The organism is Variovorax sp. R-27, from assembly GCF_049913215.1.
In the GTDB taxonomy this organism is placed as follows: Bacteria; Pseudomonadota; Gammaproteobacteria; order Burkholderiales; family Burkholderiaceae_C; genus Variovorax.
This window is the reverse complement of record NZ_CP183984.1, coordinates 301808-357651: the sequence shown is the minus strand read 5'-3', so window position 1 is coordinate 357651 and position 55844 is coordinate 301808. Positions and strand designations below refer to the sequence as shown.

Annotated in this window: 57 protein-coding genes (2 of these 57 running past the window's edge); 37 read left to right on the top strand and 20 right to left on the bottom strand. The window is 65.6% G+C overall.

Annotated elements, in window-relative coordinates; all coding sequences use genetic code 11:
- Positions 1-155, top strand: the 3' end of a protein-coding gene (locus tag ACN9MV_RS01685; RefSeq protein ID WP_426391114.1) for a flavin-dependent oxidoreductase. 1084 nt of this gene lie to the left of the window's left edge; the window shows 155 of its 1239 coding nt (coding positions 1085-1239); its start codon lies beyond the left edge, outside the window; its stop codon occupies positions 153-155.
- Positions 156-186: 31 nt separating this feature from the next.
- The gene (locus tag ACN9MV_RS01680) at positions 187-1161 is read left to right on the top strand and encodes a tripartite tricarboxylate transporter substrate binding protein (RefSeq protein WP_426391113.1); all 975 of its coding nucleotides are present in this window, start codon (positions 187-189) and stop codon (positions 1159-1161) included.
- A gap of 17 nt (positions 1162-1178) precedes the next feature.
- Here the strand turns inward: ACN9MV_RS01680 and ACN9MV_RS01675 are convergent, their stop codons facing one another.
- The 14 genes from ACN9MV_RS01675 to ACN9MV_RS01610 all read right to left on the bottom strand — a co-directional run bounded on the left by ACN9MV_RS01675 (position 1179) and on the right by ACN9MV_RS01610 (position 15139).
- A complete protein-coding gene (locus tag ACN9MV_RS01675; protein ID WP_176928762.1) occupies positions 1179-1922 on the bottom strand; it encodes a GntR family transcriptional regulator in 744 nt (247 codons plus the stop codon).
- A gap of 29 nt (positions 1923-1951) precedes the next feature.
- Positions 1952-2629 carry a cysteine hydrolase family protein gene (locus ACN9MV_RS01670; protein ID WP_426391112.1) on the bottom strand — a complete coding sequence of 226 codons (678 nt, stop codon included), beginning with the start codon at positions 2627-2629 and terminating at the stop codon, positions 1952-1954.
- Positions 2630-2655: 26 nt separating this feature from the next.
- On the bottom strand, positions 2656-4242 hold the full coding sequence (locus ACN9MV_RS01665; RefSeq protein WP_426391111.1) for an ABC transporter ATP-binding protein: 1587 nt from the start codon (positions 4240-4242) through the stop codon (positions 2656-2658).
- Positions 4243-4411: 169 nt separating this feature from the next.
- Positions 4412-5122 (bottom strand): cysteine hydrolase family protein, encoded by a 711-nt coding sequence (locus tag ACN9MV_RS01660; RefSeq protein WP_426391110.1) that lies wholly within the window; start codon positions 5120-5122, stop codon positions 4412-4414.
- Complete coding sequence (locus ACN9MV_RS01655) at positions 5119-6120, bottom strand: formamidase (protein ID WP_426391109.1); 1002 nt, start codon at positions 6118-6120, stop codon at positions 5119-5121. The genes ACN9MV_RS01660 and ACN9MV_RS01655 overlap by 4 nt, the downstream gene beginning before the upstream one ends.
- A gap of 5 nt (positions 6121-6125) precedes the next feature.
- Entirely contained in the window at positions 6126-7049 is a 924-nt protein-coding gene (locus tag ACN9MV_RS01650) for an ABC transporter permease (RefSeq protein ID WP_093053407.1), read from the bottom strand.
- Positions 7046-8107, bottom strand: a complete 1062-nt coding sequence (locus ACN9MV_RS01645) for an ABC transporter permease (protein ID WP_426391108.1) — start codon at positions 8105-8107, stop codon at positions 7046-7048. Before ACN9MV_RS01645 ends, ACN9MV_RS01650 begins: the two co-directional genes overlap by 4 nt.
- Before the next feature lie 23 nt (positions 8108-8130).
- On the bottom strand, positions 8131-9255 hold the full coding sequence (locus ACN9MV_RS01640; protein ID WP_093076738.1) for a BMP family ABC transporter substrate-binding protein: 1125 nt from the start codon (positions 9253-9255) through the stop codon (positions 8131-8133).
- A gap of 51 nt (positions 9256-9306) precedes the next feature.
- Complete coding sequence (hpxZ, locus tag ACN9MV_RS01635) at positions 9307-9687, bottom strand: oxalurate catabolism protein HpxZ (protein ID WP_093053398.1); 381 nt, start codon at positions 9685-9687, stop codon at positions 9307-9309.
- The gene (locus tag ACN9MV_RS01630) at positions 9684-10517 is read right to left on the bottom strand and encodes an ABC transporter ATP-binding protein (RefSeq protein ID WP_426391107.1); all 834 of its coding nucleotides are present in this window, start codon (positions 10515-10517) and stop codon (positions 9684-9686) included. Before ACN9MV_RS01630 ends, hpxZ begins: the two co-directional genes overlap by 4 nt.
- Positions 10514-11341: an ABC transporter permease gene (locus ACN9MV_RS01625; RefSeq protein WP_093076735.1), complete on the bottom strand. Its 828-nt coding sequence runs from the start codon at positions 11339-11341 to the stop codon at positions 10514-10516. The genes ACN9MV_RS01630 and ACN9MV_RS01625 overlap by 4 nt, the downstream gene beginning before the upstream one ends.
- 5 nt (positions 11342-11346) lie before the next feature.
- Complete coding sequence (locus ACN9MV_RS01620; RefSeq protein ID WP_426391106.1) at positions 11347-12348, bottom strand: ABC transporter substrate-binding protein; 1002 nt, start codon at positions 12346-12348, stop codon at positions 11347-11349.
- 12 nt (positions 12349-12360) lie between these two features.
- A complete protein-coding gene (gene atzF / locus ACN9MV_RS01615; protein WP_426391105.1) occupies positions 12361-14094 on the bottom strand; it encodes an allophanate hydrolase in 1734 nt (577 codons plus the stop codon).
- 190 nt (positions 14095-14284) lie between these two features.
- Positions 14285-15139 (bottom strand): M48 family metallopeptidase, encoded by an 855-nt coding sequence (locus tag ACN9MV_RS01610; RefSeq protein WP_426391104.1) that lies wholly within the window; start codon positions 15137-15139, stop codon positions 14285-14287.
- 60 nt (positions 15140-15199) lie between these two features.
- On the opposite strand from ACN9MV_RS01610, the gene ACN9MV_RS01605 reads away from it, so the two are divergent.
- From ACN9MV_RS01605 to ACN9MV_RS01580, 6 genes are all read left to right on the top strand, one after another.
- Positions 15200-16585, top strand: a complete 1386-nt coding sequence (locus ACN9MV_RS01605; protein ID WP_093076729.1) for an AmpG family muropeptide MFS transporter — start codon at positions 15200-15202, stop codon at positions 16583-16585.
- 157 nt (positions 16586-16742) lie between these two features.
- The gene (locus ACN9MV_RS01600) at positions 16743-17945 is read left to right on the top strand and encodes a beta-ketoacyl-[acyl-carrier-protein] synthase family protein (RefSeq protein ID WP_093053378.1); all 1203 of its coding nucleotides are present in this window, start codon (positions 16743-16745) and stop codon (positions 17943-17945) included.
- 5 nt (positions 17946-17950) lie between these two features.
- On the top strand, positions 17951-18793 hold the full coding sequence (locus tag ACN9MV_RS01595) for a beta-ketoacyl synthase chain length factor (protein ID WP_426391103.1): 843 nt from the start codon (positions 17951-17953) through the stop codon (positions 18791-18793).
- A 118-nt stretch (positions 18794-18911) separates the two neighbouring features.
- On the top strand, positions 18912-19634 hold the full coding sequence (locus ACN9MV_RS01590) for a response regulator transcription factor (protein WP_093053372.1): 723 nt from the start codon (positions 18912-18914) through the stop codon (positions 19632-19634).
- Positions 19635-19644: 10 nt separating this feature from the next.
- The gene (locus tag ACN9MV_RS01585) at positions 19645-20844 is read left to right on the top strand and encodes an ATP-binding protein (RefSeq protein ID WP_093053369.1); all 1200 of its coding nucleotides are present in this window, start codon (positions 19645-19647) and stop codon (positions 20842-20844) included.
- A gap of 71 nt (positions 20845-20915) precedes the next feature.
- Positions 20916-22172: an O-antigen ligase family protein gene (locus tag ACN9MV_RS01580; protein ID WP_426391102.1), complete on the top strand. Its 1257-nt coding sequence runs from the start codon at positions 20916-20918 to the stop codon at positions 22170-22172.
- Between the two features lie 33 nt (positions 22173-22205).
- On the opposite strand, the gene ACN9MV_RS01575 is transcribed toward ACN9MV_RS01580, so the two are convergent.
- Positions 22206-22415, bottom strand: a complete 210-nt coding sequence (locus ACN9MV_RS01575) for a zinc-finger domain-containing protein (RefSeq protein WP_081270012.1) — start codon at positions 22413-22415, stop codon at positions 22206-22208.
- 8 nt (positions 22416-22423) lie between these two features.
- Positions 22424-23377 carry a branched-chain amino acid transaminase gene (locus tag ACN9MV_RS01570; RefSeq protein WP_093053364.1) on the bottom strand — a complete coding sequence of 318 codons (954 nt, stop codon included), beginning with the start codon at positions 23375-23377 and terminating at the stop codon, positions 22424-22426.
- Positions 23378-23520: 143 nt separating this feature from the next.
- Here ACN9MV_RS01570 and ACN9MV_RS01565 point away from each other — a divergent pair, with 143 nt between their 5' ends.
- A complete protein-coding gene (locus ACN9MV_RS01565) occupies positions 23521-24522 on the top strand; it encodes a recombination-associated protein RdgC (protein ID WP_093053361.1) in 1002 nt (333 codons plus the stop codon).
- 12 nt (positions 24523-24534) lie between these two features.
- On the opposite strand, the gene ACN9MV_RS01560 is transcribed toward ACN9MV_RS01565, so the two are convergent.
- Both ACN9MV_RS01560 and ACN9MV_RS01555 read right to left on the bottom strand, forming a co-directional pair.
- Positions 24535-25746: a M20 aminoacylase family protein gene (locus ACN9MV_RS01560; RefSeq protein WP_426391101.1), complete on the bottom strand. Its 1212-nt coding sequence runs from the start codon at positions 25744-25746 to the stop codon at positions 24535-24537.
- A gap of 33 nt (positions 25747-25779) precedes the next feature.
- A complete protein-coding gene (locus ACN9MV_RS01555; RefSeq protein ID WP_093053355.1) occupies positions 25780-27099 on the bottom strand; it encodes an MFS transporter in 1320 nt (439 codons plus the stop codon).
- 191 nt (positions 27100-27290) lie between these two features.
- Here ACN9MV_RS01555 and ACN9MV_RS01550 point away from each other — a divergent pair, with 191 nt between their 5' ends.
- On the top strand, positions 27291-28235 hold the full coding sequence (locus ACN9MV_RS01550) for a LysR family transcriptional regulator (RefSeq protein WP_426391100.1): 945 nt from the start codon (positions 27291-27293) through the stop codon (positions 28233-28235).
- Here the strand turns inward: ACN9MV_RS01550 and ACN9MV_RS01545 are convergent, their stop codons facing one another.
- Positions 28236-28673: a glycerate kinase gene (locus ACN9MV_RS01545; RefSeq protein WP_093053349.1), complete on the bottom strand. Its 438-nt coding sequence runs from the start codon at positions 28671-28673 to the stop codon at positions 28236-28238.
- Positions 28674-28755: 82 nt separating this feature from the next.
- On the opposite strand from ACN9MV_RS01545, the gene ACN9MV_RS01540 reads away from it, so the two are divergent.
- Positions 28756-29079, top strand: a complete 324-nt coding sequence (locus ACN9MV_RS01540) for a hypothetical protein (RefSeq protein WP_426391098.1) — start codon at positions 28756-28758, stop codon at positions 29077-29079.
- Between the two features lie 50 nt (positions 29080-29129).
- On the opposite strand, the gene radA is transcribed toward ACN9MV_RS01540, so the two are convergent.
- A complete protein-coding gene (gene radA, locus ACN9MV_RS01535; RefSeq protein ID WP_093053344.1) occupies positions 29130-30521 on the bottom strand; it encodes a DNA repair protein RadA in 1392 nt (463 codons plus the stop codon).
- A gap of 99 nt (positions 30522-30620) precedes the next feature.
- On the opposite strand from radA, the gene hpaR reads away from it, so the two are divergent.
- From hpaR to ACN9MV_RS01405, 26 genes are all read left to right on the top strand, one after another.
- Positions 30621-31058 carry a homoprotocatechuate degradation operon regulator HpaR gene (gene hpaR, locus ACN9MV_RS01530; protein ID WP_093053341.1) on the top strand — a complete coding sequence of 146 codons (438 nt, stop codon included), beginning with the start codon at positions 30621-30623 and terminating at the stop codon, positions 31056-31058.
- On the top strand, positions 31055-31681 hold the full coding sequence (locus ACN9MV_RS01525; RefSeq protein WP_426391096.1) for a fumarylacetoacetate hydrolase family protein: 627 nt from the start codon (positions 31055-31057) through the stop codon (positions 31679-31681). The genes hpaR and ACN9MV_RS01525 overlap by 4 nt, the downstream gene beginning before the upstream one ends.
- Complete coding sequence (locus ACN9MV_RS01520) at positions 31678-32451, top strand: fumarylacetoacetate hydrolase family protein (protein ID WP_093053335.1); 774 nt, start codon at positions 31678-31680, stop codon at positions 32449-32451. The genes ACN9MV_RS01525 and ACN9MV_RS01520 overlap by 4 nt, the downstream gene beginning before the upstream one ends.
- A complete protein-coding gene (hpaE, locus tag ACN9MV_RS01515) occupies positions 32448-33911 on the top strand; it encodes a 5-carboxymethyl-2-hydroxymuconate semialdehyde dehydrogenase (protein ID WP_426391095.1) in 1464 nt (487 codons plus the stop codon). Before ACN9MV_RS01520 ends, hpaE begins: the two co-directional genes overlap by 4 nt.
- Positions 33908-34882, top strand: coding sequence for a tripartite tricarboxylate transporter substrate binding protein (locus ACN9MV_RS01510; RefSeq protein WP_426391094.1), 975 nt, complete (start codon positions 33908-33910; stop codon positions 34880-34882). The genes hpaE and ACN9MV_RS01510 overlap by 4 nt, the downstream gene beginning before the upstream one ends.
- Before the next feature lie 3 nt (positions 34883-34885).
- Entirely contained in the window at positions 34886-35221 is a 336-nt protein-coding gene (locus ACN9MV_RS01505; RefSeq protein ID WP_426391093.1) for an aromatic ring-opening dioxygenase subunit LigA, read from the top strand.
- Complete coding sequence (locus ACN9MV_RS01500; protein WP_426391092.1) at positions 35218-36045, top strand: extradiol ring-cleavage dioxygenase; 828 nt, start codon at positions 35218-35220, stop codon at positions 36043-36045. The genes ACN9MV_RS01505 and ACN9MV_RS01500 overlap by 4 nt, the downstream gene beginning before the upstream one ends.
- Before the next feature lie 13 nt (positions 36046-36058).
- Positions 36059-36466: a 5-carboxymethyl-2-hydroxymuconate Delta-isomerase gene (locus ACN9MV_RS01495; protein ID WP_426391091.1), complete on the top strand. Its 408-nt coding sequence runs from the start codon at positions 36059-36061 to the stop codon at positions 36464-36466.
- Positions 36467-36479: 13 nt separating this feature from the next.
- Positions 36480-37283 (top strand): 2-oxo-hept-4-ene-1,7-dioate hydratase, encoded by an 804-nt coding sequence (hpaH, locus tag ACN9MV_RS01490; RefSeq protein WP_426391090.1) that lies wholly within the window; start codon positions 36480-36482, stop codon positions 37281-37283.
- Between the two features lie 15 nt (positions 37284-37298).
- Entirely contained in the window at positions 37299-38120 is an 822-nt protein-coding gene (hpaI, locus tag ACN9MV_RS01485; protein ID WP_426391089.1) for a 4-hydroxy-2-oxoheptanedioate aldolase, read from the top strand.
- Between the two features lie 25 nt (positions 38121-38145).
- Positions 38146-38616 carry a nuclear transport factor 2 family protein gene (locus ACN9MV_RS01480; RefSeq protein WP_093175579.1) on the top strand — a complete coding sequence of 157 codons (471 nt, stop codon included), beginning with the start codon at positions 38146-38148 and terminating at the stop codon, positions 38614-38616.
- A 37-nt stretch (positions 38617-38653) separates the two neighbouring features.
- Entirely contained in the window at positions 38654-40399 is a 1746-nt protein-coding gene (gene ilvD, locus ACN9MV_RS01475) for a dihydroxy-acid dehydratase (protein ID WP_426391087.1), read from the top strand.
- 32 nt (positions 40400-40431) lie between these two features.
- A complete protein-coding gene (locus tag ACN9MV_RS01470) occupies positions 40432-41424 on the top strand; it encodes a Bug family tripartite tricarboxylate transporter substrate binding protein (RefSeq protein ID WP_426391086.1) in 993 nt (330 codons plus the stop codon).
- A 19-nt stretch (positions 41425-41443) separates the two neighbouring features.
- On the top strand, positions 41444-42235 hold the full coding sequence (locus ACN9MV_RS01465) for a class II aldolase/adducin family protein (protein WP_426391085.1): 792 nt from the start codon (positions 41444-41446) through the stop codon (positions 42233-42235).
- 19 nt (positions 42236-42254) lie between these two features.
- Entirely contained in the window at positions 42255-43244 is a 990-nt protein-coding gene (locus tag ACN9MV_RS01460) for a 2-dehydropantoate 2-reductase (protein ID WP_093053304.1), read from the top strand.
- 196 nt (positions 43245-43440) lie between these two features.
- Positions 43441-43644: a hypothetical protein gene (locus tag ACN9MV_RS01455; protein WP_176928761.1), complete on the top strand. Its 204-nt coding sequence runs from the start codon at positions 43441-43443 to the stop codon at positions 43642-43644.
- Positions 43645-44551: 907 nt separating this feature from the next.
- Positions 44552-45715 carry a polysaccharide biosynthesis/export family protein gene (locus ACN9MV_RS01450; protein ID WP_093053301.1) on the top strand — a complete coding sequence of 388 codons (1164 nt, stop codon included), beginning with the start codon at positions 44552-44554 and terminating at the stop codon, positions 45713-45715.
- Positions 45712-46170: a low molecular weight protein-tyrosine-phosphatase gene (locus ACN9MV_RS01445; protein ID WP_093053299.1), complete on the top strand. Its 459-nt coding sequence runs from the start codon at positions 45712-45714 to the stop codon at positions 46168-46170. Before ACN9MV_RS01450 ends, ACN9MV_RS01445 begins: the two co-directional genes overlap by 4 nt.
- A complete protein-coding gene (locus ACN9MV_RS01440; protein ID WP_093053297.1) occupies positions 46167-48431 on the top strand; it encodes a polysaccharide biosynthesis tyrosine autokinase in 2265 nt (754 codons plus the stop codon). Before ACN9MV_RS01445 ends, ACN9MV_RS01440 begins: the two co-directional genes overlap by 4 nt.
- Positions 48432-48756: 325 nt before the next feature.
- Positions 48757-49479 carry a sugar transferase gene (locus tag ACN9MV_RS01435; RefSeq protein ID WP_426391084.1) on the top strand — a complete coding sequence of 241 codons (723 nt, stop codon included), beginning with the start codon at positions 48757-48759 and terminating at the stop codon, positions 49477-49479.
- A 92-nt stretch (positions 49480-49571) separates the two neighbouring features.
- The gene (locus ACN9MV_RS01430) at positions 49572-50630 is read left to right on the top strand and encodes a hypothetical protein (protein WP_426391083.1); all 1059 of its coding nucleotides are present in this window, start codon (positions 49572-49574) and stop codon (positions 50628-50630) included.
- On the top strand, positions 50627-51778 hold the full coding sequence (locus ACN9MV_RS01425) for a polysaccharide pyruvyl transferase family protein (RefSeq protein ID WP_307616083.1): 1152 nt from the start codon (positions 50627-50629) through the stop codon (positions 51776-51778). The genes ACN9MV_RS01430 and ACN9MV_RS01425 overlap by 4 nt, the downstream gene beginning before the upstream one ends.
- Before the next feature lie 13 nt (positions 51779-51791).
- On the top strand, positions 51792-52865 hold the full coding sequence (locus ACN9MV_RS01420) for a glycosyltransferase (protein WP_426391082.1): 1074 nt from the start codon (positions 51792-51794) through the stop codon (positions 52863-52865).
- Entirely contained in the window at positions 52862-54130 is a 1269-nt protein-coding gene (locus ACN9MV_RS01415) for a hypothetical protein (RefSeq protein ID WP_426391081.1), read from the top strand. Before ACN9MV_RS01420 ends, ACN9MV_RS01415 begins: the two co-directional genes overlap by 4 nt.
- Before the next feature lie 5 nt (positions 54131-54135).
- The gene (locus tag ACN9MV_RS01410) at positions 54136-55365 is read left to right on the top strand and encodes a lipopolysaccharide biosynthesis protein (RefSeq protein ID WP_093076689.1); all 1230 of its coding nucleotides are present in this window, start codon (positions 54136-54138) and stop codon (positions 55363-55365) included.
- A gap of 29 nt (positions 55366-55394) precedes the next feature.
- Positions 55395-55844, top strand: partial view of a phytanoyl-CoA dioxygenase family protein gene (locus ACN9MV_RS01405; RefSeq protein WP_093053279.1) — the 5' portion only. The gene runs 354 nt beyond the window's last position; 450 of the gene's 804 nt are visible here — the first part of the coding sequence; the start codon lies at positions 55395-55397; its stop codon lies beyond the right edge, outside the window.

The window sequence follows — 55844 nt, the reverse complement described above, 5'->3', positions numbered from 1 at the left end:
TCCTGCGCGAAGTGTTCGAGCGCTCGGGCGGCAAGCGCTTCCGGAACATCGAGGACGTCGTGCCCGTCGCCGAGCTGCAGGCCATCTCGGACAACTACAAGCGCGTGGCCGGCTACGACCCGGTGGCGCTGAAGGCGCGCGCCTCCTACCTTTGAGCATCACTGAAAAGAACACGGAGACACGACCATGCGTTCGCTGATCGAGAAAACCAAGAAGACCCTCGCCGCCCTGCTTCTCGCGACGGGCGCCACCGCTGCCTGTGCCTGGCCTGACCAACCGATCACGCTGGTGGTGCCCTACACGCCCGGCACCGGCATCGACCTGGTGGCACGCCAGCTCTCGGCCCGCCTGCCTGCCCTGCTGGGCCAGCCGGTGATCGTGGAGAACGTGGCCGGCGCCAGCGGCAACATCGGCAGCGAGCGCGTGGCTCGCGCCAAGCCCGACGGCTACACGCTGATGGTGCAGGTCAACACGCTGGTGATGAACCGCAGCCTGTATCGCTCGCTGAGCTACGACCCGGTGGCCGACTTCGCGCCGGTGTCGCTCACCTCGTGGGGCACGCTGCTCCTGGTGACGAACCCGAACGTGCAGAAGGCGACGACGGTGTCGCAGATGGTGAGCGCTGCCAAGGCGGCCCCCGGCAAGCTGACGTATGCAACGCCGGGCGTCGGCACGCCGCACCACCTGTCGATGGCGCTGTTCATGCAGGGCACGGGCACCGAGATGCTGCATGTGCCGTACAAGGGCACGGCCGGCGCGGTGACCGACCTGCTGGGCGGGCGCATCGACTACATGTTCCTGCCGGTGCACGTGGCGCTGCAGCACATCCAGGTGGGCAAGCTCAAGGCCATTGCCACCGGCAGCGGCAAGCGCCTGCCACAGCTGCCCGACGTTCCCACGCTGTCCGAGGCCGGCGTGACCGCCGACAACGTGGACATGTGGTACGGCGTGCTCGCGCCGAAGGGCACGCCGCCTGACGTGGTGGCGCGGCTCAACAAGGAGATCGCGGCGGTGCTGAAGCAGCCCGAGGTGGCGAAGTCGTTCGAGTCGCAGGGCATGGTGCCGGCAAGCTCGACGCCGGCCGAATTCGGCATGCTGATGAAGAAGGATGCGGACCGCTGGGCCGCAGTCGTCAAGCGCGGCAACATCACCGCTGACTGAGGCAGCAGCAGGCTCGTTCAGCGCGGCGCCGAGGCCTTCCCCGCGTGCCGCGCCAGATGCACCTGGTGCAGCGTGATCTTGCGCACCTCGGCCTGGCTGGTCTCGATGTGCGCGCGCAGCAGCATCGCGGCCTGGTCGCCGCGATTGGCTCGCACGGCCTTCAGGATCTTCGCGTGCTCGTCGTAGGTGGCATCGATGCGCGGCTGCTTGGTGAAGTCGAGCCGGCGGATGATGCGGATGCGATCGGTCACGTCGCCGTGCACGCGTGCCATCTCGGCGTTGCCGGCTGCCGCCACGAGCGAGCAATGAAAGGCTTCGTCCCACTGCGCCACCTGCGCCATGTCGCTGCTGCGCTGCGCCGCAGGCACCAGCCAGATGCCGGCCAGCGTGTCGAGCAGGCCGCGATCGATGTGGCGGTCGGTCTCGCACAGCCGGTGCACGGCGGTGGTCTCCAGCACCATGCGCAGGTCGTAGAGCTGCTCGAACTGGTCGAAGTCGAAGGGCAGCACGCGCCAGCCGCTGCGGAACAGCACTTCGACGAAGCCTTCCTGCTGCAGCCGGAACAGCGCCTGCCGCACCGGCGTGCGCGACACGCCGAGCCGGTCGCTGATCTCGCTCTCGGTGAAGCGGTCGCCGGGCACGAGGATGAAGTCGGCCACGTCGCGCTTGAGCTGCGCGTAGACCTCGTCGGCCCGCGTGCGGAAAACGGCCGTATCGGTGGCAGTAACGGGAGATTCGGGGCGGGTTCGAACGGTAGACACGTGTGGAATGGTAGTCGCTGGCGTCGGCATCAAGAAGAAGGGCTGCTGTTCAGCGCCTCGAGCAGCGCGGCGCTCGGCGCGGTCCAGCCGACGATGGCACCCTGTGCACGGACCATGTCGAGCGTCGCCGCCTTGAATGCCGGGAAATAGCTTTCGGTGCAGTCCTCGAGCAGCAGGCTGTCGTAGCCGCGGTCGTTGGCTTCGCGCATGCTGGTCTGCACGCAGACCTCGGTCGTGACGCCGCCGAACAGCAGGTGGGTGATGCCGCGCTGCTGCAGCAGTTCGTGCAGGCCGGTAGCATAGAACGCGCCTTTGCCGGGCTTGTCGATGACAATCTCGCCGTCGATGGGGGTGAGCGCTTCGATGATCTGGTTGCCAGGCTCGCCAGCCACGAGGATGCGGCCCATGGGGCCTTCGTCGCCAATGCGCAGCGTGGGATTGCCGCGGTTTCGCTTGGCCGGTGGGCAGTCGGAGAGGTCGGCGGCGTGCGCTTCCCTTGTGTGCACTACGAGGCCGCCGGCTTGTCTCCACGCCCGCAGTGCTTCTTTGGTTGCGGGGACGATGGCTTCGAGCAGCGAGACATCGTTGCCCAGCGTTTCGCCGAAGCCACCGGGCTCGATGAAGTCGCGCTGCATGTCGATGAGGACCAGCGCGGTCTTTGCTACGTCGAACTCGTAGGGGAATGGGTTGGCTTGTTCTATGCGCATGCTTTTGCTCGCTGGTTCCGATGCGTTCATGCCGCAGCCTTCAACGGCTCGTGATGCCCACCGCCCATGTGCGCTCCGATCACGTGTCTTTCCGCACCAGCCGCCGAAGTCTCGAAAACGATCTGCCCTTCGCTCATCACGACGATGCGGTCCGCCAGTTCGAGCAGTTCGTCGAGGTCTTCGCTGATCAGCAGCACCGCCCCGCCCTTCTCGCGTACCTGCACGATGCGTGAGTGGATTTCGGCGACGGCCGCGAAGTCCAAGCCGAACACCGGGTTCGCGGCGATCAGCACGTTGATGTCGCCGGCCAGCTCCCGGGCCAGCACCGCGCGCTGTACGTTGCCGCCGGAGAGGCTGCGGATCGGCGCACCTTCGCCCTGCGTCTTCACGCCGTACTCCGCGATCCATTCGCGCGCCCTGCTGCGCCAATACGGAAAGCTCAGCACACCGCCACGCGACAAAGGCGGTTGATCGAAATCACGCAGCGCCATGTTTTCCGCGACGCTGAGGTCGCCGACACAGGCGTTGCGCAGCGGCTCTTCGGGAAGGCTGCGGACCTTGAGCTTGCGGTTCTCGGCGCGGTGCGCACCATAGGGCTGCCCCATTACCGTGACCTTGCCTGCAAGGCGCGGACGCTGGCCAACGAGCGCCTCTACAAGTTCGCGCTGCCCATTGCCGGAGACGCCAGCCACGCCGAGGATTTCTCCCGCGCGCACGGACAGGCTCAGGTCGTGCAGCGCCAGCGTGCCGCGATCGCCTTGCGCCTTGAGTCCTTCGACCTTCAATGCAACAGGCGCATTGGCAGGCACGGGCTTCCTGGCGACAGGCGTCGATGTCGTTGCCTGCTCGCCACCCATCATGGCCTGCGCCAGTTGCGCCGGGCTGGTGTCAACCACGCGGCAGTGATGCACCGCCTTGCCTCGCCGCAGCACCGTCACGCTGTCGGCATACGCCATCACCTCGCGAAACTTGTGCGTGATGATGAGCACCGTGCACAGCCCGCTGCGCGCGAACTCGCGCACATGACCCAGCACCTCGTCGGCCTCCTGTGGCGTAAGCACCGAGGTGGGCTCGTCCAGGATCAGCAGGCGCGGCTTCAGGTACAGCTGCTTGAGCAGTTCGAGCTTCTGCTTCTCGCCGGCCGCAAGCTCCGAAGGCCGCACGTCCAGGTCGAGGCTGAACGGCGTGGTCGCAAGAAAGTCTTTCAGTTCCGCGCGCTTCGTCTTCCAGTCGATCAGCGCCGGCGTCTTGCCGCCTGCGAGCAACAGGTTCTCCGCCACCGTCATGCCGGGCGCCAGCGTGAAATGCTGGTAGACCATGCCGATGCCCAGCGCGCGCGCCACGATGGGGTTGGCGATGTCCTGCTCGCGCCCGTCGATCAGGATGCTGCCCTCCTCCGCGCGCTGGAAGCCCGCCACGCACTTCACCAGCGTGCTCTTGCCCGCGCCGTTCTCGCCAAGCAGCGCATGCACCGTGCCGGGCTCGACGTGCATCGTCACGCGGTCCATGGCCGTGAAGGCGCCGAAGCGTTTGGTGAGCTCGTAGGTGTCGAGCGCGAGTGCACCAGTGCCTGAGGGAAGGCCGCCGATGGCGTGGGGTGATATGGCGCTCATGTTCGTTTGCCATCCCTTGAGTGCGTGTTAGGGCCGATCAACGACCGCTCTGAACGATCACGCCGATGGGGTGCTTTGCGCAGCGAAGTAAAGGAGGAGGCCGAAGGCCGGGGGACATTCGCGGAGCAAGGTACCCCGTCGGCGTGAGCGCGCCCCGAACAAAACAGCTTCATGCAACCGCCAGCAAAGCCTGCGAGGTGGCATGCGCCCCGAACACGCCGCCCTGCATGGTGATCATCTTCAGCGCAGCAAGATGATTGCCGTAGTCCGTCGCAGCCGTGCAGTCCGACAACAGCAGGCACTCGAACCCCCGGTCGTTCGCGTCGCGCATCGTGGTGTGCACGCAAACATCGGTCGTGATGCCCGCAAGGATGATGTTCTCGATGCCACGCGTACGCAGGATCAGTTCGAGATCCGTCGCATAGAACGACCCCTTTCCCGGCTTGTCGATCACGATCTCGCCCGGCAACGGCGCCAGTTCCGGAATGATTTCCCAGCCCGGCTCGCCGCGCACCAGGATGCGCCCGCACGGCCCGTCGTCGCCGATGCCCACGCCATTCGCACCGATCTGCCGCGACCGCCATCGCTTGTTGGCCGGCAGATCGCCGAGGTCGGGCCGGTGGCCTTCGCGCGTGTGGATGATGTGATAGCCCAGCGGCCGCAGCACCGCCAGCGTACGCGCGATCGGCTTGATCGGCGCCTGCACCAGCGACAGGTCGTAGCCCATCACGTCGACGTACCCGCCCTTGCCGCAGAAGTCGGTCTGCATGTCGATGACGATGAGCGCGGTGTTGTCGGGCCGCAGCGCGCCGTTGTAGGGCCAGGCATAGGGCTCGGCGGCCACGTGGCGTTCGGTGGTGTTGGCGATGGTGGTGGTCATGGTCGTGATCCTGCGTAGTTGCGTTGCGGCGGCGCAAAGCCGCAACTCGTGCCGTCGGTCACCTTCACCTCGGCGCTCCATGGCAGCCTGTAGGTGCCGGCGGCCATGTCGTGCATGTAGGTGTAGGGGCAGTCCTGTGCGCCGCCCTTCACCGCGACATACCCGCGGTGGTAGAGCTGGTAGATGTTGTTCTCCACGCCCCAGCCGGTGCGGGCCTCGCGCACGAGGTCGGGGCGCAGCTCGGCGGTGATGATCTCGTCGATGCGGCCACCGCCCTCGGCCAGCACGGTGCCGTCGAAATTGCAGAACATGCCCTCGCCCATCGAGTCGAAGCTGCCATCGCTGCCGCACAGGCATACGCTCGCGGTGTAGGCGAGGTTGCAGAAAGCGTTGGCCTGGTTGGTGATCTTCCACGCATGGCGGATGGGCGCGGTGTAGCCGGCCGTGCGCAGGATGATGTCCGCGCCCTTGTACGCGGCCTCGCGCGCCATCTCGGGAAACATGCCGTCGTGGCAGATGATGAGCGACAGCTTGCTGCCGTTGGGTCCGTCGCACACCGGAATGCCGAGGTTGCCGGGCTCCCACGGCTCGACCGGCACCCACGGGTGCAGCTTGCGGTAGTAGAGCCTGATCTCGCCGTGGTCGTCGATGATCAGGCCGCTGTTGTAGGGATTGCCGCCGGGGTTGGCTTCCATGATGGAGAAGCAGCCCCAGATGCGATGTTCGACGCAGGCATTCTTGAAGGCCGCGACTTCAGGGCCGTCGAGCGCGCACATGATCTCGGGGTTGGTGTCCATCGAGAGTCCATGCAGCGCGTACTCCGGGAACACCACGAGGTCCATGGTCGACTGGTTGCGGCGGGCCTTGCCCACCAACTCGCAGATGCGCTGCGCCTGCGCGGCGAGGTCGGCCGGCGTCTTCACGCTCGGCAGCTGCAACTGCACCAGACCGACGACGACACCATGCGCCGATTTGTTGAGGCCTCCGAGACCGCTCATGACGTTCAACTCCTTGTCGACGAGAGTTCGCCGGGGCTGCCGACGGCCGCGCTACCCGGCTTGCAGGTGAACACCAGAATCACCAGCGTGAGCACATACGGCACGGTGTTGAAGAGGTGGTAGCCCCAGCCGATGCCGATGGATTGCAGAGCCGGGCCGATGGCGCCCGCGCCGCCGAAGAGCAGCGCCGCACCCACGCAGCGCAGCGGGCTCCAGCGCGCGAAGATCACGAGCGCCACCGCAATCAGGCCCTGGCCGCTGGAGATGCCTTCGTTCCAGCTGCCGGGGTAGAACAGCGTGAGCGACGCACCGCCGAGCCCGGCGATGAAGCCGCCCGCCGTGGTGGCCGCGATGCGCAGGCCCGAAACCGAGTAGCCGAGCGCGCGCGTGGCCTGCGCCGAGTCACCCGCCATGCGCACCAGCAGCCCGGCACGCGTGCGCGCGAAGCCCCACCACAGCAGCACTGCGAGCGCGACGCCGATGGGCACCAGCGCATTGAGCTGCAGCGCCGAGCGCACGACAGTGTTGTCGCTCCAGAAGCCCAGCGGGATCGCGGGAATCTGCGGCGCCTGCGGCTGGATGAGCGGCTTGCCGAGATAGAACGCGAGCCCCGTGCCGAGCAACATCAGAGCAATGCCGGTCGCCACGTCGTTCACGCGGTCGAGCGAGCACAGCAGGCCGTGCAGCAGCGCGAGCGCCGCACCGGCCACCGCGCCGATCAGCACGCCGAGCCATGCGGAGTCGGTGAGGTAGGCACCGCCGAAGGCCGCCATGGCCGACAACACCAGCACGCCTTCGAGCCCGAGGTTGATGCGCCCCGATTTCTCGGTGAGGCATTCGCCCAGGCTCACGAAAAGGAATGGAGCGCCGACGCGCAGCGCGCCGCCGACGATGCCGGCAACCAGCGCGATCCATTGGTCGGCCGTCATGTGTAGCTCCTTGCCTCGGGCAGCATGCGGTCGCCGAACTTCTTCCAGTTGACCGTGCGCAGGCCCTCGCTCGCGAGGATCAGCACGAAAGCGATACCCTGCAGCACCAGCACCGACGCATCGGGCAACCCCAGCCGCCGCTGCAGCAGGCTGCCCGCCGCACCGAAGCCGCCGAACAGGATCGCCACCGGCACGATGGCAACCGGGTTGTGCCGTGCGATGAAGGACACGAGGATGCCCGCGTAGCCGTATCCCGCGATCAACGAGGCGTTGGCATTGGTGTGCACTGCTGCAACCTCGACCGCACCCGCCAGCCCCGCGCACGCGCCGCCGAGTCCGCAGGCAGAAAGAATGAGCCGCGTGGCCGGCAGCCCCACAAGCTGCGCGGTGCGCGGGTTGCCGCCCACCACGCGCACTGAGAAGCCCGAAGCCGTAGCGCGCAGCCACCAGCCGAGCCCCAGGCAGGCCACGATGCCGATCACCAGGCCCCAGTGCACGTCGGAACCACCGATGCCGCCTATCAGCATCCCGTCGTTCAATGCATAGGTCGAGGGCTTGTTCAGGCTCGCCGGGTCGCGCAGCGGCCCTTCGACCAGGTGCTTGAAGATGCCGATGGCGATGTAGGCCAGCAGCAGGCTGCTGATGGTTTCGTTGATGCCGCGAAACTGCCGCAGCCAGCCCGCGAGAACGATCCACACCGCACCAGCGATGGCGCCTGCGACGCACACGATCACTGTGCCGACGGCATTGCCGGGTAGCGGCACCGCATGCGCCAGCGCCGCGCAGGCCAGCCCACCCAACACCAGCGCGCCCTCGCCACCGATGATGATGAGCCCCGCGCGCGCGGGCAGCGCCACGCACAGCGCGGTGAGCATCAGCGGCGCAGCGCGCTGCAGCGTGTTCTGCCACGAGAACCAGTCGCCGAACGCGCCCTTGAACAGCGTGGCCCAGACCTCCACCGGATCGACGCCCGCGAAGGCCACCAGCAGGCCGAACACCAGCAGTGCCGCCGCAATGGCGAACACCGGCAGTGCGAATTCCTTGAGCGCGTGGCGCATGGCGATGCTTGTTGCTGCGCGGCTCAGACCTGGCCGACGACGCCTTCGACGAGGTAGTTCATCTTCTCGAGTTCCAGGTCGGTCTGCTTGAGCACCTTGCCGGCCGGCACCACGACCGCACCCTTGTTGTCCTTGATGCCGTCCTTGAAGATGTCGAAAGTGCCCGCGATCATCTTCGCCTTGATGTCGTCGGCCTGCTTCTTGGCGGCGTCCGGCACCATGGGGCCGTAGGCCGACATCTTCACGTAGCCTTCCTTCAAACCGCCGCGCAGGAAGTTGGGATGCGGCTTGCCGGTTTGCGCGGCTTCGATGGCGGTCTTGTAGGCGGTGAGCCAGTTCCACTCGGCGCCTGTCAGGTACGCATTGGGTGCCAGCTTGGCCTGGCTCGCGTGGTAGCCGCAGACCATCTTGCCGCGCTTGGCCGCCGTCTCGACCACCACCTTGGGGCCGTCGACGTGCATGGTGAATACATCGCAGCCCTGGTCGGCCAGGCTGTTGGTGGCTTCGGCTTCTTTCACCGCCATCGACCAGTCGCCCGTGAAGATCACGCTGCAGGTGATGTTCGGCTTGACCGAGCGCGCGCCGAGCGTGAAGGCGTTGATGTTGCGCAGCACCTGCGGAATGGGCTTGGCGGCGACGAAGGCGATCTTGTTGCTCTTCGTCATGTGCGCGGCAATCACGCCGTTCAGGAACTGGCACTCGTCGATGTAGCCGAAGAAGCTGCCGACGTTCTTCGGGTGCTTGCCTTCGGTCCAGAGGCCGCCGCAGTGCGAGAAGCGCACGTCGGGGTTCTTGGGCGCGACCGCGAGGATGTGCGGATCGAAGTAGCCGAACGAAGTGGGAAACAGCAGCTTGGCGCCGTCCTGCGAAATCATGCCGGCCATGGTCTTCTGCACGGCGGCGGTCTCGGGTACGTTCTCTTCCTCGACCACCTTGATGCCGGGCAGCTTCTTGATCTCGGCGGCGGCCATGGCGTGCGCCTGGTTGTAGCCGTAGTCGTCGCGTGCGCCGACGTAGATCACGCCCACGGTGAGCGGCTTGGGCTTGGCCTGTGCGCTGGCAAGGGCGCTCCAGCTTCCGAGGCTGCCTGCCGCGCCAAGTGCGGCCAGGGTCTTGAGGGAATCGCGGCGATTGAATTGGCTGGTCATGACGTACTCCGGTCTTGGATTTGAGGTGGGTGCAAAGAATGTGCCCGCGGGTCAGCCGAGCAGGCTCACGTGGGCGGCGACTACGCGCCAGCCATCGGCCGTGCGCAACCAGGTCTGGCTCTGGCGGCCGGTCTGGCGGCTGCCTTCGCGGCGGAACTCGACGTTGGCGGTCGCGAAGTCGCGGCCGTAGGTGGTGATGACGGTGCGCAGCAGTTCGCGCGGCGGGCTCTGCTGGGGCAGCGATGCGCGGAATGCGCTGATGTCGGCGTGGCCGTAGTGGTTCTCGGAGAAGCCGTAGCGCAGTGTGTGCGGGCTGTTCCAGAAGAGCTCGTCGAGCACCGCGCGGTCGTTGCCGACCAGCGCCGCCTCGTAGCGCGCGAACACTGCGCTCACTTCAGCGAGCACATCGGGGATGTTGATCTCGGCTGTCACCGGCGAACCTCCCGCTGGAAGATGTCGAGGCTGAGCTTCTTCATGGCGACGAAGCTCTCGGTGCTCAGCGTCTCGACGGTGCGCGGGCGTGCGTCGCTGTAGCGCAGTATCTCGGCGACCTTGGTGGGCCGCTTGGTCAGCAGCAGCACTTCGTCGGCGAGGTACACCGCCTCTTCGAGGTCGTGCGACACCAGCAGCATGGTGGTGCCGGTCTGCATGAACACCTCCTGCAGCTTCTCGCGGATGAACAGCGTCATCTCGAAGTCGAGCGCCGAGAAGGGCTCGTCGAGAAACAGCACCTCGGGGTTTGGCGCGAGCGCACGCATGATCGACGCGGTCTGCTGCTGGCCGCCCGAGAGTTCGTACGGAAAGCGCTTCAGGTCGAACTTCACGTCGAAGGACGCCACCAGCTCTTCCATGCGCTGGTCGACCTCGGCCTTGCTGCGCCCTTCGAGCTTCAGCGGATAGGCGATGTTGTCGATGGTGCGCATCCACGGGAACATCGCCTCGCGATAGTTCTGGAACACGTAGCCGATCTTGGTGTCCTTGCGCTGCTTGCCGTCGAACAGGATCTCGCCCGAATCGATGGGAATGAGCCCCGCGATCATGTTGATGAGCGTGGACTTGCCGCAGCCGTTCGGCCCGAACACCGAGACGATGGCGTGCTTGGGAATGTCGAGGTCGAAGTTCTCGTACAGCGGCCAGCCCGCGAAATACTTGGTGAGACCGCGGATGGTGATGTGCGTGCCTGCCGGGCCGGGCTTGAAGGCCGGCTTGGGCACGTCGGCGTACACCGGGCCGTTGAGGACGATGTCTTGCGTGACTTTCATCTTCCGCTCCAGTGCACGATGCGGCGTTCGGCGATGAGGAAGAGGATGTTCAGCGCATAGCCCAGCGCACCGGCCGCAAGAATCGCCGCGTACATGCTCTTCACGTTGAGCACCTGCTGCGCATCGATGATGCGGTGGCCGAGCCCCGTGTCGGAGCCGATGAACATCTCGGCCACGATGACGATCACCAGCGCCATCGACACCGCAGAGCGCAGGCCGACGAAGCTGGGCTGCAGGCTTTCCCAGATCAGCACGTCCTTGAAGACCTGCCAGCGCGAGGCGCCCATGACGCGCGCCGCCATCACGCGTTGCTTGCGTGCGTTGATGACGCCGTAGGCGCTGTTGAACACCACGATGAGCAGCGCGCCGAAGGCCGCGATGGCCACCTTGTTGACGTCGCTCACGCCGAAGATCAGCAGGAACAGCGGAATGAGCGCGGACGACGGCGTGGAGCGGAAGAAGTCGATCAGGAACTCCACGCTGCGGTACGCCTTCTCGTTGCTGCCGAGCAGCACGCCCAGCGGCACGCCGATGGCCGCCGCGATGACGAAGGCCTGCACGGTGCGCCACACGGTCATGGCAAAGTCGGTGAGCAGCGGGCCACCGGCCAGGCCGGTGATGAGCGCGGCGATGGTGTCGGCGGGCGTGGGCAGCAATATCGGCTTGATGAAGCCGAGCCGCACCACCAAGTCCCACACGATGAACAACACCACCGGGCCTATGAAGGGCAGCATGCGGTCTCGCAGCGGCGGCTTGGGCGCGGCAGTGGCCGTGCTGGCCGGCGGGGTCCACGGCGCGGCCGTGGTCGAGCTTGCGTCGGCCATGGTCGTCAGGCCTTGTAGAGCAAGGTGTCCACCACGACCTTCTTCTCGAAGATGCCTTTGTCGGTGAATAGGTCGTAGAACTTCTGGAAGTACGCGACGTCGCTGGGCTTGAACTCGTTGTAGAGCATGTACGACGCGAGCGGCACTTCCGCCGTGAGCTTGCCTTCGATGGCGGTGTAGCCCTTCATGAACTGGCGTGCCTCGTCGGGCTTGGTGCGCACCAGCTCCACGCCGCGCGCGTAGGCGACGATGTACTTCTTCGCAACCTCGGGGTTCTTCTTGATGAACTCGGTGGTAAGGCTGGCTGCCCCGCCGTGCCAGGGCGCCATCGGGTCGCCGAGGATGTACTTGGCGACCACGCCGGCCTCGATGACGCGCGTGGTGCCGTTCATGCGGCCGACGGTGCCGGTGGGCTCCAGCGTGTAGCAGGCGTCGACCTGGCCCGCGACCAGTGCGGCCACGTGCTGGCCGATGGGCAGTTCGCTCACGGTCGCGCCTTTGGCGCCCGCGCGCTCCAGCATGGTCTTGCACAGCGTGACGTTCTGGATGCCGGGGCCCGAGGCAACCTTCTTGCCGGCCAGTTCGGCCATGGTCTTGATGGGGCTGTCCTTGGCGACGATGAATTCGTCGAGCACGTATTTGGCGTTGCTCGGGTTGGTGCAGAAGATCTTGAAGAGGCCCGGCTGTGCGATCTCGCCGATGGCGAGGTTGGCCGAACCTGTGCCGTTGGCGCTGCCGTCGCAGCGGCCGGCGAGCATGCCTTCCATTACCTGCTGCGCGCCGGCGAACTTGAGCGGTTCGACGTCGAGGCCGGCTTCCTTGAAGTAGCCCTTGTCGACCGCTGCGAAGAACGGCAGACCGGCGGCCACGGGCCAGAAACCGATGCGCAGCTTGGCGGCGCCCTGCGCACGCACGACGGCGGGCGCGGCCAACACGGCCAGGCCCGCGGCGCCGGCCTGCAGCAGCTGTCGGCGACGCGATGCGGGAGGTTTGTCTTGGGTGCTCATCGGAACTCCTGATCAGTTGGAACTCGGGGTGGCGCGGCTCGCGACGTATGCGCGCCAGCCGCCATGGAGGGTCACGTCCTGCGCGCCGGCCAGCGCGTGGCCCTCGCAGATGAAGCCTTTCACCCAGCTACCGTCAGCCAGCTCGACGCTGCCGAGGCCCAGGGGCGGCGGAATGAGGGAGAGAAAGCTCCCGACCTGCGCCAGGGGCACAGCCCACACTTCGAGCGCGATGGCAGCGCCTTCATTGCCTTCGACCACACGCTGCAGGCCGGGCTTGGGCGGCACGGTGCCCGGCAGCGCATGCAGGCGGTAGGAGGACGAAGTGGTGGTGGCGCGCAGCAGCGTCGCCCCACGCTCGGTGAGCTGGCTGTTGAGCGGCATGCCCGAGAGATGTGCACCTACCACGGCGATGGGCAGGGTGCCGGCGTCCGGCGCGGCGAGGCCGGGAATGGCGCGCGGCTCGGGCAGCGGCACGCCGGTCGCGCCTTGCGCGAGCCCGGTGGCGTGGTGGTAACGCTGGCCCAGGTCGGCCAGCGCGAGGTCGCTGCCGCAGGGGCCGATCAGCGTGATGCCGAAGGGCAGGCCGTCCGCGCGCAGGCTGCTGGGCACGGAGAGCGCGGCGTAGTCAAGCAGGTTGACGAAGTTGGTGTACGCGCCGAGGTTGCGGTTGAGCACCACGGGGTCGGCGCGCATCTGCTCGCGGGTGTAGTGCGTGGGCGCGGTGGGCACAAGCAGCACGTCGATGTCGCGCCACATCGGCTCGACCTGCTGCGCGATGGCGCGCAGCCGCGTCTGGGCTTCGAACACGTCGGCAGCACTGTAGTTGCGGCCGCTCGCGAGGATGCCGCGCACGGGCTCGATCACCTCGTCGCCGTGCGCATCGAAGAACTCGCGCACCGCGGCGTAGCGTTCGGCGACCAGCGCGCTTTCATAGAGCAGCGCGGCGGCCTCGGCGAGCGGGGCGTAGGAAATGGTGACCGGCGAGCCGCCCATGGCCAGCAGGCGCGCGGTCGCGTCGTTGAACGCCCGTTCGGCGGCGGCGTCGCCGAAGAAGCTCAGCTTGTCGGGTACGCCGAAGCGAAAGTGCGCGGGCAGCGGCTTGCGGCTCAGGGTCAGGTCGCGCGAGTACGGGTCGCGCGCGTCGTGGCCGACTGCGGCGAGCAGCACGTCGACCGCGGTGGCGACGGTGCGCGCGAAGATCGAGACGCAGTCGGCGCTCTGCGCGGCGGGCACCACGCCGAAGGTGCTCAGCAGGCCGCGCGAAGGCTTGAGTCCGACGATGTTGTTGAGCCCGGCAGGCACGCGGCCCGAGCCGGCGGTGTCGGTGCCCAGCGCGAAGTCGACCTCGCCGGCCGCCACCACGTAGGCCGAGCCAGAGCTGGAGCCGCCCGAAACGTATCGCGCGTCGAAGGCGTTTGGCACTTCGCCGTATGGCGAGCGCGTGCCGTTCAGGCCGCAGGCGAACTGGTCGAGGTTGGTCTTGCCAGCCAGGGATGCACCGGCTTCGAGCAGGCGCTGCACCACGGCTGCGTGGACCGTGGGGAGGCGGTCGAAGGCCGGGCAGGCGGCCGTGGTGGGCACGCCGGCGACGTCGATGTTGTCCTTGACCGCGAAGCTCAGCCCGGCGAGCGGCAGGGCAAAGCCCAGGGCCTTGCCAGCCGCTGCGTCCGCCACGGGGGCCGCGAATTTCGCGATCCAGGCGGCGGCGGGCGATCCGCTTTCTCCGTTTTCTTCATGCACCATCATAAGGCATCCAAACATGTGTACAAGTTGAGATGCAAGCGGCGTGCCAACGGAAACGCGGTGTGGCCCGGATCTGAAACGTGTCGGGAATTGGCCCCTCTCCCCTCGGGGAGAGGACAGGTGCAGACGATGAGGCGCGGCTCTTATCTAGAGACCGCCGCCCTCTCCCCAAGGGGAAAGAGCGTCATGCAGGTCAGCTCTTCTTCGCGTCGCGGTAGAGCTGCTCGACCTTCGGCAGGTTCGCTTCAAGCTTCGTGATGCGATCCGGCCCACTCGGGTGCGTCGAAAGAAAGTTCAGGCTGCCCTGGTTCTTCGACGCCGCAGCCATCTTCTTCCACAGTGACACCGAAGCCTTCGGGTCATAGCCCGCGCGCGCCGCGAGTTCGAGCCCCACGAGATCGGCCTCGGTCTCGTCGCTGCGGCTGAACTTGAGCGTGAGGAGCTGCGTGCCGGCGCGCGCCGCCAGGTCGCCCACCTGGCCCCAGCCGAGCAGTTGCGCACCGATGGAGAGCGCCGCGCCCGTGCCCGCGCTCTTAGCCATGCGGGCGCGCGCATGCTCGCGCAGCGCGTGGGCCATTTCGTGGCCCATGACCATCGCAACCTCGTCGTCGGTGAGCTTGAGCTGTTCGAGGATGCCGGTGAAGAAGGCGATCTTGCCGCCGGGCATGCAGAAGGCGTTGATCTGCTTGCTGCCGATCAGGTTGACCTCCCACTTCCAGTCGCGGGCCCGCGAGTTCCACGGCGTGGCGAAAGGAATGAGGCGCTTGGCGATGGCGCGCAGGCGCTGCAGTTGCGGGTTGCTGTCGCCCGCGAGCGCATTCTTGGCGCGCGCCTGTTCGAGCAGTTGGCCGTATTGCTGCACGCCGGCAGCCTCGATCCTGTCGGCCGGCACGAGGTTGCGCGCCACCGAGGCGTTGCCGACATCGACCTGCGCCAATGCAGGTGCGCTCAGGGCCGCGCCGGCGGCGGCCAGGAGAAAGGCCCGCCGGGGATTCCACGTGGAAGCGGCAGAAATGGCGGAAACAGGGCGATCGCAGCGTGTGCACATAGGAGGCGGATCATAGGAACAAATGAAGACAAAGGCCCTGGCCGATGTCCCCCGCCACTCATGGACAATCCGGGGTTCATGTCCGCCTCGCCCGCAGAAACCCCCACCACCCCCTCACCGCCCTGGCGCGACGCGCTGAAGGTCTACCTAGAACCCGCCACCCTGCGCATGCTGGCGCTGGGTTTCTCCGCCGGGCTGCCGCTGCTGCTGGTGCTCGGCACGCTGAGCTTTCGCCTGCGCGAAGCGGGCATCGACCGCACCACCATCGGCTACCTGAGCTGGGTCGGCCTGGCCTACGGCTTCAAATGGGTCTGGGCGCCGCTGGTCGACCGGCTGCCCCTGCCGCCGCTGACCACGCTGCTCGGGCGCCGGCGCGGCTGGCTGCTGCTGGCGCAGTGCGTGGTGATCGCCGGGCTGATCGGCATGGCGTTGAACGACCCCCGGCTGGGCCTCACGCCGCTGATCTGGTGCGCTCTGCTGGTGGCCTTCGGCTCGGCCACCCAAGACATCGCCCTCGACGCCTTCCGCATCGAATCGGCCGAAACGCGCAAGCAGGCCGCGCTGGCGGCCGCCTACCAGACCGGCTACCGGCTCGCGATGATCTGGGCCGGCGCGGGCGTGCTGTGGGTCGCGGCCTGGGCCGAGGTGGCACCAGCCGCTGCGGTCACGGGCGCGGCGGCCTACCAGAACGGGGCGTGGAAGACGGCTTACCTGGTGATGGCGGCCTCGATGGCGGTGGGCGTGATCACGGTACTGCTGTCACCCGAACCGGTGCCGCGCGTGCTGCCCAAGGCGAAGAATGCCGCCGAATGGCTGCAGAGCGTGCTGGTAGAGCCCTTCGCCGACTTCATCCGCCGCTACAAGTGGCAGGCGGTGCTGATCCTCTCGCTGATCGCCATCTACCGCATCAGCGACGTGGTGATGGGCATCATGGCCAACCCCTTCTACGTGGACATGGGCTTCACCAAGGACGAGGTGGCCTCGGTCAGCAAGATCTACGGCGTGATCATGACGCTGGTGGGTGCCTTCGTCGGCGGCGTGCTGTCGATGCGCCTGGGCGTGATGCGGGTGCTGATGCTCGGCGCGGTGCTTAGCGCGGCCAGCAACCTGCTGTTTGCCTGGCTGGCCTCGCGCGGGCACGACCTGACGGCGCTGATCGCCGTGGTCTCGGCCGACAACCTGGCCGGCGGCATCGCCTCGGCGGCCTTCATCGCCTACCTGTCGAGCCTCACGAACATCAGTTATTCGGCCACGCAGTACGCCCTGTTCAGCTCGCTGATGCTGCTGCTGCCGAAGTTCATCGCCGGCTATTCGGGCGTCTTCGTCGACGCCTACGGCTACAGCACCTTCTTCGTCGCCACCGCGCTCTTGGGCGTGCCGGTGCTGGTGCTGGTGGCGCTGGCCTCGCGGATGACGGCCATCACAAGGCCCGCCGACCGTCAATAGGGCCTGGGCCCTATAGGAAACAGCCGACGCTGCGCGCGCCGCGCAACTGGTAGGCTGTGCCGGTATACATTCGTTTCTTTCATTCTCCTTTCCCCCCTCGCGCCCTCTTCCTGCGCGCCCATCGTCCGCGAGCCTGCCAGCAAGCCCCTACAAGATCGTGCCGTCCCGAATTTCTCCTCTCCAAATCAGCGCCTACACGGCGACCTCCGCCGTCGGTGTCGGCAAGGACGTGCTGGCCGACGCGCTCGCGCAGTCGCGCAGCGGACTGCGCGCCAATGACTTCGGCGACGCCCCTCTGCCCACCTGGATCGGCCGCGTCGACGGGCTCGAGGAGATCCGCCTGCCCGAATCGCTCGCCCATTGGGACTGCCGCAACAACCGGCTCGCCTGGCTGGGCCTGCATGCCGACGGCTTCATCGAGGCCGTGGCCGCCGCGCGCGAGAAGTACGGGGCCTCACGCATCGCGCTGATCCTGGGCACCTCGACCGCCAGCATCGGCGAGACCGAGCTGGCCTACACCCAGCTCGACGAACAGGGCATGTTCCCACCCAACCAGCGCCGTGCCGCAGTGCACACGCCGCACTCGCTGGCCATGTTCACGCAGCAGGTGCTGGGCATCAGCGGCCCGAGCGAAACCATTTCCACCGCCTGCTCGTCGAGCGCCAAGGTGTTCGCCTCGGCCGAGCGGCTGATCCGCCTGGGCCTGGCCGACGCGGCCGTGGTCGGTGGGGCCGACACGCTGTGCGGCAGCGTGCTGTTCGGCTTCAACTCGCTCGAACTGGTGTCGAGCGAGCCGTGCCGGCCCTTCGACGCCACCCGCAAGGGCATCAGCCTCGGCGAGGCCGCGGGCTTCGCGCTGGTCGAGCGCGTGCAGACCGGCGCCGATGCCGCGCCGCTGCACCTGCTGGGCTACGGCGAGGCCAGCGACGCGCACCACATGTCGACGCCGCACCCCGAGGGCCTGGGCGCCGAACGCGCGCTCGACGAGGCTCTGGCGCGCGCCGGCCTCGCGCCCGAGGCCATCGACTACATCAACATGCACGGCACCGCGAGCCAGAAGAACGACGAGGTCGAGGGCGCGCTGGTGGCGCGCCGCTTCCCGGCGCGCACGCACGCCAGCTCGACCAAGGGCTTCATGGGCCACACGCTGGGCGCGGCGGGCATCGTCGAGGCCGTCATCAGCCTGCTGGCCATCGAGCGCGGCGTGATGCCGGGCACCGTCAACACCCACACGCTGGACGAAGGCTTCGGCCCGCAGATCAGGCTCGAACCGGCGCGCGGCGAGGTGCGCTATGCGCTGACCAATTCATTCGGCTTCGGCGGCAACAACTGCTCGCTGGTGTTCGGCAAGGCGGCATGAGCGACATGAACCAAGCCCCCACGCCCCCGACCCTCTACATCGAAGGCCCCGCCTTCTGGACGCCCACGCTGCCCGGCTGGGAGGCCGCGCGCGCCGCTTTCCGCGGCGAAGGCACGCTGGCCGACCCGCCCGCCAAGCGCCCGTCGCCACAGGTGCTGGCACCGGCCGAACGCCGCCGCGCGCCCGACACCGTGGCGCTGGCGCTCGAAGTGGCAGCCGCCGCCCTGGCCGGCTCGGGCCGCAACGCTGCCGACGTGCCCTGCGTGTTCACCTCGGCGCACGGCGACCTGTCGATCAACGACTACATGTGCAGCACGCTCGCGAGCGACCCGAAGATGCTGTCGCCCACCAAGTTCCACAACTCGGTGCACAACGCGGCCGTGGGCTACTGGACCATCGGCACCGGCTGCATGGCGGCCAGCAACGCGGTTTCGGCCTACGAGCACAGCTTTGCCTCGGGCCTGCTCGAAGCTGCGGTGCAATGCGCCTGCGACCAGGAGCCGGTGCTGCTGGTGGGCTACGACGCGCCCACGGTGGGTGCGCTGACCTCCGTGACCGACAGCCGCGGCCTGCTGGCGCTGGCGCTGGTGATCGCCAGCGAACCGACCGAACGGACCGTGGCGGCGCTCGACTGGTCGCTGGCCGGCAGCGAGAACAACGACAACGCCACGCCGCCGCACTCGGAGGCCGCGAAGTCGCTCGCCGAAATCAACCCCATGGCGCAGGCGTTGCCGCTGTTCGAATCGCTGGCGCACATCGACAATGGCAACGGTTCGGCCCCCATCGACCTGCCGCTGTCTCCCACGCTGTCGCTGCGGCTGCAGCTGAGGCCGCACAGTCGGGGCTGAGTACCGTGCCCCCTGCCCCCGGCGCTATGCTTTTCGCAGCATCGCCGGTTGACAGGGATATTCGAGGTTTACCCAACTTTACGGAGCGTTCAAGCCTGCTTGCTCCCCGTGGACGACCATGAAGCGCATGAGCACCCCCCAACTCCTGATGATCGAAGACGACGCCCGCCTGGCGCAGATGGTGGGCGAATACCTGACGCAGTCGGGCTTCGCGTTCAACCATGCCGGCGATGGCGCCGCCGGGCTCGAGCAGCTGCAGCAGCACGCGCCCGACCTGGTGATCCTCGACCTGATGCTGCCCGACACCGACGGGCTCGAAGTCTGCCGCCGCATCCGCGCGCTGCCCGGCCCGCTGTCGAAGGTGTCGGTGCTGATGCTGACGGCCAAGGGCGACCCGATGGACCGCATCATCGGCCTCGAAATCGGCGCCGACGACTACCTGCCCAAGCCCTTCGAGCCGCGCGAGCTGCTGGCGCGCATCCGCGCCGTGCTGCGCCGCCGCAGCGAGAACGCCACCGAGGCCGAAGCCTCCACGGTGATGCGCTTCGGCACGCTGGAAATCGACCGCAATGCACGCACCGTGTCGGTGGCCGGCGCGCTGGCCGACCTGACCTCCTACCAGTTCGACCTGCTGGTGGCGATGGCCGAGCGCGCGGGCCGCGTGCTCACGCGCGACCAGATCATGGAGGCCGTGCGCGGCCGCGAACTCGAAGCCTTCGACCGTTCCATCGACGTGCACATGGGCCGCATCCGCGCGGCCATAGAAGTCGACGCGAAGAACCCCAAGCGCATCCTCACGGTGCGCGGCGTGGGCTACGTGTTCGCGAAACAGCAAGACTGAGCGGCTGCCGATGCTGCGCAGCCTCTACTCACGCCACCTCTACGTCCGCATCTGGCTCGCGGTGGTGGGCGGCGTCGTCATCCTCACGCTGATGGCCAACTGGATCGTGCGCGAAGCGGCGGAGGCCGAGCGCGAGCGCCTGGCACCGGTGCCGCGCAACGTGGTCGTGCTGGACGCACAGGACAAGCCGATCGGCGCGGGCACCGCCCTGCGCGTACCGGGCCAGGGCCTGGAGTTCGACGTGACGCTCAGCGACGGCAAGGCCATCACGCTGCGCGTGGCGCCACGCGAGCGACCCACCGGCTCCGGCGGCTTCGCGCCGTGGCGCACGCCCTTCGGGCTGGGCTGGATGATCGCGCTGGTGGGCGTGGCGGTGGCATTAGGCGTGTACCCGATCGTTCGGCGCATCACGCAGCGGCTGGAATCGCTGCAGCGCGGCGTGCAGCGATGGGGCGAGGGCGATCTCTCGGTGCGGGTGACCGAAGAAGGGCAGGACGAAGTGGCTGATCTCTCAAAACGATTCAACGCGTCGGCAGAACGCATCGAGCAACTGGTGCGTTCGCACAAATCGCTGCTGGCCAACGCCTCGCACGAGCTGCGTTCGCCGCTCACACGCATCCGCATGGGCCTGGAGCTGATGGGCGAGCGCCCGAGCCCGGCCGCTCGCGAGGAAATTTCGCGCAACATCGGCGAGCTCGACCAGCTCATCGACGAAATCCTGCTGGCCAGCCGGCTCGACGCCAGCGAGGCAGACATGGGCACCATCGAGGCCGTGGACCTGACCGGCCTGGCGGCCGAAGAGTGCTCGCAGGTAAATGCCGAGCTCGACCTGGCCGAAGGCACCGACAACGCCACGCTCACCGTGCCGGGCGTGTCGCGCCTGCTGCGCCGCGCGATCCGCAACCTGCTGGAAAACGCCCGCCGATACGGCGCCGGCGAAATCGCGGTGGAGCTGGGCAGCGCCAACGGCTATGCCACCGTGCGCGTCAACGACCGCGGCCCCGGCGTGCCCACGGCCCTGCGCGAACGCATCTTCGAACCCTTCTACCGTCTGCCGGGCGCCAGCGAGCGCAACGGCGGCGTGGGCCTGGGGCTGGCGCTGGTGAAGTCGATCGCCGAACGGCACGGCGGCACGGTGCGCTGCGAAGACCGCCCGGGCGGCGGCGCCAGCTTCGTGATCCGGTTGCCGGCCGTAGCGCGCGGGCACTGACCGCGCCACCCTCGCCCGCACGGGGCCGTGGTCAGGTTGGCTCCCAGATGCCAACCTAAAATCCCGCCCCTATGCAGAGATCGCACATCGTTCGGCCCGCGGCCATGTTCTGGGGGCTGGTGGTGTTCATGCCGGTCGGCGTCACCTACCTTTCGGCCATCTTGCTGCTGCTCACCATGCTGGTGGCCGGCGGCTTGCGCGAGCGCTACGCGCGGCTGCGCGCCAACCCGCTGTGGTGGCCGGTGGTGGCCTACCTGGCCTGGACCTTCCTCGTGCTGGCCTTCGGGCAGCACTACCCCGAAACCGGCTCCAACCTGTTCCACGGGGTGCGCATCGGCCTCACGATATTGATGGCGATGGCGCTCACGCGCGAAGAAGCGATATGGGCGCTGCGCGGCTTCCTGCTGATCGCGGCGCTGAATATCCTGCTGATCATGGCCTATTACGCCATCGGCTTTCCGGTCTGGTCGCCGTTGCGCGCGGTGGTTATGGAGGTGGGCAACAAGTCGATCAGCAACGCGCTGCTGTTCAGTGTGGTGGCGTCCACCGCCGCCGTGTGGGGCATTGCGCAGATCGCCGCGCACAAGCCGCTGCGTGCCATTCCGGCCTTCGTGCTGCTGCTCGGGCTGGGCGTGGTGGTGGCGCTGCCGCTGACTTCGCGTACCTCGGTGCTCGCGCTACTGCTGGTGATTCCGGTGGTGTGCATCCACCAGTGGCGCAACCATCTGAAGATGCTGGTGAGCGCACTGGTGCTGGGGGCCGTGGTGCTGGGAGCCGGGCTGTACCAGTTGCCGCAGCTCCAGCACAAGGTCGAGACCGGCGTGCAGGAAATCGAAGAGGCGCAGGCCGGCGCCATCTTCAAGGGCAGCTGGGTGATCCGCTACTACATGTACAAGGACACGGGCCTCATGATCGCCGACCGGCCGCTCACCGGCTGGGGCATCGGCGGCTGGACCGAGCAGTGGCACAAGCGCGGCCCGGCGCTGTTCGCCGACTCGAACATGCCGCACAACGACTTCCTGTGGGTCGGCGCGCAGGGCGGGCTGCCGGCCTTGCTGAGCCTGCTGGTCATCATGGTCGCCGCCGTCTGGCAGGCGTGGAAACGGCCCGACATGGCGGGCCGTTATGCGCTTGCAGCTACGTTGATCGCGCTGATCGCGTCGAGCGTGAATTCGGCCATGCGCGACGCGCAGATCGGCCTGGCACTGCTGTTCATCGCGATGGTCTACCTGCGGCTGGCGCAGGAGAAGCAAGACCCGGATCCGTGGCGCGACCTGCTGCCGTCGCGTTGGCGCAAGAAAGAAACCGCCCCTCAGGCTGCTGCCTGAACTGCAGTAAAGGGGCGGTTGCGTCGGCTCGGCTCAGTGCCGCGCCGACACCGTCTCGCCGGCCTTCAGCCGGTACACCGTGCCGCAATACGGGCACTTGGCCTCGCCGGTGCGCGCCACGTCGAGGTACACCTTCGGGTGGCTGTTCCAGAGCTTCATGTCGGCCTTGGGGCTGGGGCAGAAAACGCCGCCCTGATGATTGAGCTCCTTGGCCAGGAGTTCGACGACTGCATTGGTGGACATGGGTTCTCTCAGACTTTCGTGAGCCAGTGGGCGTACTTGGGGTTCTTGCCGTTCACGATGTCGAAGAAGGCAGACTGGATTTTCTCGGTGATCGGGCCACGGGCGCCGCCGTCGCCGCGGTTGCCGATCTCGACGCGGTCGAGTTCGCGGATGGGCGTCACTTCAGCAGCGGTGCCGGTGAAGAAGGCCTCGTCGGCGATGTAGACCTCGTCGCGCGTGATGCGCTTTTGCACCAGTTCCAGGCCCAGGTCCTTGCACACGTGCAGGATGGTGTTGCGCGTGATGCCGTTGAGCGCGCCGGCCGAAAGGTCGGGCGTGTACACCACGCCGCCCTTGACCACGAAGATGTTCTCGCCCGCGCCTTCCGACACGAAGCCGCTCGCGTCGAGCAGCAGCGCCTCGTCGTAGCCGTCGTCCAGCGCTTCCATGTTGGCCAGGATCGAGTTGGTGTAGTTGCTCACCGTCTTGGCCTGCGTCATCGTGATGTTGACGTGGTGGCGGGTGTAGCTGGAGGTTTTCACGCGAATGCCGCGCTTCATGCCCTCTTCGCCCAGGTAGGCGCCCCAGGACCAGGCCGCGACCATGGCGTGGATCTTGTTGCCCTTGGGGCTCACGCCGAGCTTTTCGGAGCCGATCCAGATCAGCGGGCGCAGGTAGCAGCTTTCGAGCTTGTTCTCGCGCACCACCTGTTTCTGGGCCTCGTTGAGCTGTTCGGGCGTGAACGGGATCTTCATGCGCAGGATCTTGGCGCTGTTGAACAGGCGCTCGGTGTGCTCTGCCAGGCGGAAGATCGACGTGCCGCCGTCCGCCGTCTTGTAGGCGCGCACGCCCTCGAAGGCGCCGCAACCGTAGTGCAGCGTGTGGCTCAGCACGTGGATCTTGGCGTCGCGCCAGTCCACGAGTTCGCCGTCCATCCAGATCTTGCCGTCACGGTCGTCCAGCGAGGGGGGGATCGAGCTCATTTCCTGATTCCTTTGTTTGGGAAGCGGTGTGGGGGTGGGGTGCGACGGGGGGGAAGTCGCAAAAGCTTTCGATTTTACGGCCGGGGCCGGAACGGGGTGCCCGACAATGGCCGGTTGTGCAAACCAGTGGAAAAAGGGTTTCCGTGTCCGTATTCAAGAACGTCATCGTCTATCGCATCGAACCTGCCTGGTCCCAAACACTGGCCGAGGCGGAAGAAGGGCTCGGCAAGCAGCGCTTCGAGCCTTGCGGCCCCTCGCAGGAAAAGTCCGCCGGCTGGGTCGAGCCCCGCGGCGAAGCCAACGGCCCGTTGGTCGAATCCATCGACGGCCAATGGCTGGTCGAATACATGATCGAGAGCAAGACCGTGCCCGGCTCCGTGGTGCGCCGCAAGCTCGACGAGCGCTGCGCGCAGATCGAAGCCACCACCGGCCGCAAGCCCGGCAAGAAGGAAAAGAAGGAGCTCAAGGAAGACATCACCCTGGAGCTGCTGCCCATGGCCTTCACGCGCAGTGCGCGCGTGGCGGTGTGGATCGACAAGGCCGAGAACCGCCTCGTGATCAACAGCGGCAACGCCGCACGCGCCGATGAAGTGGTCACCAGCCTCGTGAAGTCGCTCGACGGCTTTGCCGTGGCCCTCATCAACACGCAGATCGAGCCCGCAGCCGCCATGGCCAACTGGCTGCTGACGCAGGAGCCGCCGGCCGGCTTCACCATCGACCGCGAATGCGAGCTCAAGGCCTCCGACGACTCCAAGGCCGTGGTGCGCTACGCCAAGCACCCGCTGGACATCGACGAGGTGAAGCAGCACATCACCGACGGCAAGCGCCCGACGCGGCTCGCGCTGACGTGGGACGACCGCGTGTCCTTCGAGCTGACGCACGGCATGCTGATCCGCAAGATCACCTTCCTCGAAGGCACGGGCGACGGCGCCGCGGGCGGCAAGAAGGAAGACAACTTCGACGCAGACGTGGCGATTGCCACGGGCGAACTGGGCCAGCTGGTGCCGGCGCTGCTCGATGCTCTGGGTGGCGAGGCGGCGTTCTCGGCGGCATTGCCCGACGAAGCGCAGAAACCGGCTGTGGCAGCCGCACCCACGACGACCGTGCCTGCCGATGCGCCCGAGGAAGAAGACGCGCCGTTCTAAGGCCGCTATGGCTCAGGCGACCAGGTAGGTCTGCGCCAGCCGCACCCAGCATGCGGCTCCAAGCGGCAGCACCTGGTCGTTGAAGTCATACCCGGGGTTGTGCACCATGCAGCCCCCGAACTCGCCCTCCCCGTTGCCGAGCAGCAGATAGCAGCCCGGCAACGCATCGAGCATCCACGCGAAGTCCTCGCTGCCCGCAAAGCCCCGGGGCACTTTCGTGATGACGTTCTCCTCGCCCACCAGCTCGGTGCAGACCTGCGCCATCAGCTGCGTCTCGGCCGCGGTGTTGATCACCGGCGGCACCAGCTGGCGGTAGTCGATCTCGGCCTCCACGCCGTGCGCCTGCGCGGTGAGGCTCACGATCTCGCGGATGCGCTGCTCGACCAGCGCGCGCGTCTCGGGCAGTGCCGCGCGCACGTTCAGGCCCAGCGACACCGACTGCGGAATCACGTTGTGCGTGGCGCCGCCACGGATGAAGCCGACCGACACCACCGCCGTGTCGTCAGGCGCCACGTTGCGCGCCACCACGGTCTGCAGCGCCGTCACCACCGCCGCAGCTGCCGCGACGGGATCGCGCGCGCGGTGCGGCATGGCACCGTGTCCACCCACGCCCTTGATCGTGACATCGGCCACGTCGGACGACAGCGTGACCGGGCCTTCGACCGCCAGCACCGTGCCCACCGGCACGCCCGGCGCGTTGTGCAGCGCGTACACCGCATCGCAGGGGAAGCGCTCGAACAGGCCGTCCGCGATCATCGCGCGCGCGCCGCAGAGGTTTTCTTCATCAGGCTGGAAGATCAGGTTCAGCGTGCCGTCGAAGTTGCGCGCCGTCGCCAGCGCCTTGGCCGCGGCCAGCAGGATCGCCGTGTGGCCGTCGTGGCCGCAGGCATGCATGCGGCCCGGGTTTCGGCTCGCATACGGCAGGCCGGTGGCCTCGATGATGGGCAGCGCGTCCATGTCGGCGCGGATGCCGAGGCGGCGCGTGCCGCTGCCGAGCTTGAGCTGCGCCACGATGCCGGTCTTGCCGATGCCGGTGTGCACGTCGTAGCCCCAGCTGCGCAGCAGGCTGGCAACGAGTTCGCTGGTCGCGCTCACCTCGAAGCCTAGCTCCGGGTTGGCATGGATCTGGCGGCGGATGTCGACGAAGGCCTGCGTGTCGACGTCGGCCTGGGGGAGCAGGCGCGACAGGAGCTTCGTGGTCTGGGGGCTGAGTTCGCGGGTCATGTGAAAGGGTTCGCTCTCGGTGAAGTTCTTCGATCAATCGGCCTTGCGTTCGCGCAGGCTCAGCAGCGCACACAGGCTCAGCACGCCGCAGACCATCATGTAGAAGGCCGGCGACATCGGGTTGTCCGTCTTCGCGAGCAGCCAGGTGACGATGAACTGCGAGGAGCCGCCGAACACCGTCACACCTACGCTGTAGATCACCGAGATGCCGCTGGCGCGCACGCCGGCCGGCAGCATCTCGAGCAACATCAGGAACATCGGCGTGGTGCCGATGTTCACGCTCGCGGTCAGCAGCGCCGACAGCGCCAGCACCAGCGGCACGCTCGGGTAGTGGCTGATGATCCAGAACACCGGGTAGACGGCGACAACACTGAACAGCAGCGAGCCGATCACCAGCGGCTTGCGGTTCGGCAGCCTGTCAGCCAATCGCCCCGCTACCAGCGACACCACGAACAGCGTGATGCCCGTGACGCAGCCCGACAGCAGCGACAGCGACGGCGGCATGTGCAGCACGCGGATCATGTAGGTGGGCATGAAGAACACCACGAGGTACATCGTCGCCGTGCCCGCCGTGGTGGCGAGGATGCCCTTGAGCACCAGGCCGCCGTGGTTGCGCATCAGCCGCCCGATGGGGCTGGACTCGTGGCTTTCGGCAACGTGCGTTTCCTCCAGTTGCGAGCGGATGTACAGGCCCACCGGCGCGATCAGCAGGCCGAGCAGGAACGGCAGGCGCCAGCCCCAGCTTTCGAGCGACGCCTGCGGCAATGCGGCGTACAGCGCGGCGCCCGTGAGCGCGCCCAGCAGCGCAGACACGCCCTGGCTCGCAAGCTGCCAGCTCACGCGGAAACCCCGTCCCTTGATGCCTCCGGCCTCCATCAGCATCGAGGTGGCCGCACCCACCTCGCCGCCCAGCGAGAAGCCCTGCAGCAGCCGGCCCGCGACGATCATCAGCGAGCCGAACACGCCGGCCGACGCATAGCTGGGCGCGAACGCGATGCACAGCGTGCCGAGCACCATGAGGCCGATGGTCAGCGTCATCGCGGCCTTGCGGCCCTTGCGGTCGGCGTAGTTGCCGATGATCACGCCGCCCAGCGGCCGCATCACGAAGCCGATGCCGAAGGTGGCCACGGCCAGCAGCAGCGAGCCGTACGGGCTGTCGGAGGGGAAGAACAGCTTGCCGATCAGCAGCGCGAAGAAGCTGTAGACGGTGAAGTCGTACATCTCCAGCGCATTGCCCAGCGAGCAGGCGGCGATCAGGCGGAACTGGCTCTGCCTTCCCTTGCCTTGCACGGCGGTAGCGGCGGCTGGTGAAGGGCCCCGGATCGGGCTTGCGGGCAATGCGGCTTCGCTCATCTAATGTCACTCCACGAACAGGTTGCGGGGGGCCGGATCGGCCTCTGGCGGCGGAGTATTCAGGCAAAGCGCTGCGGCAAAGAATCACATATTTTCATGCTGATAACCAAACGGCATCCCCGTCATAAACAGGCACCGGAAGCCATCGGGACAACCCTCAGGACGCCTTATTTCGGGAGATCGGCACCACGATGAAGCTGCAACAGTTGCGCGTTCTGCTGGCGGTGGCACAGCACGGCAGCATCCATGAGGCGTCGCGCAGCCTGCACACCACGCAGCCCGCGCTGTCGAAGACCATTTCGGAACTGGAGCGCGAACTCGGCGTGACGCTGATGTCGCGTTCCACGCGCGGCGTGAGTCTCACCCCCTACGGCGTGGCGCTGGTCAAGCGCGCGAGCCTTGTCGAGCAGGAACTGCGGCATGCGCTCGAAGACATCGAGGCGATCCGCGGGCACGACGAGGCGCAGCTCAACATCGGCTTCACCGCGGTGGCGTCGAGCGGGCCGCTGCCCGATGCGATGGCTTCGTTTCGCCAGCGCTTTCCCAATGTGGCGATGCGCGGCTTCGAGCTGCGGCCGCAGCAGATCTTCGAAGGCCTGCGCGAGGGGCGGCTCGACCTGGGATTGGTTTCCACCTGCAACGGGCCGGGCACCAGCGCCCTCCAGTGGGAGCCGCTTTTCTCAGTGGCGATGCATTTATCGGTGCGTGCCGGCCATCCGCTGCGGCGCGTGCGCAAGCTGCAGCCGCTGCTCGACGCCGACTGGCTGGTGCTCGACCCCGTCGACGACGCCGGCAGCCCGCTGGTGAGCACGATGCGCCTGCACGGCCTGGAGATGCCCAGGCGCATGGTGCACAGCGCCTCGAACCTGCTGGGCCTGCAGTTGGCCACGCAGACCGACCTGATCAGCATGTGGTCGGATTTCGTCTTCCACGGCGCGGGGCCGCTGCGGCTGCAGCCCGGCCTGCTGGAAAGGCTGTCGATCACCGATGCGCTGCCGGACTTCGACGTGTTCCTGGTCTACCGCTCGGCCGACCTCATGACGCACGTGTGCACCGAATTCGTGAAGGAGGCGCGCCACCATGCGAAAGCGAATCCGCCTTGGCGGCAGCCAAGGCGCAAGGCGGGCGCGGGCTGATCAGGCCGCGGGGGTCTGCGTGCTGTCGTCTTCGGGCGCCGTTTCGGGCCGCGTCATCGTCCAGCTCTGCAGCTTGCCGCCGTTGAACACGGTATCGACATACGAGCCGCCGCCATCGGTCCAGCGGTAGTGCTCGGGCTGCTCGTCCTTGGGCGAGCGCAGCTCGCCGAGGGCGCGCGTCATCGCGATCACGTGCATCAGCGTCACGCCCGGCTTGAGCTTGGCATTGAGCATCACGGCGCTGGCCACATAGCCCACCGGCCGTTCGGCCGCGCGCTTGAGCACTTGCATCGCGCGGTTGAAGTGCAGCAGCAAGAACATCACGATCGCGCCGCCGGCCAGGGCAACACCGCCCCAACCGCCGCTGCGCCAGGCCAGCCCCAGGAGAAGGATGGCACCCACGGGCACCAGAAGTTTCTTGAAATCCATGGCGCGCATTGTCGCCGCCCCGGGGCGGGCGCCGAAGTAGCGGCCCTGACTACCCCTGGGCGCGCTGGACGGTACTCACCCCGAAAAGCGCATGGCACGCGAGCGCCACGCGGCACATTTCGCTTCACGGGCACAGCAAGCCCGGGCCACCGAAAAGCGTATGACCATCCCGCGTTCCGTCACCTTCGTTCGTCTCACCCTCGTCGGCACGGCGATCAGCAGCATGGACGGCCGCGAACAGTTTCAGGGAGAGGCAACCCGGGTCGCAGGCTCGCAAGGCACCGGCATGGCGAACGCCACCGGCAGCCGCGGCGGCGACCCGGGATGCCAGTACACGATGAACCCGGCCACGTTGGGCAGCGGCCAATGCGTACCCAGCAGCGGACCGGCGTTCACGACACACATCGGGGGATAGGGAGGGTAGCCCGGCGCGTCACAGGCGCGCCGGGCATTTTTTCCCGACGGTCAATCGAGGCGGCGGACCACGTCCATCGCCTCTTCGATGCGTTCGACGGCGTGGATCGTCAAACCTTCGATCTCTTTCGTGCCCTTGCGCGGCGCATTCGCCTTGGGCACCACGGCCACGCTGAAACCGAGCTTGGCCGCTTCACGCAAACGCTCCTGCCCGCGCGGCGCGGGTCGCACCTCGCCGGCCAGCCCCACTTCGCCGAAAGCGATGAAGCCCTTGGGCAGCGGCTTGCCGCGCAGGCTCGACGTAATGGCGAGCATCACGGCCAGGTCGGCCGCAGGTTCGCTGATGCGCACGCCGCCCACCGCATTGACGAACACGTCCTGGTCCATGCAGGCCACGCCCGCGTGGCGGTGCAACACGGCCAGCAGCATGGCGAGGCGGTCGCGGTCCAGGCCCACCGACAGGCGGCGCGGGCTGGGCCCGCCGTTGTCGACCAGCGCCTGGATCTCCACCAGCATCGGCCGTGTGCCTTCGAGCGTGACCAGCACCACGCTGCCGGGCACCGGCTCGGGGTGCTGGCTCAGGAAGATCGCGCTCGGATTGGTCACGCCCTTCAGGCCGCGCTCGGTCATGGCGAACACGCCGATCTCGTTGACCGCACCGAAGCGGTTCTTGATGGCGCGCACGAGGCGAAAGCTCGAATGCGTGTCGCCTTCGAAGTACAGCACCGTGTCGACCATGTGCTCGAGAACACGCGGGCCGGCAAGCGCGCCCTCTTTAGTCACATGCCCCACCAGCACTACGGCCGTGCCGCTGGTCTTGGCAAAGCGCGTGAGGTGCGCCGCGCATTCGCGCACCTGCGCCACCGAGCCGGGGGCCGAGGTGAGCTGGTCTGAATAAACCGTCTGGATCGAGTCGATCACCGCGATGGCCGGGCGCGTGGCGTCGAGCGTGGCGATGATTTTTTCAAGCTGGATCTCGGCCAGCACCTGCACCTGCGAGTGATCGAGGCCGAGCCGCCTGGAGCGCAGCGCCACCTGCGAGCCGCTTTCCTCGCCCGTCACGTACAGCGCGTTCTGCCCCGCGCGCTGCAACGCATCGACCGCCTGCAGCAGCAGCGTCGATTTGCCGATGCCCGGGTCGCCGCCGATCAGCGTGACGCCGCCCGAGACGATGCCGCCGCCCAGCACGCGATCGAGCTCGTCGATGCCGGTGGGCGTGCGCGCGATGTCGGTCGCCTCGATTTCGGAAAGGGTCGCGAGCTCCGACGCGCCCGCGAGTGACGCGAACTGCGTGCCGAAACGGTTGTTGGCTGGCCCGTTGCCCGCGCCCGCGACCTGCTCGATGAGTGTGTTCCAGGCGCCGCAGCTCGGGCATTTGCCGAGCCACTTGGGGCTGGTGCCGCCGCATTCGCTGCAGACGAAAGTTGTTTTGTCCTTGGCCATCCTTTGAGTTTAGGTGTCCGCACAAACCCTGATGCCCGGTGCCTTGGAAAGAAACGGCCAATCATTTAACATGTTAAGTAATTTAGGAAGAGACAAGCCTTGAGCACGACATTCACGCACCGCAATTTGCCGCGCCTGCTGCTGCAGGCCCGCGAAGCCGTGATGGCCCACACCCGGCCCAGCCTGCGCGAGCACGCGCTGTCCGACCAGCAATGGCGCGTACTGCGCGTGCTGGGCGAACACGGCGCGGTCGATACCGGCCGGGTCGCACGAGAGGCCTTCATCCTCGGCCCCAGCCTTACCGGCGTGCTCGCGCGCATGGAGCGCGACAACCTCATCACCCGCGCCCGCGATCCGGCCGACCAGCGCCGCACCGTGGTCGAGGCCACGCCGCACGGCATGAAGCTCGTGAAGCGGCTGTCGACCAGCATCGAGTCGCACTACGAGTGGATGGAGAAGTCGCTCGGCAAGGCCAAGCTCACGCAGCTCTACGGGCTGCTCGACGAACTGATCGCACTGGAGCAACCCTCGCCATGAGCCATTTCCTGCCCACAGGCACGGTGTACGGCACCTTGCTGAACTTCCGCGCCGAAGTGGATGCGCTCGCGCCGCAGATGACGCAGCCGCCCTACAAGGCGCCGCCGAAGGCACCCGTGCTCTACGTGAAGACGGCCAACACCTGGAGCCCGCACGGCAGCGACATCGCCGTGCCGGCTGCGGTGCCCGAGGTGGAAATCGGCGCGAGCATCGGCATGGTGATCGGCGCAGAGGGCGACGTCGAAGGCTTCGTGCTGATGAACGACCTGTCGATACCGCATGCGAGCTTCTTCCGGCCGCCGGTGAAGTTCAAGTGCGTCGACGGCTTCCTGGGCATCGGCCCCGTGCTGCGCGACGCGCAAGAGATTGCCGACCCCGCGAGCTTCCGCGTCGAGGTGCGCATCAACGGCGATCTGAAGCAGTCCATCGACTTCTCGCAGCTCGTGCGGCCGGCGCAGCAGTTGCTCGCCGACGTCGGTGACTTCATGACGCTCGCACACGGCGACGTGCTGATGCTCGGCTGCGGTCCCGGCCGCCCGCTGGCCCGCGCCGGCGATCGCATCGACATCTCCGCGTCGGGGTTCGAGACATTGAGCAACACGCTGGTGAAGGAAGCCGCATGAAGCACGCACGCGTCATCTTCGAAGGCCGCGAGCACACCGGCACGAGCCACGAATTCAACGGCCAGCAAGACGCTGCCGTGCGCCTGGACGACGGCCGCATCGTGCCGCAGGATCAGCTCACCTGGCTGCCCCCGCTCGCGCCGACTGCACGCCCCCGCACCATCCTCGCGCTCGGCCTCAACTACGCCGACCACGCGAAGGAACTCGAATTCAAGGCCCCCGAAGAACCGCTGGTGTTCGTCAAGGGCCAGAGCACGCTCATCGGCCACCGCCAGCACACGCACCGCCCAGCCGACGTGAAGTTCATGCACTACGAATGCGAGCTCGCCATCGTCGTCGGCAAGACCGCGAAGAACGTGAAGCGCGACGACGCTTATGACTTCATCGGCGGCTACACGGTGGCCAACGACTACGCCATCCGCGACTACCTCGAGAACTGGTATCGCCCCAACCTGCGCGTGAAGAACCGCGACACCTGCACGCCACTGGGCCCGTGGTTCGTCGATGCGGCCGACGTGCCCGACCCCATGGCGCTCGCGCTGCGCACCACCGTCAACGGCACCGTCACGCAGCAAGGCAGCACGCGCGACATGATCTTCGACGCACCCTTCCTCATCGAGTACTTCAGCCGCTTCATGACGCTGTCGCCGGGCGACCTGATCCTCACCGGCACGCCTGACGGCGTGGTCGATTGCCAGCCGGGCGACGTCGTCGTCACCGAGATCGAGCGCATCGGCGCGCTTCAGAACACCATTCAAGGAAAAGCATGAGAGTCGATCACCTGATCGCCGGCAAGAGCGTGGCCGGCACGGACTACTTCGAAACCGTCAACCCCGCCACGCAAGAAGTGCTGGCCGAGGTCGCCTCGGGCGGCGAAGCCGAAGTGAACGCGGCCGTGGCTGCCGCGAAGGAAGCCTTTCCGAAGTGGGCCGGCATGCCCGCGCCCGAGCGCGCGAAGCTGATCCGCAAGCTCGGCGACCTGATCGCCAAGCACGTGCCCGAGATCGCGCAGACCGAAACCAACGACTGCGGCCAGGTGATCGCGCAGACCGGCAAGCAGCTCATTCCACGCGCGGCCGACAACTTCTATTACTTCGCCGAGATGTGCACGCGCGTGGACGGCCACACCTACCCCACGCCCACGCACCTGAACTACACGCTGTTCCATCCGGTGGGCGTGTGCGCGCTCATCAGCCCATGGAACGTGCCCTTCATGACGGCCACCTGGAAGGTCGCGCCCTGCCTCGCCTTCGGCAACACGGCAGTGCTGAAGATGAGCGAGCTCTCGCCGCTGACGACCGCGCGCCTGGGCGAGCTGGCGCTCGAAGCCGGCATTCCGCCCGGCGTGCTGAACCTCGTGCACGGCTATGGCAAGGAAGCGGGCGAACCGCTGGTGGCGCACCCCGACGTGCGTGCCATTTCGTTCACCGGCTCCACCGCCACGGGCAACCGCATCGTGAAGAGCGCGGGCCTGAAGAAGTTCAGCATGGAACTGGGCGGCAAGAGCCCCTTCGTGATCTTCGAGGACGCCGACCTCGACCGCGCGCTCGACGCGGCCGTGTTCATGATCTTCAGCAACAACGGCGAACGCTGCACGGCCGGCTCGCGCATCCTGGTGCAGCAGTCGATCTACGCCGACTTCGCGGCGAAGTTCGCCGAGCGCGCCAAGCACATCACCGTGGGCGACCCGCTCGACGAGAAGACCATCGTCGGCCCGATGATCTCGCAGGCCCACCTGGCCAAGGTGCGCAGCTACATCGAGCTGGGTCCGAAGGAAGGCGCAACGCTGCTGTGCGGCGGCCTCGAAGCGCCGAGCAACCTGCCCGATCGCGTGAAGAAGGGCAACTACGTGGTGCCCACCGTATTCGCCGACGTCGACAACCGCATGAAGATCGCGCAGGACGAAATCTTCGGCCCAGTGGCCTGCCTGATTCCGTTCAAGGACGAGGCAGATGCGATCCGCCTGGCCAACGACATCCAGTACGGGCTGAGCAGCTACGTGTGGACCGAGAACATCGGCAAGGCGCACCGCGTGGCCGCCGCCGTGGAAGCCGGCATGTGCTTCGTCAACAGCCAGAACGTGCGAGACCTGCGCCAGCCCTTTGGCGGCACCAAGGCCTCGGGCACGGGACGTGAAGGCGGCACCTGGAGCTACGAGGTGTTCTGCGAGCCGAAGAACGTGGCGGTGTCGCTGGGCTCGCATCACATTCCGCACTGGGGCGTGGCGTGAGCACACGCCGCCGCACGCTGCTGCAAGGCGCGGCCGCATTCGCGGCCCTGCCCTTGCTGGCGCGTGCACAGGGCACATGGCCCAACAAGCCGATCCGCGTGATCGTGCCCTTCACGCCCGGCGGCACCACCGACTTCGTGGCGCGCCTCGTCGGCGTCGAGCTGTCGAAGACGCTGGGCCAACCCGTCATCGTCGACAACAAGCCCGGCGCGGGTACGGTGATCGGCGTCGACGCTGCGGCCAAGGCCGCGCCCGACGGCTACACCTTCGTCTGCGTGGCCAACAGCTTCACGGCCAACCAGACGCTGATCCGCAAGCTGCCCTACGACACGCAGAAAGACCTGCGCCCGGTCGCTCTCATGGGCATGTCGGAGCACGTGCTCGCCACGCATCCGGCCAGCAGCCTGAAGACGCTCGCCGACTTGCGCAACGCAGCCAAGGCGAAGCCCGGCACGCTGAGCTTTGCCTCCTTCGGCAACGGCACCTCGGCCCATCTGTCGGGCGAAATGCTCAAGCTGCAGATGGGCCTGGACATCGTGCACGTGCCCTACAAGGGCCAGGGCCCGGCGCTCACCGACCTGCTCGGCGGGCAGGTGACGATGATGTTCGGCAACTGGCCCGAGTTCCGCAGCCACATCCAGAACGGCAAGCTCGTCGCGCTTGGCATGGCGACGGCGCAGCGCTCGCAGTACGCACCGGCCATACCCACACTGGCGGAACAGGGTGTGTCCATCGAGTCCAATTCGTGGAACGGCTTGCTGGCGCCCGCCGGCACGCCCGACGCCGTGGTGCAGCGCATGAACGCCGAAGTGAACCGCGCGCTGGCGGGGCCGGTGGTGACGGAGGCCTTCCACAAGGGAGGCATCGCGTCGCTGTCGGGCACGCCGGAGCGCTTTGCGGCTTTCATGCAGAGCGAGATTGCGAAGTACGGCGACGTGATCCGCAAGGCCAACATCCAGGTGGAGGGCTGAACGATGAGCCTCTATGCGATGCAGAAATTCCTGTTCGCGCTGAATCGCGAGCAGGAAGTGCAGCGGCGCTATGCCGAAGGTGGCGAGGCGCGCGCGGCCTTGCTGAGCGCCTATGACTTCACCGATGAAGAGCGCGAGGCCATCGATGCCGGCGACATCGGCAAGCTCTACGTGCTCGGCTGCAATGGCCAGCTGCTGATGCACTTCGCGCCGCTGCTGGGCATCCCGTGGGCCGACTATCTCGAAGCAATGCGCGAAGGCGTGCGCAAGTACGGCCCCGTACGTGCCGGCATCTACGCCATGACGACAGGTACAGACGAAAAGGTGGCAGGCGTATGAGCCTCGTATTCGCAGGCGTGTGCAGCCACGCCCCCGGCATCACCGGCCGCGCACATCTCGCCGACCCGGCGGTGAAGGACGAGTTCCACGCGCAGTTCCACCGCTTCGGCGAGGCGATGCGCGCGACGAAGCCCGACGCGGTGATCGTGATCGCCGCCGAGCACTTCGCGAACTTCTTCATGAACAACATGCCGGCCTATGCAATTGGCATGGCCGACAGCTACGAGGGCCCGATCGAAGACCCGAAGTGGCTGGGCATCGAGAAGCACAGGATTCCCGGCGATGCCGCGCTGTCACAGCGCCTGATCCGCGAGGTGATGCAGACGGTGGACGTGGCCTACGCGGAGGAGTGGAAGTTTGACCACGGCATCATGGTGCCGCTGAACTTCCTCACGCCGGAGTTCGACACCAAGGTCATCCCCGTCAACATCAATTGCCAGGGCCCGCCGCTCACGCCGCTGCACCGCGCCTGGGCTTTCGGCGAGGCGCTGCGCCGCGCCTGCGACAAGGTGCCCGAGCGCATCGCGCTGGTGGGAACGGGCGGCATCTCGCACTGGCCCGCCACGCCCGATTCGGGCAAGGTCAATGCCGCGTGGGACGCCGAGTTCATGAAGCGCTGGTGCGCCAACGACCGCGAGGGCCTGCTCTCGCAGGACGACTACGGCGACGAGGCCACCTACCGCGAAGCGGGCCAGGGCGGCTTCGAGATCCGCACCTTCATCAGCGTGGCCGCGGCCGCGCGCGGCAAGGGCGAGATTCTTCACATGAAGGCCATCCCGATCTTCGCCGTGACGTGTACGGCCGCGACGATGTCGGTGGAATGAACGGAGAGCACCCATGCCCCATCTCGTGATCCTCTACACGCCCAACATCGAAGCCGAGACCGACATGCCGGCGCTGTGCCGCACGCTGGCCGACACCATGCTGAAGCAGCGCGACGAGGCCGACAAGCCGGTGTTCCCCATCGGCGGCACGCGCGTGCTGGCCTACCCTGCCGCGCACTACGCGGTGGCCGACGGCAAGGCCGACTACGCCTTCGTGTACCTCAACATCCGCATGGCCGCGGGACGCTCGGAGGCGGTGAAGAAGAAAGCCGGCGACGAACTGTTGGCCGACGTGCGCGCGCATTTCGCGCCGATCTTCGAGAAGCGCCACATCGGCATCACGCTGCAGATCGACGAAAGCCCGGGGCAGGTGTACGACGGCAAGCACAGCAACCTGCATCCCCTGTTCAACAAGACCTGAACGAAGCCAGTCCATGCTCTCCCAAACCACCATCGCCCAACTGGCCGCCGAGCTGCACGAAAGCGAGAAGTCGCGCGTGCAGGTCGAGCACTTCTCCAAGCGTTTTCCAGAGATGACCATCGAGGACGGCTACGCCATCTCGCGCGAATGGGTGAGGAACAAGATCGCCGAAGGGCGCGTCGCGCGCGGCCACAAGATCGGCCTCACCTCGCGCGCCATGCAGCAGTCCAGCCAGATCGACGAGCCCGACTACGGCACGCTGCTCGACGACATGTTCTTCGAGCAGGGCGGCGACATCCCGTTCAAGCGCTTCATCGCGCCGCGCATCGAGGTGGAGCTGGCCTTCATCCTCGGCAAGAAGCTGCAGGGGCCGAACGTGACCATCTTCGACGTGCTGGCCGCCACCGACTACGTAGTGCCCGCCATCGAGATCATCGACGCGCGCATCGAGCAGTTCGACCGACACACCAAGGCGCCGCGCAAGGTGTTCGACACCATCTCCGACAACGCGGCCAATGCCGGCATCGTGATGGGCGGCCGGCCGGTGAAGCCCGATGCAGTGGACCTGCGCTGGGTGAGCGCGCTGCTCTACAAGAACGGCGTGATCGAGGAATCGGGCGTGGCCGCGGCCGTGCTCAACCATCCGGCCACCGGCGTGGCTTGGCTCGCGAACAAGCTGGCGCCGTGGGAAGAATGCCTGGAGGCCGGCGAAGTGGTGCTGGCCGGCTCGTTCACGCGGCCCACCACTGCCGTGCCGGGCGACACCTTCCACGCCGACTACGGCCCGCTCGGCGCCATCTCGTTCCGCCTTGTCTGAAAGAAGAAAGACGCCATGCAAACACCCATCAATACCTTCAAGCAGGCCCTTCAAGCGAGCAAGCCCCAGATCGGCCTCTGGGTCGGACTGGCCGACGGCTACGTGGCCGAGATCCTCGCCGGCACCGGCTACGACTGGCTGCTGGTCGACGGCGAGCACGCGCCCAACGACGTGCGCTCGGTGCTCGCCCAACTGCAGGGCATCTCCAGCGCGTGGTCTGCGCAGGCCGAGTCGGAACGCTCGCACCCCATCGTGCGCATTCCGGTCGGCGACACCACGCTGATCAAGCAGTACCTCGACATCGGCGCGCAAACGCTGCTGGTGCCGATGGTCGACACGGCCGAGCAGGCCGCGCGGCTGGTGCAGGGCATGCGCTACCCGCCCGAAGGCATCCGCGGCATGGGCAGCGCGCTGGCACGTGCCTCGCGCTGGCAGGCCTACCCCAACTACCTGCACGAAGCCAATGCGCAGACCTGCCTGCTGGTGCAGGCCGAGACGGTGGAGGCGATGAAGAACCTCGACGCCATCGCGGCCACGCCGGGCGTGGACGGCGTGTTCATCGGGCCGGCCGACCTGTCGGCCTCGATGGGCTTCGTGGGCCAGCCCAACCACCCCGAGGTGCAGGCCGTGATCGCCGACGCCATCGCACGCATCCGCAAGGCCGGCAAGGCGCCGGGCATCCTGTCGACCACCGAAGAGCAGGCGCGCAAATGGCTCGCGGCCGGCGCGCTGTTCGTGGCGGTGGGCGTGGACACCATCGTGCTGGCGGCGGCGGCGAAGCAACTGCTCGCAAAGTACAAGGCCGCACCGGGCGTGGCCTCGCCCAACGGCTACTGATTTCCTTCACACCGGAGCACCCTTGATGCAACGCATGACTTTGGCGGCCATGGCCGCGACAGCCACCCTGTTCCTCGCCGCCTGTGCACCCATGGGCGCCGGCAAGCAAGGCCCCACCGCCCAACAGGAAGCCAACCGCCAGACCGTGCTCGCCTTCTACGAGAAGGGCCTGAACCAGAAGGATGCCGATGCGGCCCTGCAATACGTGGGCAACCGCTACGTGCAGCACAACCCCACGGCGGCCGACGGCCCCGAGGGCTTTCGCAAGTTCATCGGGTTCCTGCGCGAGAAGTTCCCGAACTCGAAGAGCGAGATCAAGCGCAGCTTCGTCGACGGCGACTACGTGATCCTGCATGTGAACGCGGTTCGCGAGCCCGGCACGCGCGGCAGCGCCATCGTCGACATCTTCAAGCTGGAGAACGGAAAGATCGTCGAGCACTGGGACGTGGTGCAGCCCGTGCCCGAGACCGCCGCGAACAAGAACGGCATGTTCTGACCCGTCCGCAATCCAGCCAGCAGCCAACGCCAGCCTGATGACCACGCCCACCGACCCCACCAAGCGCTTTCGCTCCGCCACCATTCGCGAGGGCACGATCCGCGCGACCACGCGCAGCTTTCTCCATGCGCTGGGCCAGGACGACGAGGACATCGCGCGCCCGCACATCGGCGTGTTCCACACGGGCGGCGAGATGAGCCCGTGCAACCTCAACCTGCGCGACCAGGCGCAGCATGCCAAGACCGGCATCTACGCCGGCGGCGGCACGCCGCACGAATGCCCCGTGGTGTCGATCAGCGACGGGCTGACGATGGCGCATTCGGGCATGCGCTTCTCGCTGATCTCGCGCGAGCTGATCGCCGACAGCGTGGAAGCCTCCACGCGCGGCCACCAGTGGGACGGCATCTTCGCCATCGGCGCGTGCGACAAGAACCTGCCGGGGCTGATGATGGGCATGGTCCGCTGCAACGTGCCGAGCGTGTTCGTGCACGGCGGCTCGGCATTGCCGGGCCAGATGCCGGGGCCACATCCAGAAGTACGGGGCCGCGACCTGAACGTGGTCGACACCTACGAGACCATCGGCAAGGTGCTGGCCGGCACCGCCACGCACGACGAACTCGACGCCATGAGCCGCGCCTGCCTGCCCACGGCCGGCGCATGCGCGGGGCAGTTCACGGCCAACACGATGGGCATGGTGTCGGAAGCGCTGGGCCTGGCGCCCATCGGCTCCAGCATGGTGCCGGCCGTGTTCAGCGAACGCGCGCCGCTGATGCGCCGCGCCGCAAAGACGCTGATGAAGGCGGTGATGGGCGACAGCCCGCTGCCGCGCGACATCGTCACGCGCAAGGCGCTGGAAAACGCCTGCGCCGTGGTGTCGGCCACTGGCGGCTCGACCAACGCGGCGCTGCATCTGCCTGCGATTGCGCACGAGGCGGGCATCAAGTTCCACCTCGACGACGTGGCCGAGGTTTTCGCGCGCACGCCGCTCATCGCCGACCTGCGTCCGGGCGGCCAGTACCTGGCGCGCGACGTGTTCTACATCGGCGGCGCGGGCGTCATCCTGCGCACGCTGCTGGAGCAGGGCTTCCTGCATGGCGACGCGCTCACCTTCACCGGCCGCACGATGGCCGAGGAACTGGCTGGTGCGCTGGCGCCCGACGGCCGCGTGGTGCGCGAGGCCGGCAACCCGATCACGCGCGACGGCGGGCTGGCGGTGCTCAAGGGCAACCTCTGCCCGGACGGCGCCCTGCTCAAGACGGCGGGGCTGAAGGGCCTGGTGTTCCGCGGTCCGGCGCGCGTCTTCAATTCGGAAGAAGAAGCCCAGACCGCCGTGCAGAACCGCCTGTACGAGGCCGGCGACGTGATCGTGATCCGCAACGAAGGCCCCAGGGGCAGCCCCGGCATGCGCGAGATGCTGGGCATCACCGCCCTGCTCTACGGCCAGGGCATGGGCGACAAGGTGGCGCTGCTGACCGACGGGCGCTTCTCGGGCGCGACGCGCGGCCTGTGCATTGGCTACGCGGGGCCTGAAGCCGCGGACGGCGGCCCGATTGCGGCGCTGCGCGACGGCGACGTGATCGCCATCGACGCGCGGGCTGACGCACGCTCGATCACGGTCGAACTCACGGCTGAAGAAATCACGGCGCGGCTCGCCGGACGTGAGGTAAACGTGGGGGTCGCCCGAGGTGGCTTGCTGGAAAAATACGCGCTCACCGTGCGCCCTGCCCACCAGGGCGCCGTGACCCACTCGGGCGCGGTCACCTGGCTGCGCGACGAGTCTTGACCCTCCATAACCAACGTCCGGAGAGAGACACCATGAGCTTCACGCGCCGCCAGATCCTGCAGACCACCAGCGCCTCGGCCTTGATGGCCAGCCTTGGCCAGAACGTTTTCGCGCAAGCGATGAACATCGAGACCGCAACCATCGTCACCGGCTTCGCGGCCGGCGGCACGTCGGACACCACCTGCCGGCGCCTGGCGACCAGGCTCAGCCCCGAATACGCGAAGACCGTGGTGGTCGAGAACCGCACCGGCGCGGGCGGCCAGATTGCCGTGAGCTACGTGAAGAGCCGCCCGGCCGACGGCAGCACCATCCTGCAGACGCCGACCTCGATCCTCACGATCTACCCGCACATCTACAAGAAGCTGCCGTACGACCCGATGGTCGACATCACGCCGGTGAGCCTGGCCTGCATCTTCGACTTCGGCTTTGCCGTGGGCCCGGCCGTGCCGGCCAGCGTGAAGAGCGTGCCCGAGTTCCTGGCCTGGGCCAAGGCCAACCCGGCCGGTGCCAACTTCGGCTCGCCCGCTGCCGGCTCCACGCCGCACTTCATCGGTGCGCTGCTGGGCCAGAAGGGCGGCGTCGAACTGAAGCACGCGGCGTATCGCGGCACGCAGCCGGCCATGCTCGACCTGCTGGGCAGCAACATCTCGGCGGTGTCGGGGCCCATCGGCGACATCACGCAGCATCTGCTGTCGGGCAAGGTGCGCATCCTGGGCGTGTCGGGCTCCAAGCGCAGCCGCTTCGCGCCCGACGTGCCGACCTTCGGCGAGCACGGCATCAAGGACATGGCCCACAGCGAATGGTTCGCCTTCTTCCTGCCGGCCAAGGCCTCGCCCGAACTGGTGGCGAAGCTGAACACGGCCATGAAGAACGCGCTGGCGCAGAAGGACGTGATCGACGGCCTCGGCACCTTCGGACTGGAAGCGATGTCTTCCACGCCGGCCGAGCTGACCGAACTGCTCAAGAAAGACACCGCCAAGTGGGCGCCGATCGTCAAGGAAGTCGGCTTCACCGCGGAAGGTTGAAACACATGAAGGAACTGCCATGAACACACTCGCCACTCCAGCACCCTCGGCGCTGGTCCATCCCTCGATCCACCCCGACGAGCGCGCCGCGCGCGAAGAGCTTGCGGCCTGCTATCGCGTGTTCGCGATGCTGGGCTGGGTCGAGATGATCTACAACCACATCACGGTGCGGCTGCCCGACAGCGTGACGGGTGGCGAGAAGCAGTTCCTCATCAACCCCTTCGGCCTGCACTACAGCGAGGTCACGGCCAGCAATCTCGTAAAAATCGACTTGCAGGGCAAGGTGCTCGACGGCTCGACCTACCCGGTGAACCCGGCCGGCTTCACGGTGCACGCCGCCATTCACGACGGCCTGCCCGGCGCGCACTGCGTGATGCATACGCACACGACCGCAGGCGTGGCCGTGGCCTGCCTGCAGGGCGGCCTGCAGCAGACCAATTTCTATACCGCGCAACTGCACGGCATGGTGGCGTACCACGACTTCGAGGGCATCACGATCCATGCCGACGAAGGCCCGCGCCTGCTCAAGAGCATCGGCGACCGCAACGCGGTGATCCTGCGTAACCACGGCCTGCTGGCCTGGGGGCAGACGCTGCCGCAGACTTTTGCGATTTTGTGGACGCTGCAGCGTGCCTGCGAGATCCAGATGGCGACCTTCTCGATGGGCCCCGCCATTCCGGTGAGCGAGGAGATCGCGCAGCGCTGCACGCGCGACGCGCTGCAGTTCAGCCCCGAGCACGGCGCCGGGCAGGATGTGTTCAATGCACTCGTCCGCCAGGTGGACCGCATCGACCCTACGTACCGCAACTGAACCTGAAGCGACGGACCCCATGAAGATTTGTATTTACGGCGCCGGCGCGATCGGCGGATGGATCGGTGTCGGCCTCGCGCAGGCGGGCCAACGGCTGAACGTGGTGGCGCGCGGTGCCACGCTCGAGGCATTGCAGCGCGATGGGCTGTCGCTGATGCGCGGCAGCACGGGTGGAGAGGTGCGCACGCGCGTGCCCGTCAACGCCGTGGCAGACCCTGAAGCACTTGGCGTGCAGGACCTGGTGGTCATCGCCGTGAAGGCGCCGGCCCTGGCCGCCGTGGCCGAACGCATCGGGCCGCTGATCGGCGCCGACACCATCGTGCTGGTCGCGATGAACGGCGTGCCGTGGTGGTTCCTCGAAGGCGGCTTCGGCGGCGAGATCACGGGCCACAGGCTCGCGGCGGTGGACCCCGAAGGCGCCATTGCCCGCGCCATTCCGTCGCGCAACGTGATCGGCTGCGTGGTGCACGCGAGCTGCTCGCTCGACGGGCCGGGCGTGGTGCGGCATCACTTCGGCAACGGGCTGATCGTTGGCGAGCCTTCGGGCGAGGCCACGCCGCGCGTGCAGAAGCTGGTCGAGCTGCTGAAGAGCACCGGCATCGACACCACGCTGTCGCCGCAGATCCAGAAGGACGTGTGGTTCAAGCTGTGGGGCAACATGACGGTGAACCCGATCAGCGCGCTCACCGGCTGCACCACCGACCTGATCATGGGCGACGACTACGTGCGCGGCTTCATCTCGGCGGTGATGCTGGAGGCCAAGGAGATCGGGCGGCGCATCGGCATCGAGATCACGCAGAGCCCTGAAGACCGGCACGCCATCACCATGAAGCTCGGGGCGTTCAAGACCTCGATGCTGCAGGACGTGGAAGCCGGGCGTTCGGTGGAGCTCGATGCGCTTGTAACGGTGGTGCGCGAACTGGGCGAGCTGACGGCGGTGGCAACGCCGTTCACCGACGCGCTGCTGGGGCTGGCACGCCTGAGAACGCGGCAACTCGGGCTTTACTGAGCGCCGGCGCAGCGCACCGGGATCCAAGGTCAGGCGGCGCACAGGTTCGGTCCGCAGACTGCAAATGCAGCGTCTGCAGAACCCTGTACACCCTTTTTTCTTCTTGGGCTATCCTCTCGCCATTCGAATGCACGTAGCGATTTCTTACACACCAACAAGGCTATATGCGTGCTTGAGCGAAGGGGGAGACAGATAGATGCGCTTGATCTTCATCGAACTTCTGGTGGCCTTGGTGCTGCTGCCCATCAGCGGCCTGTTCTGGTGGTGGGCCTTCGGCATGGGCGGCCTGGCTGTGGCCGGCTTTCTGCTGGTTGGCGGCGGCGCTCTGTACCTTGTCTTGCGGGGCGTGCGCTCGGCCAAGAACCAGCTCGGCCACCCCGGCGACGACCGTGAGCAATAGGCTTTGAGCCTTTTCGCCTGACACATTCGCATTCAATTTGGCAGGGAATTGGTGCAATTTGTTTTTTCGATCTCACCTGCCGCGGCGTCGGCACGGCCGGATCTGAATTCTTTTTTCTGATTTGCCCGGCCTCGCGATGAGCCAGGCACAGTTTCATTGATTGAAATCTGAAACATCCTTCGGCTCCCGAATGATGAAAATAAAAAACACTACAAAAGTGTCAATCAGGCTGTCGCAAATCGCATTTCCCCTGAATTGAATCGGCAATTAGCCTGAAATCATTCATCGATTTCCTGGGCAGATTTCGCACGGTCTTGGTGCTCCTGGCCCCGGCGAAGGGCAAGGAATTCGGAAGTAATTCAAAAATCCTACCGCCAGTTCACCTTGGGCAGCGGCCGACTAGGTACCCTCCCGCGTCATTGCTCGACGCTCAAACTGGACGAACTGAAGCTCATAGCCCACGATTTGTCGGCTACGTCCTACTCAGTTGACAATTGCTTACAAAGTAGAACGAAATGTCAAAAACCCTATGCGAGTGGCCTCTGTGGTTCGAGAGCCACGATTTCCCGTATCAATGGGGTAATTAATAAGTTGCATTTTCCATTTCGGCTGACGGCATCCTGACCAGCCGTTTGCCCCCTCGCTTCCCAATGAAAAAGGGTCTCCGGAAGGGGAAGCAAGGGATAACCCTGCCCCCGGCGTGGTCGCACCACGAATGGACACGCCTTTTGCGTCTACTCCACGAAATAGGGCTGCTGCGAAGGCAGCGACAATTTCTTTTTCATTGCTCTCCCGATAAATCTCCGGTCAAGCCGGAAAAGCGTCTTGGTAATAAAAAGAATTACCGGCGCAAATCGGGCTCGGGCTTTGCATATGAATCGCAGTTGTTGAAAAAACCAAGTTCGCAATGGAGTTCCATTTGACACGCTACCTGTACCTGATGGGGTGGAGTGCCGCCTTGGCCGGCGCGTTGATGCTTCAGGGCTGCGCACCGGGCTTTGGCTCCGTGGTGGCTTACGAGCCCGATCAGAGTCCGGCGCCATCTCTTGCTGCCGACGGCACGCCGCAGGAGGCGCTCGTCCCCATCTCGCCGAGCCTCATCCGCGCGATGGCCGAGGCGCAGCCGGCGGCGATTCCGCCCGACGTGAAGGCCTTGTTCGGCGAAGCCCCGGTCTACACGATCGGCCCGGGCGACGTCGTGGGCGTCATCGTCTATGACCACCCCGAGCTGCTGCCCAACGCCGGCGCCGTGATTTCCCAGCAGACGGACCCCACGGGCATCAGCGTGGCGCCGGGCTTCATCGTCGGCGCCAACGGGCAGATCAGTTTTCCGTACATCGGCCGGGTCCAGATGCAGGGCCTGACCGAGATCGAGGCGTCCGACGTGATCGCCAAGCGCATCGCGCGCTACATCAAGGACCCGCAGGTGACGGTGCGCATCCAGTCCTTCAGAAGCCGCCGTGCATTCGTGGAAGGCGAAGTGCGCACGCCGGGGCTGCAGCTCTTCACCGACGTTCCGATGACGCTGTCCGAAGCGCTCAACCGGGCCGGCGGCATCACGTCCAGCGGCGACCGTTCGTTCATCACGCTGACACGCGGCGACAAGACCACGCTCATCGACCTGCCCAAGCTGCAGGACCTGGGCAGCAACGCCAGCAAGATCCCGCTGCAGAACGGCGACGTGGTGCAGGTGCGCAACCGCGACGAGAGCAAGGTGTTCGTGATGGGCGAAGTCGCCAAGCCCTCGGCGCTGACCATGCACAACGGCAGGCTCACCCTCAACGAGGCGCTGGGCGAGGCCGGCAGCGCAAGCCTGGGCACGGCGAACACGGGGCAGATCTACGTCGTGCGCAACAACGCCAACAACACGAAGGGCTCGCCGTCGGTCTTCCACCTGAATGCGAAGAACCCCGCCGCGCTGGCGCTGGCCGAGCGCTTTCCGCTGCAGCCGCGCGACGTGGTCTACATCGACTCGGTGCCGCTGGCCACCTGGAGCCGGGTGGCCAGCCTGATCCTGCCGGCGACCCAGGCGCTCTACTACAGCGACCAGGTCTACATGAACCACCGATGAGATCCGTACTGACAGTCTGCATCGGCAACATCTGCCGAAGCCCGATGGCGGAAGGCCTGCTTGCCGCGGGATTGCCGCATCTGCGCGTGTTCTCCGCGGGCACCGGCGCGCTCGTCGGCAAGCCGGCCGACCCGATGGCGCAGGCGCTCATGCGAAAGCGCGGCATCGACATCTCGGACCACGTCGCGCAGCAGGTGAGCCAGATGCTGTGCCGGCAGGCCGACCTGATCCTGGTGATGGACCGGGAGCAGCGCCGCCATCTCGAATCGACCTACCCCTTCGTGCGCGGCAAGGTCTTCCGCATTGCCGAGTTCTCGGTCGCGCAGGACGTGCCCGACCCGTATGGAAAAGACGAGGCGGCGTTCGAGCACGCCCTGGCCCTGATCGATGCCGGCGTCCGGACATGGATCGACCGCATTCTGAAAATCACAAAACCCGAGCAGCAACCTACATGAACGCACCCCCGCAAGCCGCGCCGATGCCGATGCAAGCGCTGGAAGAGGATGGCGACGGCATCAACCTGGCCGAGTACCTGGACATCCTGATCGACCACCGCTGGCTCGTCGCGGCCATCGTTGCCGTGACCGTGCTCCTGGGCGCGGCCTATGCCTTCCTCGGCAAGCCCCTCTACGAAGCCAACGTCGCGGTGCAGGTGGAAGATTCCGGCAACTCCGCAGGCAGCTTCCTGGGCGATGCCGCCTCCTCGCTGCTGAGCGTGAAGACGCCGGCCGCGGGCGAGATCGAAATCCTTCGCTCGCGCGCCATCCTCGGCAAGGCCGTGGAGAACACCAAGCTCTACATCAGCGCACGGCCGCGGTATGCCCCCATCGTGGGCAGCTGGCTCGCTCGCCGCGCCACCGAGCTGTCGGACCCTGGCTTCATGGGGCTTTCGGGCTACGTGACGGGCACCGAGAGCATCCTCGTTCCGAGGTTCGACGTTCCCGCGGATTTCGAGGAAAAGCCGTTCACGCTGACCCTCGGGGCCGATGGCCAGTACGAACTGAGCAACCCCGACATCGATACGCCGATGAAGGGCTCCATCGGCACCTTGCTGGTAGCGAACGTTCCCGGCGTTCCGAACGGAAGCGTGAGCCTGCTGGTCAGCAGCATCAACGCGAAGCCGGGCGCGCAGTTCCAGCTCGTGCGGTCTTCGACGCAGCTGACGCTCCTGGCGCTGCAGGACAACCTGAAGGTCGTGGAAAAAGGCAAGCAGTCGGGCGTACTCGATGTCAGCTGGAGAAGCGGCGACGCAGAAAAGCTGACGCAGCTGCTCAACGAAATCGGTCGCCTCTACGTTCGCCAGAACATGGAGCGCAAGGCGGCCGAGGCCGAGAAGACACTGGGCTTCCTGGACGGCGCGCTGCCCCAGTTCAAGAAGCAGCTGGAGCAGTCCGAAGACATCTACAACCGCTACAGAAACCAGAACGGCACGGTCAGTCTCGACGACGAGGCAAAGAACGCGCTGACCCAGACCATCGACCTGCAGTCCAAGCTGCTCGAGGCCGAACAGAAGCGGCGCGAGCTCACGGCGCGCTTCACGAGCGAGCATCCCGCCGTCCAGACGCTGGACACCCAGGTCGCCGCATGGAAGAGCGCGCTCGCAACCGTCGATGCACGCATCCGCAAGATGCCGGAGCTGCAGCAGAACACCGTTCGCATGCAGCGCGACATCAAGGTGAACACCGACCTGTACGTATCGCTTCTCAACAGCTCGCTGCAGATGCGGCTGGCCAAGGAAGGCAAGGTGGGCAACGTGCGCCTGCTGGACGACGCCATCGTTCCGGAAGAACCGGTGTGGCCCAAGCGGCCCCTGGTCATCGCGCTGGCTGTGATCCTGGGGCTGGCTGCCGGCATCGGCGCCGCGATTGCAAGGAACTCGTTCTTCGGCGGCATCCGCAATCCGGGAGAGATCGAAAGCCACACCGGGCTCAACGTCTACAGCAGCATTCCGCTGAGCGCCGCCCAGCGCACGGTCGAGAGGAACATCGAGAACAAGGTCGTCGGCAAGCACGTCCTGGCGCACCTGTTCCCCGAAGACCCCGCGGTGGAAAGCCTGCGCAGCCTTCGCACCGCGCTGCAGTTCGCCATGCTGGAAGCGACCAACAACCGCCTTCTCATCTCCGGCGCGACGCCTGGCGTGGGCAAGACCTTCATCTCGGTCAACTTCGCGGCGATCACCGCGGCAACCGGCAAGAAGGTTCTGCTGATCGACGCGGACTTGCGCAAGGGCCGCGTGAATCAATTCCTTTCGATCCAGCGGTCTTCCGGCCTGTCCGAATTGATCGCCGGCACGCTCGACCTCGAGAAAGCGATTCGCCCGTCGGCCCTGCCGAATCTGGACATCATTACCACGGGTGTGCTTCCGCCCAATCCGGCCGAGCTGCTGACGAGCGATTCCTTTGCCCAGGTACTGGAAAAGTTATCTCCGCTATACGACCTCGTCATCATCGACACGGCCCCGGTTCTCGTTGCCGCAGATACCGCATCGGTCGCCCCGCTTGCGAGCACTTTGCTACTCGTTGCACGCGCCGAAAAAACCCAGCTCGGCGAATTGAATGAGAGCGTCAGAAGACTTGCGCATGCAGGTCGTACGGTAAATGGCGTAATTCTGAATGCTATTGATTTAACTCGCCGCCACGCTGGCAGCGGGAGTTACAAATATGGTGCTTACAAGCACTTACAATATACATACAATACCAACAGGGATTCCACCTAGACCGTGAAAATTGGAGTTAAATTCAAAATCATGAGCCGGGATTTCACCCTGACTCATTGATTAAATACTCAATTAGTATTCGGAGTAATAAGGCACTACAAATGGCAATTAGTCCATTCGTATTGCCTTCATCGAGTCATTTGGCCGCGCAATAGTTTCTGCATTGCAGATCCTACGAGGCATTTGTGCGGGTCGTCTCGGCCAAAAAACCAAGGCCATAACAGAGGACATGCAGGCTTTTGCCTGCGTGAGGAAAGGTGCGTCAAAAATGAAATCATTTCGACGAGAAATCTTGTCGCGCTTCAAATCCGGGCGGAGAAATCCCATGGGAAATCTCCACCCTGAAGAATCGCTGGTACCGCAAGGCTGGAATATTTCGGACGCAAGCGGCGAAATGTCCCGAGGCGGATCGCAAACCGGAATTCATCATCCGGCCGTACTGCGGATCGGGAAAAGGTCGGTAGACATTGCCGCCGCGCTGTTCTTTTTTGCGGCATTCGGCTGGCTCTTCGTGCTGATCGGCCTCTTCGTGCTGATCAGCTCCGGATCTCCGGTCCTGTATTACCAGTCGCGCTACGGAAAAGACGGGCGAATATTCAGGTTCTACAAGTTCCGCTCGATGATCGCCAACTCGGCCCAGGTGCTCGAGGAACATCTGAAAAGCAATCCGGAGGCACGCCGCCAATGGGATGGATACCAAAAGCTGGACGACGATCCACGGATCACGCGTTTCGGCAAATTCATCCGCAAGACCAGCCTGGACGAACTGCCGCAATTCTGGAACGTGCTGACGGGCGACATGAGCCTCATCGGCCCCCGCCCCTGCATGCTCGAGCAGAAGGAGCTCTACGGCCAGAACTGGTCGCACTACTGCGCTGTTCGCCCCGGGATCACGGGCCTGTGGCAGGTCAGCGGTCGCAATCAGCTGACCTACAACGCACGCGTTGCGTTGGACGTGAGGTATGTCGAGACCCTTTCCGTCGGGAAGGACGTGGACATCTTCTTCAGAACCATCTGGGTGGTTGCTGCCGGTCACGGGTCCCGATGAATTTCATCGGTCCCGGATGATCGGCTCCGGCCGGGCCGGCCGGACAGATTTTCCTTCGCTTTCGAAATGATTGGATTGGAATCCACATGCGGATGAGCCACGCCATTCCGGGACCGGCGGTGAGAAGAAGAAGCACGCGCCGCTTCAATCAATTCTCGATTGCCGGAATACTGATCGTGCTCGTGTACACGATCATCTACGCGTATTTCAGGGAAATGCTTCCCGAGAAATGGAGCGTGGACTCGGCAAAGATCATCGAGATCCTCAATTACGGCGGCACGGGCGAAATGGACAACTCGTTTGCTGTCACCGCCGCGCTGTTCGCCGTTATCGGGGTCGACAACCTGGACGTTTTCACCTGCGGCGTGAGCGTCATATTTTTGTTTTTCGCGACTCACGACGTTCGCAAGGCCGGCGACTTTTTCGCCAGGCTGCTGCTGATTGCGCCTTGCATCATGCTGAACATGTTTGCGCCGTCCAAGGAGACGGTCGTGCTCATCATGACCATGTTCATCACCGTTTCGACCATCTATTTTCGAACGTCGAAAGTACTTACCGTCGGCGCCTTCCTTTTTCTTTACGCGATCTACGGGGTCTTCGTACGGCAATATTATTTGCTGATTGTCGGTGTGTTTTTCATGGTCTATTACCTGTGGCGGCGCCCTATTAAATATCACATTCTGGCCGCCATCGTGGTTGTCGGAGCGATCATGGCGGCGCCTTCCAGTATTTTGCAGACGCTTCAATCGCCGCGAGATACCTCGAATGCCTACGCGGAACAGATCGGCAGCGACAACAGAACGGCTTTTACCAATATTGCGTCTCCCGCCAGTGGCCCCGGATTTCTGGTCAATTACGTCTATGCCGCAACAGTGCTGATCACGCCGGTTCTTTATTTTCAGACTGCGAGCGACGCGTTCATGCAATTGATGATCGCAGCCATGCTGATCATTCTGTACAGAGCCCGGCGAAAGTCCAAACGCGATCCGGATCGATTCGAGCCGCGGTTTTTCGGCAGCCTTTTCATAGCGCACATTCTTGTGCAATTGATATTCGAACCAGATCTCGGCAGCTTCACCAGGCATTTGACCTCCGTAATGCTCTACCTCATTGCCATCAAAGTTTCCGAGAACAAAGCAGTCTCCAGATGAAAAAAATCCTGATTTGTGCGGTGCCGTACAGCGACAACCTGGGTGACGGGGTCATCGCGGCGTCGCTGGCTCACATCGCCGGCATGAAATATCCGGAGGCGAAGGTGGAGTTCCTCGACATCGCCGGCCGCGTCGCGTTCGACGAATCGAATCTGCGTGGCGGCGGCGCGTTCGAAATCTTCCAGAAGATGCCGGCCCTGCTGCGATCGGCAATCGTTTTCGCGTATTGCCTCAAGAACTACCTCCTGGGCTGGCGCAAGCAATGGCAAGCCGCGGTCAACGATGCGGATCTGGTCCTCATCGGCGGTGGCCAGCTGTTCTGCGACGTGGCGCTGAACTTTCCCGCCAAGCTGTTTCTGCTGAGCAGGTTGCTTCGCGGCAAGAAGGTCGCGGTGGTCTCGGTTGGCGTCACGGCCAAATGGTCGTTCTGGGGGAAATTTCTGGTCAAGAAATTCCTCAGGAACGCCGCCCCCGTTTTCTACGCGACGCGCGATGTGGACTCGGCGAACAACCTGCACGCGTTCTTCGACATCCCGCGCAGCGAGATCAAGGTCGTTCCCGACCCCGCGCTGGTTTGCGCGAGCGCCTTTTCGGAAGAGCTCTCCCCGGACAAGAAGTGGGACGTGGGAATCTGCGTCAGCAGCCTCGATGCGCTGGTGATGAATTCCGAATATGGCGACACGCGCACCAGCGGGTCCGCAGAATTCTTCTCGGGCCTGGCCGAAGCATTGCAGGCGGAAGGCGCGCGGGTGCTGTATTTCACGAACGGCGCGGCGGAGGACAACAAGATCCTTGCCGAGATTTCTTCTTCGCGGGCAGCCGCACCGGGCTTCTCGTTCGTCGTTCCGAAGCGCCCCGACGATCTTGTTGCGCTGATCAGCGCCTGCTCGTGCATTGCAGCGCACCGGCTGCACGCAAACATCGTCGCCTACAGCCTGAACATTCCCTCCATCGGGATGAATTGGGACAAGAAGGTCGAGTCCTTTTTCCAGCTGACGGACCGAACCCAGTATTTGTTCGGCCTGTCACCACGCCGGGAAGAGCTGAAGGCCTCCGTACTGAATCTGCTCAACGAAAAAAATGCCGACCGCAGAAGACTCGACGAATTGAAGACCGAAGTCATCGCCGGAACCCACGCATTGATCTGAGGAGCGAATCTCCATGAAAGTACTGCACGTTGCCGAAACGCTCAAGGGCGGGTTGGAAACCTATCTTCGGATCGTTTCGAATTTCCAGAAGAACTCTCCGGAAATCAGCCAGGTGAAATTCATACTGCCCGGAACGGTCGATTGGCTGAACCCCGAGAGCGCACACGTGGTGCCCACCGCCCGCAGCCCCCTGTCCCTGGTGGGCTACGCCGCGCGCGTGAAGAAGATCATCGAATCGGAGCGCCCTTCCGTGCTCCACCTGCACAGCTCGATTGCCGGGGGCATCGTCCGGGTCATGGCCATGCTCGGGCAGATACCCAGCGAAGTGAAGATCGTCTATTGCTCCCACGGCTGGGCATTCGATCAGGCTGCGTCTCGCTACAAGAAGTCGGCCTATCGCTGGATCGAGCGGCTGCTTTCCTCGCGCAGCGACGCCATCATCTGCATCAGCCGCCATGAGGTCAGGATCGCGTCGAAATCCGGCATCAGGCGATGCACATGCATTCCCAACGGGATCGACTCCGTCAGCCCCAGGCTGCCGAGTCAATTGCTGCCTGATGAAGCCGAACGCAGCCAGCGAAAAGTCCTGTTCGTCGGCCGCCTGGACCGGCAAAAGGGAATCGACGTCCTGCTCGACTCGTACAACAGGATCCAGCCGAATTTCAAGCTGATCGTCGTCGGCGATGCCGTGCGGAATGACCTTTTTCTTCCCAAGTCCGATCGGGTCGAGTTCAAGGGCTGGCTGGAAAAAGACGAGCTGGACGCCGTCTACCAGGACTGCGACGCCATCATCGTTCCGTCGAGATGGGAAGGCTTCGGGCTCGTTGCAGTCGAAGCCATGGCGAGGAGCAAGGCGGTTTTTGCATCCGCTGTGGGCGGCCTCGTCGACATCGTTGAAGACGACAGGAGCGGCCGGCTCTTTTCCCTGGAGCAGATGGACCAGATGCTGCGGGAAATCGACGGCATCCCCAATGAAACCCTGCGGCAGATGGGACAGACCGGGCGAAAGATCTTCGAAGAGAAATTCACTTCGCAGCGAATGAACACCGCCATCGTCGATCTGTACAAGGAGTCGGTCCTGCCATGAAGATTTCTGGATTCTTTGCCCGAGGCCTCGTCGGGCTGCTGGGCACCCTGCTGTTCATTGCAGCGTCGATCAGCACGGCCAATGCCCGAGGCATCGACGGCCTGACCTCGGAGTACCCGGTTGCGCTGAGCGTGCAGATCGATCCCGCGACCATCACGGACGACGACCTGCATGAAATACGTGCGGCCGGTTTCGAATTCGTGCGGTTCGGCGTGCGGCCTCCGCTGAAAAGCGTCAACCCCAATTTGATCGACTACCCGGGCCTGATCCAGCGCGTGCGCAAGGCCAGGCTCGAAGCCATCGTCACTTTGTTTGGTGGCCGCGAGATCTGGGGACACGAGCCCTCGGACTTGCGTGGCGGCAACCGCAGCAAGGAAACCATGTTCGCGGACTTTGCGAGCGACTTCATGAAGGCGCACACCACCGATGTCGCCGTCTGGGAGATATGGAACGAGCCGGACAACAAGACATTCCTGCAGCCCAACCTTCTTTCGAACTTCGGGACCGCCTCGTCGGAGCTGTGCAACAAGCTGGCGCAGCAAAAGATCCAGCCGAACATCGTCATCGGATACGGCTTCGCGAAGCTGCCCTTCGCCGGAGGCAAGGTTCCTTCGGAGCTGGAAGATGCCTTTGTCTCGGCCGCCAGGACCGACTGCCTGACGGACATCTCTATTCATCCATACCGCTCGGTTCCCGAAACGGCGCTGGCCGACTACCAGAAGCTGCGTGCGCAACTGGACCAGCGGCAACTGAAGAAGACCGGCATCGTCGCTTCGGAATGGGGCTACGCCTCGTACATGCCGGTTCGCGACCGCAACGCACAGGCTTCGCTGATCTTCAGGGAGTACCTGATCAATGCCGCCGCGGGCATCAAGCTCCTGAACCTCTACGCGTGGCGCGACAGGGGCCAGTCTTACTTTTCGAAGGAAGACAACTTCGGAATCAAGTCCAAAGCCGGAGAAAAGAAAGAGGCCTACTCCGCGCTGACCGAGTTTCTCAAGATCGCCAGGCACTCCCAGAAGGTGTCGTACCAGGATGCCAAGGGCATGAGCCAGCTCGTGCTGCGTCGCGGCGAGTCTTTGCTGCACGTGGTCTGGACGCAGGGCCCGGAACAAACCGTGTCAGTCCCCGCAGGCAGCGGAAAGAAATGCACGCGCGTCGACTTCTTCCCCCAGATGCGTGAAGGCAGTTGCGGAAACCCGTCGGGCGGGAGCTTTTCTGTGAAGGCGACTGCCAATCCCGTTTTGCTGTCCATATCGGACTGAACGGGATGAAGCATCTGTCCGGACTCAGAAAACGCCTTGGTGGTCCGATCTACGCCGTTGCAGACCAATGCATATACAGCGCGAGCCAACTGCTGCTGAGCTTTGCGCTGGCCCGCGTGCTTTCGCCTTCGGATTTCGGCGTTGCCTCCGCATTCCTGGCGGTGAGCAGCTTTCAATACATCCTGCACATGGCCATGGTGCATGAGCCCTTGCTGATCAAGCGCTACTACGCGCATCGATCCGCGGCATGGCTCTCATGGGCTCTGGTGGTTCTTTTTTCTCTTCTGGGGTACGCGGCCTGGCAAGTGGCGGCTTTTCCCGGGCAGCTGCACTGGGTGGGCGTGGCCCTGATCGTCGGCTACGAGATCTTCTGGATCTCGCGCAGCCTCCTGCTCACTGGGCGGCGGTACGGGATTCTGTGCGTTACCGGTGTGCTGGTCGGCGTGGGATATGTCGCCATCCTGAAAGCCGAAAAGCCCGCGACGTGGATGGAAGCCCTGCTGCTGATTTCCATCATCCAGGTCCCGTTTCTTTTTCTGGTGCTCAGGAATGCGGGGAACGTGATGCTTCCGCTCCCGGCAGCGAAGAATGCGCAAGGGCTGACGGTCGGCGAATCGATGGCTTATGGCTGGAAAGCCAGCCTCTCCCAGTTCATGAGCTGGATCATGACGGGAGGGGCCATCCTGCTGCTTGGCTCCTCGGCAGATTCCGAGCAGGGTGGCTTGCTCAAGATCTACATCACCTTCCTGCTGCCGATGCAGTACGTGCTGTCGGCGCTTGGCTACTACCTGCTTCCGCAATTGGCGGCGAACTGGAATTCCGAAGGAAGAAAAAAAGCCTTCCGCGATTTCATCAAGTTCGTGCTGCTCGGGTTCGTGATTGCCGAAGGAGTCGGCGTCTTGCTGGGCCTGCTGGGGCCCCGCCTCGTCGTCCTCGCATTCGGTCCGAACTACAAGGGAATGGATTTTTCCCCCTTCTTCTATGCGCCCGCGATCTTCGGGCTGACCATGTGCCTGCGGACGGGCTTCAGGGCGGCCGCGCGGCCAGGTGCCCTCTTGCTGTGCTCGATCGTCGGCGCCGTGGTGTTCGCCATTCTGATGTTCGCGGCAGCGCCACCCATCTCCTACATCCAGACCATCCGCGCCATGACCTGGGGCTTCGCCTGCATGGCCGCTTTGATGATCGGCTGGCTGTTCTATTTCATGCGAGCGACAACGACAGGGGAGAGTGCCTGAAAACGGGCAAGCAGGCCTTGGAGATCTTTATGAGCAACCCTTTGCTTCGCAGCGTAAGCATCGACGAGCGCCTTCGGTTCCTGAGGGATGGCGTGGTGTGCCTGCGCAAGATCATCTCGCCCGAATGGATCCAACTGGCCCAGGACGGCATCGAGCAGCAGCGCCGCGCTCCTTCGCCCTACGCGACCGTGGTGGATGCCGACCCGCTCTATCTGCTGATCGACCAGATGCCTTCGATGAAGAACGGCATGCTCCAGCGCGTGGTGTTCGAGTCAGGCGCCGGCGAGATCGCCAAGCAGCTGACCGTGACGAGACGGCTGCGCTGGATTTACGACCAGCTGTTCTACAAAGGCCGCGGCCCTGCCGCCGAGACGCCCTGGCACCAGGACACGTCCTATGGACTGGCCGACAGCCACCGCATCGTGCGCGTGTGGATGCCGGTCGACCACATGCCGCGCGAGACCGCCATCGAGGTGGTG

Bases quoted from the DNA above. Each gene is read 5' to 3' on its own strand.
- ACN9MV_RS01425 (WP_307616083.1), top strand. From the start codon at position 50,627: ATGAAAAAAATCCTGATTTGTGCGGTGCCGTACAGCGACAACCTGGGT.
- ACN9MV_RS01625 (WP_093076735.1), bottom strand. From the start codon at position 11,341: ATGGCCGACGCAAGCTCGACCACGGCCGCGCCGTGGACCCCGCCGGCC.
- ACN9MV_RS01495 (WP_426391091.1), top strand. From the start codon at position 36,059: ATGCCCCATCTCGTGATCCTCTACACGCCCAACATCGAAGCCGAGACC.
- ACN9MV_RS01500 (WP_426391092.1), top strand. From the start codon at position 35,218: ATGAGCCTCGTATTCGCAGGCGTGTGCAGCCACGCCCCCGGCATCACC.
- ACN9MV_RS01420 (WP_426391082.1), top strand. From the start codon at position 51,792: ATGAAAGTACTGCACGTTGCCGAAACGCTCAAGGGCGGGTTGGAAACC.
- ACN9MV_RS01465 (WP_426391085.1), top strand. From the start codon at position 41,444: ATGAACACACTCGCCACTCCAGCACCCTCGGCGCTGGTCCATCCCTCG.
- ACN9MV_RS01520 (WP_093053335.1), top strand. From the start codon at position 31,678: ATGAAGCACGCACGCGTCATCTTCGAAGGCCGCGAGCACACCGGCACG.
- atzF (WP_426391105.1), bottom strand. From the start codon at position 14,094: ATGATGGTGCATGAAGAAAACGGAGAAAGCGGATCGCCCGCCGCCGCC.
- ilvD (WP_426391087.1), top strand. From the start codon at position 38,654: ATGACCACGCCCACCGACCCCACCAAGCGCTTTCGCTCCGCCACCATT.
- ACN9MV_RS01650 (WP_093053407.1), bottom strand. From the start codon at position 7,049: ATGACGGCCGACCAATGGATCGCGCTGGTTGCCGGCATCGTCGGCGGC.
- ACN9MV_RS01435 (WP_426391084.1), top strand. From the start codon at position 48,757: ATGGGAAATCTCCACCCTGAAGAATCGCTGGTACCGCAAGGCTGGAAT.
- ACN9MV_RS01410 (WP_093076689.1), top strand. From the start codon at position 54,136: ATGAAGCATCTGTCCGGACTCAGAAAACGCCTTGGTGGTCCGATCTAC.
- ACN9MV_RS01525 (WP_426391096.1), top strand. From the start codon at position 31,055: ATGAGCCATTTCCTGCCCACAGGCACGGTGTACGGCACCTTGCTGAAC.
- hpaH (WP_426391090.1), top strand. From the start codon at position 36,480: ATGCTCTCCCAAACCACCATCGCCCAACTGGCCGCCGAGCTGCACGAA.
- ACN9MV_RS01630 (WP_426391107.1), bottom strand. From the start codon at position 10,517: ATGAAAGTCACGCAAGACATCGTCCTCAACGGCCCGGTGTACGCCGAC.
- radA (WP_093053344.1), bottom strand. From the start codon at position 30,521: ATGGCCAAGGACAAAACAACTTTCGTCTGCAGCGAATGCGGCGGCACC.
- ACN9MV_RS01605 (WP_093076729.1), top strand. From the start codon at position 15,200: ATGGACAATCCGGGGTTCATGTCCGCCTCGCCCGCAGAAACCCCCACC.
- ACN9MV_RS01680 (WP_426391113.1), top strand. From the start codon at position 187: ATGCGTTCGCTGATCGAGAAAACCAAGAAGACCCTCGCCGCCCTGCTT.
- ACN9MV_RS01440 (WP_093053297.1), top strand. From the start codon at position 46,167: ATGAACGCACCCCCGCAAGCCGCGCCGATGCCGATGCAAGCGCTGGAA.
- ACN9MV_RS01585 (WP_093053369.1), top strand. From the start codon at position 19,645: ATGCTGCGCAGCCTCTACTCACGCCACCTCTACGTCCGCATCTGGCTC.
- ACN9MV_RS01445 (WP_093053299.1), top strand. From the start codon at position 45,712: ATGAGATCCGTACTGACAGTCTGCATCGGCAACATCTGCCGAAGCCCG.
- ACN9MV_RS01655 (WP_426391109.1), bottom strand. From the start codon at position 6,120: ATGAGCGGTCTCGGAGGCCTCAACAAATCGGCGCATGGTGTCGTCGTC.
- ACN9MV_RS01575 (WP_081270012.1), bottom strand. From the start codon at position 22,415: ATGTCCACCAATGCAGTCGTCGAACTCCTGGCCAAGGAGCTCAATCAT.
- ACN9MV_RS01470 (WP_426391086.1), top strand. From the start codon at position 40,432: ATGAGCTTCACGCGCCGCCAGATCCTGCAGACCACCAGCGCCTCGGCC.
- ACN9MV_RS01595 (WP_426391103.1), top strand. From the start codon at position 17,951: ATGAACCAAGCCCCCACGCCCCCGACCCTCTACATCGAAGGCCCCGCC.
- ACN9MV_RS01415 (WP_426391081.1), top strand. From the start codon at position 52,862: ATGAAGATTTCTGGATTCTTTGCCCGAGGCCTCGTCGGGCTGCTGGGC.
- ACN9MV_RS01450 (WP_093053301.1), top strand. From the start codon at position 44,552: ATGGAGTTCCATTTGACACGCTACCTGTACCTGATGGGGTGGAGTGCC.
- ACN9MV_RS01480 (WP_093175579.1), top strand. From the start codon at position 38,146: ATGCAACGCATGACTTTGGCGGCCATGGCCGCGACAGCCACCCTGTTC.
- ACN9MV_RS01570 (WP_093053364.1), bottom strand. From the start codon at position 23,377: ATGAGCTCGATCCCCCCCTCGCTGGACGACCGTGACGGCAAGATCTGG.
- ACN9MV_RS01560 (WP_426391101.1), bottom strand. From the start codon at position 25,746: ATGACCCGCGAACTCAGCCCCCAGACCACGAAGCTCCTGTCGCGCCTG.
- hpaI (WP_426391089.1), top strand. From the start codon at position 37,299: ATGCAAACACCCATCAATACCTTCAAGCAGGCCCTTCAAGCGAGCAAG.
- ACN9MV_RS01460 (WP_093053304.1), top strand. From the start codon at position 42,255: ATGAAGATTTGTATTTACGGCGCCGGCGCGATCGGCGGATGGATCGGT.
- ACN9MV_RS01640 (WP_093076738.1), bottom strand. From the start codon at position 9,255: ATGACCAGCCAATTCAATCGCCGCGATTCCCTCAAGACCCTGGCCGCA.
- ACN9MV_RS01665 (WP_426391111.1), bottom strand. From the start codon at position 4,242: ATGAGCGCCATATCACCCCACGCCATCGGCGGCCTTCCCTCAGGCACT.
- ACN9MV_RS01545 (WP_093053349.1), bottom strand. From the start codon at position 28,673: ATGCGCGCCATGGATTTCAAGAAACTTCTGGTGCCCGTGGGTGCCATC.
- ACN9MV_RS01580 (WP_426391102.1), top strand. From the start codon at position 20,916: ATGCAGAGATCGCACATCGTTCGGCCCGCGGCCATGTTCTGGGGGCTG.
- ACN9MV_RS01610 (WP_426391104.1), bottom strand. From the start codon at position 15,139: ATGTGCACACGCTGCGATCGCCCTGTTTCCGCCATTTCTGCCGCTTCC.
- ACN9MV_RS01555 (WP_093053355.1), bottom strand. From the start codon at position 27,099: ATGAGCGAAGCCGCATTGCCCGCAAGCCCGATCCGGGGCCCTTCACCA.
- ACN9MV_RS01660 (WP_426391110.1), bottom strand. From the start codon at position 5,122: ATGACCACCACCATCGCCAACACCACCGAACGCCACGTGGCCGCCGAG.
- ACN9MV_RS01430 (WP_426391083.1), top strand. From the start codon at position 49,572: ATGAGCCACGCCATTCCGGGACCGGCGGTGAGAAGAAGAAGCACGCGC.
- ACN9MV_RS01645 (WP_426391108.1), bottom strand. From the start codon at position 8,107: ATGCGCCACGCGCTCAAGGAATTCGCACTGCCGGTGTTCGCCATTGCG.
- ACN9MV_RS01670 (WP_426391112.1), bottom strand. From the start codon at position 2,629: ATGCGCATAGAACAAGCCAACCCATTCCCCTACGAGTTCGACGTAGCA.
- ACN9MV_RS01620 (WP_426391106.1), bottom strand. From the start codon at position 12,348: ATGAGCACCCAAGACAAACCTCCCGCATCGCGTCGCCGACAGCTGCTG.
- ACN9MV_RS01590 (WP_093053372.1), top strand. From the start codon at position 18,912: ATGAAGCGCATGAGCACCCCCCAACTCCTGATGATCGAAGACGACGCC.
- ACN9MV_RS01505 (WP_426391093.1), top strand. From the start codon at position 34,886: ATGAGCCTCTATGCGATGCAGAAATTCCTGTTCGCGCTGAATCGCGAG.
- hpaE (WP_426391095.1), top strand. From the start codon at position 32,448: ATGAGAGTCGATCACCTGATCGCCGGCAAGAGCGTGGCCGGCACGGAC.
- ACN9MV_RS01540 (WP_426391098.1), top strand. From the start codon at position 28,756: ATGGCACGCGAGCGCCACGCGGCACATTTCGCTTCACGGGCACAGCAA.
- ACN9MV_RS01550 (WP_426391100.1), top strand. From the start codon at position 27,291: ATGAAGCTGCAACAGTTGCGCGTTCTGCTGGCGGTGGCACAGCACGGC.
- ACN9MV_RS01455 (WP_176928761.1), top strand. From the start codon at position 43,441: ATGCGCTTGATCTTCATCGAACTTCTGGTGGCCTTGGTGCTGCTGCCC.